41 protein-coding genes and 1 rRNA gene (1 of these 42 cut by a window edge) are annotated in these 44272 nt (G+C 56.8%); 14 read left to right on the top strand and 28 right to left on the bottom strand.

Annotation, left to right across the window (positions count from 1 at the left end):
* Together QLG03_RS14250 and gmhB are read right to left on the bottom strand one after the other, a co-directional pair.
* Window positions 1-473: ribosomal RNA gene (locus QLG03_RS14250) — 16S ribosomal RNA — on the bottom strand; the annotation flags it as partial.
* 368 nt (window positions 474-841) lie between these two features.
* The gene (gmhB, locus tag QLG03_RS14245; RefSeq protein ID WP_004204479.1) at window positions 842-1408 is read right to left on the bottom strand and encodes a D-glycero-beta-D-manno-heptose 1,7-bisphosphate 7-phosphatase; all 567 of its coding nucleotides are present in this window, start codon (window positions 1406-1408) and stop codon (window positions 842-844) included.
* A 188-nt stretch (window positions 1409-1596) separates the two neighbouring features.
* On the opposite strand from gmhB, the gene metN reads away from it, so the two are divergent.
* The 7 genes from metN to QLG03_RS14210 all read left to right on the top strand — a co-directional run bounded on the left by metN (window position 1597) and on the right by QLG03_RS14210 (window position 8084).
* Window positions 1597-2628: a methionine ABC transporter ATP-binding protein MetN gene (gene metN, locus QLG03_RS14240; RefSeq protein ID WP_002889450.1), complete on the top strand. Its 1032-nt coding sequence runs from the start codon at window positions 1597-1599 to the stop codon at window positions 2626-2628.
* A complete protein-coding gene (locus QLG03_RS14235; protein ID WP_004204478.1) occupies window positions 2621-3274 on the top strand; it encodes a methionine ABC transporter permease MetI in 654 nt (217 codons plus the stop codon). The genes metN and QLG03_RS14235 overlap by 8 nt, the downstream gene beginning before the upstream one ends.
* A gap of 43 nt (window positions 3275-3317) precedes the next feature.
* Entirely contained in the window at window positions 3318-4133 is an 816-nt protein-coding gene (metQ, locus tag QLG03_RS14230; protein WP_002889445.1) for a methionine ABC transporter substrate-binding lipoprotein MetQ, read from the top strand.
* Between the two features lie 107 nt (window positions 4134-4240).
* Entirely contained in the window at window positions 4241-4648 is a 408-nt protein-coding gene (rcsF, locus tag QLG03_RS14225) for an Rcs stress response system protein RcsF (protein WP_023292059.1), read from the top strand.
* Entirely contained in the window at window positions 4645-5352 is a 708-nt protein-coding gene (gene tsaA / locus QLG03_RS14220; RefSeq protein WP_255989449.1) for a tRNA (N6-threonylcarbamoyladenosine(37)-N6)-methyltransferase TrmO, read from the top strand. Before rcsF ends, tsaA begins: the two co-directional genes overlap by 4 nt.
* A 111-nt stretch (window positions 5353-5463) precedes the next feature.
* Window positions 5464-7182: a proline--tRNA ligase gene (proS, locus tag QLG03_RS14215; protein ID WP_232712169.1), complete on the top strand. Its 1719-nt coding sequence runs from the start codon at window positions 5464-5466 to the stop codon at window positions 7180-7182.
* 59 nt (window positions 7183-7241) lie between these two features.
* On the top strand, window positions 7242-8084 hold the full coding sequence (locus QLG03_RS14210) for a YaeF family permuted papain-like enzyme (protein ID WP_255989448.1): 843 nt from the start codon (window positions 7242-7244) through the stop codon (window positions 8082-8084).
* 158 nt (window positions 8085-8242) lie between these two features.
* Here the strand turns inward: QLG03_RS14210 and nlpE are convergent, their stop codons facing one another.
* From nlpE to QLG03_RS14195, 3 genes are read right to left on the bottom strand one after another with little or no spacing between them, the layout of a single operon-like run.
* On the bottom strand, window positions 8243-8941 hold the full coding sequence (gene nlpE, locus QLG03_RS14205; protein WP_255989447.1) for an envelope stress response activation lipoprotein NlpE: 699 nt from the start codon (window positions 8939-8941) through the stop codon (window positions 8243-8245).
* A gap of 42 nt (window positions 8942-8983) precedes the next feature.
* Window positions 8984-9397 (bottom strand): alternative ribosome rescue aminoacyl-tRNA hydrolase ArfB, encoded by a 414-nt coding sequence (gene arfB, locus QLG03_RS14200; protein ID WP_004204468.1) that lies wholly within the window; start codon window positions 9395-9397, stop codon window positions 8984-8986.
* Window positions 9394-9939: a YaeQ family protein gene (locus tag QLG03_RS14195; protein ID WP_023292054.1), complete on the bottom strand. Its 546-nt coding sequence runs from the start codon at window positions 9937-9939 to the stop codon at window positions 9394-9396. Before QLG03_RS14195 ends, arfB begins: the two co-directional genes overlap by 4 nt.
* A gap of 196 nt (window positions 9940-10135) precedes the next feature.
* Here QLG03_RS14195 and QLG03_RS14190 point away from each other — a divergent pair, with 196 nt between their 5' ends.
* Together QLG03_RS14190 and rof are read left to right on the top strand one after the other, a co-directional pair.
* Entirely contained in the window at window positions 10136-10336 is a 201-nt protein-coding gene (locus QLG03_RS14190; RefSeq protein WP_002889429.1) for a YaeP family protein, read from the top strand.
* Window positions 10323-10583: a Rho-binding antiterminator gene (gene rof / locus QLG03_RS14185; protein WP_002889424.1), complete on the top strand. Its 261-nt coding sequence runs from the start codon at window positions 10323-10325 to the stop codon at window positions 10581-10583. The genes QLG03_RS14190 and rof overlap by 14 nt, the downstream gene beginning before the upstream one ends.
* 12 nt (window positions 10584-10595) lie before the next feature.
* On the opposite strand, the gene tilS is transcribed toward rof, so the two are convergent.
* From tilS to rpsB, 20 genes are all read right to left on the bottom strand, one after another.
* Window positions 10596-11909 (bottom strand): tRNA lysidine(34) synthetase TilS, encoded by a 1314-nt coding sequence (gene tilS / locus QLG03_RS14180; RefSeq protein ID WP_282473651.1) that lies wholly within the window; start codon window positions 11907-11909, stop codon window positions 10596-10598.
* Between the two features lie 53 nt (window positions 11910-11962).
* On the bottom strand, window positions 11963-12352 hold the full coding sequence (locus QLG03_RS14175) for a VOC family protein (RefSeq protein WP_002889387.1): 390 nt from the start codon (window positions 12350-12352) through the stop codon (window positions 11963-11965).
* A 46-nt stretch (window positions 12353-12398) separates the two neighbouring features.
* Window positions 12399-14552, bottom strand: coding sequence for a lysine decarboxylase LdcC (locus QLG03_RS14170; protein ID WP_255989452.1), 2154 nt, complete (start codon window positions 14550-14552; stop codon window positions 12399-12401).
* Window positions 14553-14665: 113 nt separating this feature from the next.
* On the bottom strand, window positions 14666-15625 hold the full coding sequence (gene accA, locus QLG03_RS14165) for an acetyl-CoA carboxylase carboxyl transferase subunit alpha (RefSeq protein ID WP_004145855.1): 960 nt from the start codon (window positions 15623-15625) through the stop codon (window positions 14666-14668).
* Window positions 15626-15637: 12 nt separating this feature from the next.
* On the bottom strand, window positions 15638-19120 hold the full coding sequence (gene dnaE, locus QLG03_RS14160) for a DNA polymerase III subunit alpha (RefSeq protein ID WP_023292051.1): 3483 nt from the start codon (window positions 19118-19120) through the stop codon (window positions 15638-15640).
* Between the two features lie 17 nt (window positions 19121-19137).
* Window positions 19138-19737, bottom strand: a complete 600-nt coding sequence (gene rnhB, locus QLG03_RS14155; RefSeq protein WP_004204458.1) for a ribonuclease HII — start codon at window positions 19735-19737, stop codon at window positions 19138-19140.
* On the bottom strand, window positions 19734-20885 hold the full coding sequence (gene lpxB, locus QLG03_RS14150; protein WP_177335753.1) for a lipid-A-disaccharide synthase: 1152 nt from the start codon (window positions 20883-20885) through the stop codon (window positions 19734-19736). Before lpxB ends, rnhB begins: the two co-directional genes overlap by 4 nt.
* Window positions 20885-21673, bottom strand: a complete 789-nt coding sequence (gene lpxA, locus QLG03_RS14145; protein ID WP_004204455.1) for an acyl-ACP--UDP-N-acetylglucosamine O-acyltransferase — start codon at window positions 21671-21673, stop codon at window positions 20885-20887. Before lpxA ends, lpxB begins: the two co-directional genes overlap by 1 nt.
* 3 nt (window positions 21674-21676) lie before the next feature.
* Window positions 21677-22132 carry a 3-hydroxyacyl-ACP dehydratase FabZ gene (gene fabZ / locus QLG03_RS14140; protein ID WP_004145858.1) on the bottom strand — a complete coding sequence of 152 codons (456 nt, stop codon included), beginning with the start codon at window positions 22130-22132 and terminating at the stop codon, window positions 21677-21679.
* A gap of 105 nt (window positions 22133-22237) precedes the next feature.
* On the bottom strand, window positions 22238-23263 hold the full coding sequence (gene lpxD, locus QLG03_RS14135) for a UDP-3-O-(3-hydroxymyristoyl)glucosamine N-acyltransferase (RefSeq protein ID WP_255989443.1): 1026 nt from the start codon (window positions 23261-23263) through the stop codon (window positions 22238-22240).
* Between the two features lie 3 nt (window positions 23264-23266).
* Complete coding sequence (skp, locus tag QLG03_RS14130) at window positions 23267-23752, bottom strand: molecular chaperone Skp (RefSeq protein ID WP_002889325.1); 486 nt, start codon at window positions 23750-23752, stop codon at window positions 23267-23269.
* A 121-nt stretch (window positions 23753-23873) separates the two neighbouring features.
* Complete coding sequence (gene bamA, locus QLG03_RS14125) at window positions 23874-26303, bottom strand: outer membrane protein assembly factor BamA (protein WP_023292048.1); 2430 nt, start codon at window positions 26301-26303, stop codon at window positions 23874-23876.
* A 31-nt stretch (window positions 26304-26334) separates the two neighbouring features.
* On the bottom strand, window positions 26335-27687 hold the full coding sequence (gene rseP, locus QLG03_RS14120) for a sigma E protease regulator RseP (protein ID WP_086075007.1): 1353 nt from the start codon (window positions 27685-27687) through the stop codon (window positions 26335-26337).
* Window positions 27688-27698: 11 nt separating this feature from the next.
* Window positions 27699-28556: a phosphatidate cytidylyltransferase gene (cdsA, locus tag QLG03_RS14115; protein WP_023292047.1), complete on the bottom strand. Its 858-nt coding sequence runs from the start codon at window positions 28554-28556 to the stop codon at window positions 27699-27701.
* 12 nt (window positions 28557-28568) lie between these two features.
* Window positions 28569-29327: a (2E,6E)-farnesyl-diphosphate-specific ditrans,polycis-undecaprenyl-diphosphate synthase gene (gene ispU / locus QLG03_RS14110; RefSeq protein WP_032429282.1), complete on the bottom strand. Its 759-nt coding sequence runs from the start codon at window positions 29325-29327 to the stop codon at window positions 28569-28571.
* Window positions 29328-29564: 237 nt separating this feature from the next.
* Window positions 29565-30767, bottom strand: coding sequence for a 1-deoxy-D-xylulose-5-phosphate reductoisomerase (gene ispC, locus QLG03_RS14105; RefSeq protein WP_044521082.1), 1203 nt, complete (start codon window positions 30765-30767; stop codon window positions 29565-29567).
* A 228-nt stretch (window positions 30768-30995) separates the two neighbouring features.
* Window positions 30996-31553, bottom strand: a complete 558-nt coding sequence (gene frr / locus QLG03_RS14100; protein ID WP_002889308.1) for a ribosome recycling factor — start codon at window positions 31551-31553, stop codon at window positions 30996-30998.
* 150 nt (window positions 31554-31703) lie between these two features.
* The gene (gene pyrH / locus QLG03_RS14095; protein WP_002889306.1) at window positions 31704-32429 is read right to left on the bottom strand and encodes a UMP kinase; all 726 of its coding nucleotides are present in this window, start codon (window positions 32427-32429) and stop codon (window positions 31704-31706) included.
* Between the two features lie 147 nt (window positions 32430-32576).
* The gene (gene tsf, locus QLG03_RS14090) at window positions 32577-33428 is read right to left on the bottom strand and encodes a translation elongation factor Ts (RefSeq protein ID WP_004151930.1); all 852 of its coding nucleotides are present in this window, start codon (window positions 33426-33428) and stop codon (window positions 32577-32579) included.
* Between the two features lie 119 nt (window positions 33429-33547).
* Window positions 33548-34273, bottom strand: a complete 726-nt coding sequence (rpsB, locus tag QLG03_RS14085; protein WP_004204447.1) for a 30S ribosomal protein S2 — start codon at window positions 34271-34273, stop codon at window positions 33548-33550.
* A 323-nt stretch (window positions 34274-34596) separates the two neighbouring features.
* Here rpsB and map point away from each other — a divergent pair, with 323 nt between their 5' ends.
* From map to QLG03_RS14065, 4 genes are all read left to right on the top strand, one after another.
* Entirely contained in the window at window positions 34597-35391 is a 795-nt protein-coding gene (gene map / locus QLG03_RS14080; RefSeq protein WP_004204446.1) for a type I methionyl aminopeptidase, read from the top strand.
* Window positions 35392-35448: 57 nt separating this feature from the next.
* Window positions 35449-38112, top strand: a complete 2664-nt coding sequence (gene glnD, locus QLG03_RS14075) for a bifunctional uridylyltransferase/uridylyl-removing protein GlnD (RefSeq protein WP_023292044.1) — start codon at window positions 35449-35451, stop codon at window positions 38110-38112.
* Window positions 38113-38142: 30 nt separating this feature from the next.
* Window positions 38143-38967 carry a 2,3,4,5-tetrahydropyridine-2,6-dicarboxylate N-succinyltransferase gene (gene dapD, locus QLG03_RS14070; protein WP_002889295.1) on the top strand — a complete coding sequence of 275 codons (825 nt, stop codon included), beginning with the start codon at window positions 38143-38145 and terminating at the stop codon, window positions 38965-38967.
* Between the two features lie 107 nt (window positions 38968-39074).
* Window positions 39075-39461 (top strand): DUF3461 family protein, encoded by a 387-nt coding sequence (locus QLG03_RS14065; RefSeq protein ID WP_002889292.1) that lies wholly within the window; start codon window positions 39075-39077, stop codon window positions 39459-39461.
* Between the two features lie 119 nt (window positions 39462-39580).
* Here QLG03_RS14065 and cdaR read toward each other — a convergent pair whose 3' ends face one another.
* The 3 genes from cdaR to dgt form a co-directional block, all read right to left on the bottom strand.
* Window positions 39581-40738 (bottom strand): DNA-binding transcriptional regulator CdaR, encoded by a 1158-nt coding sequence (gene cdaR, locus QLG03_RS14060; protein WP_044521097.1) that lies wholly within the window; start codon window positions 40736-40738, stop codon window positions 39581-39583.
* Between the two features lie 166 nt (window positions 40739-40904).
* A complete protein-coding gene (degP, locus tag QLG03_RS14055; RefSeq protein ID WP_023292042.1) occupies window positions 40905-42338 on the bottom strand; it encodes a serine endoprotease DegP in 1434 nt (477 codons plus the stop codon).
* A 134-nt stretch (window positions 42339-42472) separates the two neighbouring features.
* Window positions 42473-43987, bottom strand: coding sequence for a dGTPase (dgt, locus tag QLG03_RS14050; RefSeq protein ID WP_023292041.1), 1515 nt, complete (start codon window positions 43985-43987; stop codon window positions 42473-42475).
* A gap of 83 nt (window positions 43988-44070) precedes the next feature.
* Between dgt and mtnN the strand changes: the two genes are divergently transcribed.
* Window positions 44071-44272, top strand: the 5' portion of a protein-coding gene (gene mtnN, locus QLG03_RS14045) for a 5'-methylthioadenosine/S-adenosylhomocysteine nucleosidase (RefSeq protein WP_023292040.1). The gene runs 497 nt beyond the window's last position; the window shows 202 of its 699 coding nt (coding positions 1-202); it begins with the start codon at window positions 44071-44073; its stop codon lies off the right edge, out of view.

Raw genomic sequence — 44272 nt, 5'->3', positions numbered from 1 at the left:
ACAAGGTTATTAACCTTATCGCCTTCCTCCCCGCTGAAAGTGCTTTACAACCCGAAGGCCTTCTTCACACACGCGGCATGGCTGCATCAGGCTTGCGCCCATTGTGCAATATTCCCCACTGCTGCCTCCCGTAGGAGTCTGGACCGTGTCTCAGTTCCAGTGTGGCTGGTCATCCTCTCAGACCAGCTAGGGATCGTCGCCTAGGTGAGCCGTTACCCCACCTACTAGCTAATCCCATCTGGGCACATCTGATGGCATGAGGCCCGAAGGTCCCCCACTTTGGTCTTGCGACGTTATGCGGTATTAGCTACCGTTTCCAGTAGTTATCCCCCTCCATCAGGCAGTTTCCCAGACATTACTCACCCGTCCGCCGCTCGTCACCCGAGAGCAAGCTCTCTGTGCTACCGCTCGACTTGCATGTGTTAGGCCTGCCGCCAGCGTTCAATCTGAGCCATGATCAAACTCTTCAATTTAAGTTTGATGCTCAAAGAATTAAACTTCGTAATGAATTACGTGTTCACTCTTGAGACTTGGTATTCATTTTTCGTCCGAGGACGTTAAGAATCCATGTCACTTTGAGTGCCCACACAGATTGTCTGATAAATTGTTAAAGAGCAGTTGCGACGCGCTTTAGCGCTCTGTCGCGAGGTGGCGTATATTACGCTTTCCTCTTTCAGAGTCAACCCGTTTTTCAGGATTTTTCTCTTCAACCGAACCGGCTGTTTGTGTGAAGTGATTCACATCCGCCGTGTCGATGGAGGCGCATTATAGGGAGACCGCCGGGAATGACAAGCGGAAAAATACAATTTTATTTCAACCGCTCATCTTTTATACGCAACGCTTATTTTTGCTGCTTTTTAATCGCCGCCGGCAGCTCGGTCAGGCTATTTAGCACCCAATCCGCGGCTTTTTCCGCTTCTTCAGTAACAGGCTTACCGGTACGCACCAGCACTTTAGTACCGACATCAGCGGCCGCTGCAGCCTGCATATCTTCCAGTTTGTCCCCTACCATATAGGAAGCGGCCATATCGATATGCAGATAATCGCGGGCGGAGATCAGCATCCCCGGATGCGGTTTACGGCAATCACAGGTCTGACGGTACTCCTCAACCGCACCCTGCGGGTGATGCGGGCAATAATAGATACCGTCCAGATCGACGCCACGGTCTGCCAGAGACCAGTCCATCCATTCGGTCAGCGTTTCAAACTGGGCTTCGGTAAATTTACCGCGAGCAATACCGGACTGGTTAGTGACCAGCACCAGCGCGTAGCCCATCTCTTTGAGCTCGCGCATTGCGTCAATGACGCCATCGATAAATTCAAAATTGTCGATTTCGTGGACGTAGCCATGATCGACATTAATGGTGCCGTCACGGTCGAGAAAAATTGCGGGTACTGACTTTGCCACCGGTTTGCTCCTGAAAAAGGCTAGTGCCGTTAGTATCGCATGTTTCCGCATGCAAGAAAGTGCTCATTATAAAGAGTCAGATTGATTTAGACGTCTGGATGCCTTAACATCCATTTCATTGCCAGGCATCGCCTGGATACGGCAGAAGAAAATGCCACGGCAAACGGCTAAACGATAATAAATAACTGATGATTAAACTTTCCAATATCACCAAAGTGTTCCAGCAGGGGAATCGCAGCATTCAGGCGCTGAACAATGTCAGCCTGCATGTCCCTGCCGGACAAATTTACGGCGTCATCGGTGCCTCAGGCGCCGGTAAAAGTACGCTGATTCGCTGCGTTAACCTGCTGGAGCGCCCGACCGAGGGCAGCGTACAGGTTGACGGTCAGGAACTGACTGCGCTGTCGGAAAAAGAGCTAACCCGCGCTCGCCGTCAGATTGGCATGATTTTCCAGCATTTTAACCTGCTGGCATCCCGCACCGTTTTCGGCAACGTGGCGTTACCCCTGGAGCTGGATAACACGCCACAGGCAGAAATCAAACGCCGTGTGACGGAGCTGCTGGATCTTGTCGGCCTGGGCGATAAGCACGACAGCTATCCGGCTAATCTCTCCGGCGGCCAGAAACAGCGTGTCGCCATTGCCCGCGCGCTGGCCAGTAACCCCAAGGTGCTGCTGTGCGATGAAGCCACCAGCGCCCTGGATCCGGCCACCACCCGTTCCATTCTCGAACTGCTGAAAGACATTAACCGTCGTCTGGGGCTGACCATCCTGCTGATCACCCACGAAATGGATGTAGTGAAACGCATCTGCGACTGCGTGGCGGTGATTAGCAACGGCCAGTTGATTGAACAGGACACGGTGAGCGAAGTCTTCTCCCATCCGAAGACGCCGCTGGCCCAGCAGTTTATTCAGTCGACGCTGCACCTGGATATTCCTGATGACTACCAGGCGCGCCTGAAACCTACCGCCACAGCGGATAGCGTACCGATGCTGCGCATGGAATTTACCGGCCACTCCGTCGATGCGCCGCTGCTTTCTGAAACCGCGCGTCGCTTCAACGTGAATAACAACATTATTAGCGCGCAGATGGATTATGCCGGCGGGGTGAAGTTCGGCATCATGCTGACCGAAATGCACGGTACACAGGAAGACACTCAGGCGGCTATCGCCTGGCTGCAGGAACATCATGTAAAAGTAGAGGTACTGGGTTATGTCTGAGGCAATGATGTGGCTGCTGTTGCGCGGCGTATGGGAAACGCTGGCAATGACCTTTGTCTCCGGCTTCTTCGGTTTTGTCCTTGGTCTGCCGGTGGGCGTGCTGCTGTACGTGACCCGTCCGGGGCAAATCGTCGCCAATGCTAAACTGTACCGGACGCTGTCGGCGCTGGTGAACATTTTCCGCTCCATCCCGTTCATTATCCTGCTGGTCTGGATGATCCCGTTTACCCGCGTGATCGTCGGCACCTCAATCGGCCTGCAGGCGGCGATCGTGCCGTTGACGGTGGGCGCCGCGCCGTTTATCGCTCGCATGGTGGAGAACGCCCTGCTGGAGATCCCGACCGGCCTTATCGAAGCCTCCCGGGCGATGGGCGCCACGCCGCTGCAGATCGTGCGTAAGGTTCTGCTGCCTGAAGCGCTGCCGGGTCTGGTCAACGCCGCCACCATCACCCTGATCACCCTGGTGGGCTATTCCGCCATGGGCGGCGCGGTGGGCGCCGGCGGTCTGGGGCAGATTGGTTATCAGTATGGCTATATCGGTTACAACGCCACCGTGATGAATACCGTACTGGTATTGCTGGTTATTCTGGTTTATTTAATTCAATTCTCTGGCGATCGCATCGTCCGGGCTGTGACTCATAAATAACGTTATTGGCAGACAACACTCATTCTTACAGGAAGGAAATAACATGGCCTTTAATTTCAAAACCTTTGCGGCAGTTGGTGCGTTAATCGGTTCTCTGGCGCTGGTGGGTTGCGGTCAGGATGAAAAAGATCCGAATCATATTAAAGTCGGCGTTATCGTCGGGGCGGAGCAGCAGGTCGCTGAAGTCGCGCAGAAAGTGGCAAAAGAGAAGTATGGCCTTGACGTTGAGCTGGTGACCTTCAACGATTACGTTCTGCCGAACGAAGCGCTGAGCAAAGGCGATATCGACGTCAACGCCTTCCAGCATAAACCGTATCTCGACCAGCAGATTAAAGACCGCGGCTACAAGCTGGTGGCTGTCGGCAACACCTTCGTCTACCCGATCGCGGGTTACTCGAAGAAAATCAAATCGCTGGACGAACTGCAGCCGGGCTCGCAGATCGCCGTCCCTAACGATCCGACCAACCTCGGTCGTTCTCTGCTGCTGCTGCAGCAGGTGGGCCTGATCAAACTGAAGGACGGCGTAGGCCTGCTGCCGACCTCGCTGGATATCGTCGAGAACCCGAAAAACCTGAAGATTGTTGAACTGGAAGCGCCGCAGCTGCCGCGTTCTCTTGACGACGCGCAGATCGCGCTGGCCGTTATCAACACCACTTACGCCAGCCAGATTGGCCTGACCCCGGCGAAAGACGGCATCTTTGTTGAAGGGAAAGAGTCGCCGTACGTGAACCTGATCGTGGCGCGTGAAGACAATAAAGATGCTGAGAATGTGAAAAAATTCGTTCAGGCTTACCAGAGCGATGAAGTTTACGAAGCAGCAAACAAGATCTTTAACGGCGGTGCAGTGAAAGGCTGGTAATCTTTTCTCACCGTAATATCATTCAGGACGGGCTTCACGCCCGTCTTGTCATTTATGCAAGCACCTGATTCAATAACGCCCTGTTTTTTATTCATTGAGGAAATACTATGCGTGCTTTACCGGTCTGTTTGTTAGCACTCATGTTAAGCGGTTGTTCCATGCTAAGCAGATCTCCCGTTGAACCTGTTCAAAGCACTGCAACTCCCCCGGTTAAATCGGAGCCGAGCAAACCACGCGCAACCCGTCCGGCGCCGGTACGTATTTATACCGATGCGTCAGAGCTGGTAGGTAAACCATTCCGCGATCTGGGGGAAGTGTCTGGCGAGTCCTGCCAGGCCTCGAATCAGGATTCTCCGCCGAATATCCCTACCGCCCGCAAGCGCCTGCAGATTAATGCCGCACGTATGAAAGCCAATGCTGTCCTGCTGCACCGCTGCGAAGTGACCAGCGGCACCCCAGGCTGCTACCGTCAGGCGGTTTGTCTGGGCTCGGCGCTTAACGTCTCGGCGCAATGAGTGCATTTCAGTTCGCGCAGATAGGCGTGATCCGCTCGCCGTATAAAGAGAAGTTTGCCGTACCTCGCCAGCCGGGTCTGGTCAAGCACGGCGGCGGAGAACTCCATCTGATCGCGCCCTACAACCAGGCCGACGCCGTGCGTGGTCTGGAAAGCTTCAGCCATCTGTGGATCCTGTTTGTGTTTCATCAGACCATGGAAGGCGGCTGGCGTCCGACGGTGCGCCCTCCCCGTCTCGGGGGCAACGCGCGTATGGGCGTCTTCGCCACCCGCTCCACCTTTCGCCCCAATCCCATTGGCATGTCTCTGGTTGAGCTGAAGGGCGTCCGCTGTCAGAAAGAGCAGGTGATACTGGAACTCGGCAGCCTCGATCTCGTCGACAGTACGCCGGTGGTCGACATCAAACCCTATCTGCCGTTTGCCGAAGCGCTACCCAACGCGCACGCCAGCTACGCGCAACAGGCGCCGCAGGCGGATCAGGTCGTCAGTTTTACCGCCGACGTCGAAACGCAGCTTTTGCATCTGGAGAAGCGTTATCCGCACCTGAAGGCGTTTATCCGAGAGGTGCTGGCGCAGGATCCGCGTCCGGCCTACCGTAAGGAGGAAGAGGCAGGCAAAAATTACGCCGTCTGGCTGCTGGATTTCAACGTCCGCTGGCGGGTGACTGCCTCCGGTTTTGAAGTCTTTGCCCTCGAAGCGCGCTAATTTTATTTTCCTCTCTTTTGGCATCTTTGCCACACTGGTAAACTAAACCACTTTTTTGTTTCAGGCTGGGCAACCAGCCTGTTCCGCTCGTTTAACTGGAACCGTTATAACATGCGTACTAGCCAATATCTGCTCTCCACTCTGAAGGAGACACCTGCCGACGCCGAGGTAATCAGCCACCAGCTGATGCTGCGCGCCGGGATGATCCGCAAGCTGGCCTCCGGGTTATACACCTGGCTGCCGACCGGCGTGCGCGTCCTGAAAAAAGTCGAAAACATCGTGCGTGAAGAGATGAACAACGCCGGTGCGATCGAGGTGTTAATGCCGGTCGTTCAGCCATCTGAACTGTGGCAGGAGAGCGGTCGCTGGGAGCAATACGGCCCGGAACTGCTGCGCATTGCCGATCGTGGCGATCGTCCGTTCGTCCTCGGTCCAACCCACGAAGAGGTCATCACCGATCTGATCCGCAACGAGCTGAACTCCTATAAGCAGCTGCCGCTGAACTTCTATCAGATCCAGACCAAATTCCGCGACGAAGTGCGCCCGCGTTTCGGCGTGATGCGCTCCCGCGAATTCCTGATGAAAGATGCGTACTCTTTCCATACTTCGCAGGAATCGCTGCAGGAAACCTACGATGCGATGTACGCCGCTTACAGCAAAATCTTCAGCCGTATGGGGCTGGATTTCCGCGCGGTACAGGCTGATACCGGCTCCATCGGCGGCAGCGCCTCTCATGAATTCCAGGTGCTGGCGCAGAGCGGCGAAGACGATGTGATCTTCTCCGACAGCTCCGACTACGCGGCAAACATCGAGTTTGCGGAAGCCGTTGCGCCGAAAACGCCGCGCGCGGACGCCACCCAGGAGTTGACCCTGGTCGACACGCCGAACGCCAAAACCATCGCCGAGCTGGTTGAGCAGTTCAACCTGCCGATCGAAAAAACCGTGAAAACCCTGCTGGTGAAAGCGGTTGAAGATAGCGCTTCCCCGCTGGTTGCCCTGCTGGTGCGCGGCGATCACGAGCTGAACGAAGTGAAAGCGGAAAAACTGCCGCAGGTCGCCAGCCCGCTGACCTTCGCCACCGAAGAAGAGATCCGCGCCCTGGTGAAAGCCGGTCCGGGCTCCCTGGGTCCGGTGAACCTGCCGGTGCCGGTGATTATCGACCGTACTGTGGCGGTGATGAGCGATTTCGCCGCCGGCGCCAACATCGACGGCAAACACTATTTCGGCATCAACTGGGACCGCGATGTCGCCACGCCGGAGGTCGCTGACATCCGTAACGTCGTTGCCGGCGATCCGAGCCCGGACGGCAAAGGTACCCTGCTTATCAAGCGCGGTATCGAAGTGGGTCATATCTTCCAGCTGGGGACGAAGTACTCCGAGGCGATGAAAGCCGCGGTTCAGGGCGAAGATGGCCGCAACCAGATCCTGACCATGGGTTGCTATGGTATCGGGGTCACTCGCGTGGTGGCGGCGGCGATTGAGCAGAACTTTGACGATCGCGGTATTGTCTGGCCAGATGCGATTGCGCCGTTCCAGGTGGCGATCCTGCCGATGAACATGCATAAATCTTACCGTGTGCAGGAGCTGGCGGAGAAACTGTACGCCGAGCTGAGCACCCAGGGTATTGAAGTGCTGATGGACGATCGTAAAGAGCGTCCGGGCGTGATGTTCGCCGATATGGAGCTGATCGGTATCCCGCACACCATCGTGCTGGGCGATCGTAACCTCGACAACGACGATATCGAATACAAGTATCGTCGCAACGGTGAGAAGCAGCTGATCAAGACCGGGGATATTGTGGAATATCTGGTTAAAGCGATAAAAGGTTAATCACCCGACTCAGGGCCCTGAACGGATGTCAGGGCCTTTTTTTTACAAGGACTGTACCCATGACTGCACCTCTCCTCAGCAGCGGGCTGCTTACCTCCGCCCTGCTCCTGCTTACCGCCTGCACTGTAGACGTCGGCCGCAGCGCCCCTTCCGCATCCGCTATCGATGGCCGCTCACCGCCATGGGCTGTCATCCTCCAGCGTCAAAGCTCGATTGCCGGCAGCGGACTGCGCGAAATCGCCGAAAGCGACCTTCGTTCCGGCGACCTGCTCTTCTCCTCCAGCCTTGGCGTCACTTCGCTTGGGATCCGCGCCTTCAGCGCCTCTTCCGTGAGCCACGTCGCGCTGTATCTCGGCGAGGGTCAAATTGCGGAAGCTACCGGCGCCGGCGTGCAGGTGATATCGCTACAGCAAGCGATGGCGCACAGCGATAAACTCTTTGCCCTCAGGGTGCCCGATCTGACGCCGGACCAGGCGATGGCGATGAGAAGCTTTGCCTGGCAGGTCAAAGACAGCGGGTATAACTATCGCGGCATTATTCAGTTTATCCCTTATATGGTCACCAAACCGCTCTGCTCGCTCAACCCTTTCTCGCGTCATTTTCGCCAGCAGTGCGTAAGCGGCCTGGCCAAAGCGCAACTGGGCGATGGGGCCAGCCCCGACAAGAAAGCGTGGTTTTGCTCGGAGTTTGTCAGCGAGGCCTTTGTCAGAGCCGGGCATCCGCTGACCCTGGCGCAGGCGGCGTGGATCAGCCCTTCCGATCTGCTGCACATGCGGGAAGGAGATGTCGCCACCTTTAAACCCGAGACGCAGCTGCAGTATGTCGGGCATCTGAAACCAGGGATTTATCTTCAGGCCGGTAAACTGGTGGGGTTGAGCAAACCGAAGGCCGGTGCGGAGTAAAAGAACGATTTGCCCTTTACCCCCCGTCATGAGGCTCATGCTTCGTGCGCTATGGTTAGTGGAAAAGGGGGGACGGTAAAACCGCAATGACCCAGTTCCGCTGGCCGGCTACCGCTGAGGCGTATCCCCTGCCCGTTTCCCGGGCAGGAGCCGGACAATCAGTGTCCGCAGTCCTTCCCAGGAATAAATTTGCCAGCCTGATCCGTCATCAGCGTTTTCATCATTTCGCCGGTATCCGGGTTCGCCTCGAGGGTAAAGTGCCCCTCCACCACCAGCAGCACCGGACGTGAATCATTGCCGCGGGCAGCGGCATAATCCCGCTCAAGCTGGGCATTATTCGCCACCGCGATGCGTTTACCGGTCGCGCAATCAGTAAAGGTTGCCGCATCGGCCATATAGAAGTACATACCACGCATCGCCATCGGGGTGGTCGGCAGGCTGGCCTTCACCGGCTCCAGGGTATAGTTGAGGGGAGACTGAATGGTACTCCCGTTGCGGTCGAGCATCTCCAGCTTGTCGCCCTTCGCGCGAAAGTACGATTTTTCGCCCTTGCTGTTGGTCAGTACCAGCTTATCCGCCGTACGCGCCCAGGTGCCGTAAGAGGCAAAGGAGGATGGTTCACGACGCGCGCCCTGGTAGTGCTCATTCATCACCCAGGTGCCGTCTTTTTCCAGGAACAGCGAGGTGTCGATGCCTTCGCAATCCGCGCAAGGCAGCACCCCGCGCCAGCTTTGCTGCATCGGCTTGAGCTCTTCCATCGCCGCCGGCTGGACCGTGTCAGTTTCGGCGCGATGGTTACAACCAAACAGCGCGAACAGCGAACAGGCCGCTATCACGGAGAATATGATTTTCTTCACTCTACTTTCCTTATGATCCATTCCACCCGTTCGCCGACGCCTTCACTGGCGAACTTTCCCACGCAGCGCCTTGACTGAGGACTTTTGCGCCTTGGAAGCAAGGCGTCGCTCTTTGGATGCCCGAGTCGGTCGCGTCTCCCGGCGACTTTTTTGCACTGCGGTCAATTCTTTGATAAGGGCCACCAGCCGGGCGATCGCCGCTTCGCGGTTCATCTCCTGACTGCGATATTCCTGAGCCTTAATGATAACCACACCGTCAGCAGAAATTAAGTGGTGGCTGGCGGCGAGCAGGCGCTCTTTGTAAAACGCCGGCAGGCTCGAGGCTTTAATATCGAAGCGCAGATGGATCGCGGTCGACGCTTTGTTCACGTGCTGGCCCCCGGCCCCCTGGGCGCGAATACCTTCCAGCGTGATCTCGTTATCGGCAATGGCCACGCTGCGGCTGATAGTAATCATGCCGGCCCTTGCCAGGCGGTAAGCTGAATTTCCAGATTATTCTGAGCGTCGGACAACCAGATGCTCCCCTCCTGCAAAGTGGCCTGCAGCGTCATCGTGCGGTCGGCAAAAGCGCTAAGCTGCGCCAGCTGGGCATCATCAAGATACCAGATGGTCAGCTTCGGGTACGCCGCAAGCTTGTTCTGATTCTGCTGCCACCAGATTTCAGCCGCCCGGCTGTTATAGGCAAACAACGCCACCGCCTGCGCCCGCGAGCAGGCTTTCTTGAGACGTTTCTCGTCCGGCAGCCCCAGCTCGATCCACAGATCAACCCCGAGATGATCGTTAAGCAGCCACAGCTCCGGCTCGTCGTCTGACGAGAGGCCACGCGTAAACTGCAGCCGCTCATCGGCATATTTGATCCACGCCAGCAGGCGCAGCATCATGCGCTCCTGGGTTTCCGACGGGTGCTGCGCCAGCGTCAGGTTAGCATCCAGAAACTGGTTGCGATCCAGATCGGCTACATTCACCGCGGCTTTATATATCGTCGCTTTCAGCGCCATGAACAAACTCCTGAAAAAAATGGCGTACATTGTAGCGAAACTGGCGACAAAAGGCTGTCAGCAATCGCAGCAACCTGTTTCATCCTGCTGAAATTGCTTAAATGACTATGATATAGTTCCCTTGCTAAACAGAGTTTATCTTCGTAGGCTTAAACTTGCATCCCACGGTTGAGTCAGAACGCTGACAGGAGGGCATGTGGACCACTATTGTGAGTTAATACGCAAGCGGTATGCGGAAATAGCCAGCGGAGACTTAGGGTATATCCCGGATGCGCTGGGTTGCGTGTTGAAAGTATTGAATGAGATTGCGGCGGATGAGGCCCTTTCGGAGTCAGTCAGGGAAAAGGCCGCTTATGCGGCAGCAAACTTACTGGTGAGCGATTATGTCAATGAATGATACTTATCAACCCATTAACTGCGATGATTACGACAACCTGGAGCTGGCCTGCCAGCATCACCTGGTGCTGACGCTGGCGCTGAAGGATGGCGAACAGCTGCAGGCGAAGGCCAGCGATCTAATCTCGCGTAAAAATATCGAGTATCTTGTGGTCGAACTCGCCGGCAACGTCCGCGAGCTGCGCCTGGATAAAATCGCCAGCTTCAGTCACCCGGAAATCGGCACCGTGGTGGTGAGCGAATCCTGAATCAAAACGGGCTTAACCGCCCGTTTTCCTCCACGCCAGACTGACCCCTTCCCCGTCTTTGACTTCACCTTCGTTGGTCACAAACAGATCGTCCGCTGCGGCAATCGGCGTTTCGCCGTAAAACAGCAGCGGCGTGGTGTCTCGTCGCCACGGAGCAACGCCCAGCTCCTGCCAGATCTTCTTCAGCTTACGGCCGCCATGACGCCCGACGATATGCAGATGGCCGTTGGCGCGAAAGCGGACGGTGACTGGCTCATCCGCCGGGGGCGGGCGCAGCCTGCCGCCCGGCTGCAGCACCAGCTCACCAAGACCGTCCGCCAGCCGCAGCGGTTGGCGCCAGTCTGACCAGCGCTGGACGCTGTCCGTCTGCCCGGGTACATATCTCACCCAGTACAAGCGCTGCTGAAAACGGCGGACGGTAAATTCCCCCAACCGCAGACAGGGGCTGGCATCTTCCCGCGCCAGCGCCACCTCGTGCCAGAGGCGCTCAGGCACCTCGCGGGCCGGCATCGGCGCCTGCTGCCCGGCGAGCCAGCGACGCAGCAACGCCGCGCGGCGGGGAGAACTCATCGACGTCAGCGGCGCGATAGCCAGCGACCCGTCTTCGGCCACCAGCGACGCCAGCTCCGCCGCCAGCATCTCGTCCAGCAGCTGCTCCTGCTCGGCGCACAGGCTGGCGCTGCGGGCGACGGCCTCGCTAAAGTGCGGCCAGCGCTCACGCAGCACCGGGATCACCCGCAGGCGCAGGAAGTTGCGGTCATAGGTATCGTCCTGATTACTCTCATCTTCAATCCACGACAGCTGGTGGGCGAGCGCCCACTGGCGCAGCGATTCCCGGGTTTCATTGAGGAGAGGACGCAGCAGTCGACTGCCGGCAAAGGGAGACGATGGCGCCATCGCCGACAGGCCGGTCGGACCGCTGCCGCGTTTTAACGCCAGCAGCAGCGTTTCACACTGATCGTCCTGGTGCTGAGCGGTCACTAACACTTCGCCGGCGCGGAGCGTCTCCTGAAAGGCCTGATAGCGCGCCGCGCGGGCATGGGCCTCGATGCCCAGGCCGCCCCGGGCTAACGTCACGCGATGCACCGCCAACGGCACCTGCCACTGCTGGCAAATTTGCCGACAATGCGCCACCCAGTCGTCTGCGTGGGCGCTAAGGCCGTGATGAACATGCACCGCCCGCAGCGTCAGAGAGGGATCCTGTTCCCGCAGCCGCACCAGCTGATGCAGGAGAACCGTCGAGTCCAGACCGCCGCTGAAGGCCACCAGCAGCTGGCGATGGGGATGAAGCGTATGCGCAATGTTAGCCGTCATAACCACAAACATACCGAGAAGTGATGGCCCGGCACGTTACCGGGCCAGGGTCGCGCTGGCAAGGTTTACTGCTGATATATTTCCAGCGGCAGGTCGTCCGGATCGCTAAAGAAGGTAAAGCGTTTACCGGTAAAGGGATCGACGCGAATCGCTTCGCACTCCACGCCATGCGCCGTCAGGTGCGCCACCGCAGCGTCGATATCATCCACGCTAAAGGCCAGATGACGCAGCCCGCACGCTTCCGGACGACTGGGTCGGGCCGGCGGAAACGGGAACGAGAACAGCTCAATCACATACTCGCCGTTGAGCGCCAGATCGCCCTTCCAGGAGTCACGTTCGGCGCGATAAAACTCGCTTTGCAGCGTAAACCCCAGAATATCGCAATAGAACGCTTTACTGCGGGCGTAGTCAGTCGCAATGATGGCAATATGGTGAACCCGTTTCAAACCCAGCATGGTCAAACTCCTTCTGTTAAGCCAGCCACGTTACTCGTGCGCGCCGTTAACGCGCAAGCCTTTCGTCATTTTTTAAGACTCGTACCCGATACACGCCGTCCTCATCGCGCTTCGCGCCGTGAATATCGGTCTCAAACCCCGGGTAATGACGTCCTATTGAGCAGAGCATCAGCAGGAAGTCGAGCACCGCCCGGCTCTCCTCCGTGATCATCTCTCCCGGCATCAGCAGCGGTACGCCCGGCGGATAAGGGAGGATCATGTTGGCCGAAATCCGGCCCACCAGGTTCTCCAGTTCAATGGTTTCCACCTCACCCTTGATCTGGCGCTGCCAGGCATGATGCGGCGTCATTTTCATTTCCGGCAGGACGGCAAAGGCGCTGAGCATCAGCTGCGGCAGCTGGTGCTGGCGGATCAAGCGGTGGATCCCCTGTGCCAGATCCTGGATCCGCATGTTGCGGTAGAAGTCGGGATCTTCCGCGTACAGATCCGGCAACATATTTTTCACCCGCAGATTGAGATCGTAGGCGCGCTTAAATTCGGTCAGGCCGCGCAGCAGACCCATCGCCCGGGTTTTATCGATACCGATGCTAAAGAGGAACAGCAGGTTGTAGGGGCCCGTTTTCTCCACCACCACGCCCCGCTCGTCGAGGAACTTCGCCACCAGCGCCGCCGGGATCCCCTCTTCATCCATATTCCCCTGCTCGTCCATACCCGGCGTCAGAATGGTGACTTTCACCGGATCGAGGTACATATGATCCGCATCGGCATCTTTGAAACCGTGCCAGTCATCGCCCGGCGCCACCGGCCAGCACTCGGCTTTATCCACCGCTTCCGGCTGCCAGATATCAAAGAACCAGCCGTCCGACTCCTCGCGCAGTCGCTGCACCTCTTTGCGGAAATCCAGCGCCCGCTCAATGGAGCGCTGGATCAGGCGCTTACCGGAGTTACCGCGCAGCATCGCCGCCGCGGTCTCAATCGACGCGACGATGGGATAGCTCGGCGACGTAGAGGTATGCATCATAAAGGCTTCATTAAAGGTCTCTTCATCATAGTTGCCCTTAATGTGGATCAGCGAGGCCTGCGACAGCGCGGCCAGCATCTTATGCGTCGACTGCGTCTCGAAGATGACTTTTCCGGGGATCCGCTCACCGCTCATGCCGCTTTTCCCCTGATATATCGGATGGAAATGGGTATACGGCACCCAGGCGGAATCGAAATGGATCGACGGGACGTCGAGCGTCTCTTTAAGCCAGGTGGTGTTGTAGAGCAGCCCATCGTAGGTGGAGTTGGTGATCACCGCATGCACGGGCCACTGCGCCCCGCCCGTGTCGCGCACTTTCTGCTGAATACTGTCGCGGGTAAACTCGCGCCGGGGGATACCGCCGAGGATCCCTAACGCATTGCGGGTCGGCTTCAGCCACAGGGGAACCACATCGCTCATCATCAGCAGGTGGGCCAGCGATTTGTGACAGTTACGGTCAATCAGCAGGGTACTGCCGGCGGGCGCCGAGTACATACCGACAATTTTATTGGACGTCGAGGTACCGTTGGTCACCATATAGCTTTGCTCGGCGCCAAAGGCGCGAGCGATATACTCCTCCGCCTCCAGATGCGGGCCGGTATGATCCAGCAGGGAGCCCAGCTCGGTGACCGAAATCGAGACATCCGCCTTCAGCGTATTCCCGCCAAAGAAATCATAGAACAGGCAGCCCACCGGGCTTTTCTGATAGGCGCTACCGCCCATATGACCCGGCGTACAGAAGGTATATTTCCCCTCCTGCACATAGTTAAACAGCGCGCGGGTAAATGGCGGGGTGATATTGTCCAGGTACTCGCGGGTATACTGCCCGATACGGGTGGCGATCTCTTCGGAGAGTCCCAGCGCATATTCGAAGAACCACAGCGTCATGCGCAGATCCTGACTGCTGACGTCCATCGTCGAGTGGGCGTTGATAAAGGCGTACAGAGGCAGATATTCATTGAGCTGGTTAATATCGCTGCACAGATCAACGCTGTACTCATCCCAGTCGAAGATCACGCCGCAGATGCGCGGGTTGTGCTCGATAAACTGCAGCAGGTCGGCGCTATTTTGCGGCCAGATGGTCTGAAAGCCCTGGCGCTGCAGCGCCGCTTCCAGTTCTTTGATCGGCTCGTCTTTGTGGTAGACGCCGTGAGGCCCCATGATGGCGATGATATTCACGCTTTCCTCCTGGTATTCACCTAAGTCCAGCATCATAGCAATCCCCTGGGCGCATCGCACATAAAAAAAGGGCCGGAAAATCCGGCCCTTAGTGTTTTGCGCTAGCGGAAAACTTAGGCGTAACCGTAGCTCATCAGACGTTGATAGCGGCGGTTCAGCAGCTCTTCTTCGCTGAGAAGATCGAGATCGGCCAGGTCCGCCAGCAGCTGCGCTTTCAGGCTTGCCGCCATCGCTTCCGGGTTGCGGTGGGCGCCGCCCAGCGGTTCCGGAACGATAGAATCGATCAGCTTCAGCTCTTTCAGACGCGGGGCGATAATGCCCATCGCTTCCGCAGCCAGCGGCGCTTTATCCGCGCTCTTCCACAGAATGGAGGCGCAGCCTTCCGGCGAAATCACCGAATAGGTGCTGTACTGCAGCATATTGACCTTGTCGCCCACGCCAATCGCCAGCGCGCCGCCGGAGCCGCCTTCGCCGATCACGGTGCAGATAACCGGCACGCTCAGACGCGACATCTCACGCAGGTTGCGGGCAATCGCTTCCGACTGGCCGCGCTCTTCCGCGCCGACGCCCGGGTAGGCGCCCGGGGTGTCGATAAAGGTGATGATCGGCATTTTAAACCGCTCAGCCATCTCCATCAGGCGCAGCGCTTTGCGGTAGCCTTCCGGGGCCGGCATACCAAAGTTGCGACGAATTTTTTCTTTGGTTTCGCGACCTTTCTGGTGGCCGATGATCATCACCGGACGACCGTCAAGACGCGCGATACCGCCGACAATCGCTTTATCGTCAGCGAAGGCGCGGTCACCGGCCAGTTCGTCAAATTCGTCGAACGCCAGGCGGACATAATCCAGGGTGTAAGGACGGCGCGGGTGGCGCGCCAGTTGCGCAACCTGCCATGCACCGAGATCGGCGAAGATTTTGCGCGTCAGCTCTACGCTTTTCTCGCGCAGACGATGCACCTCTTCGTCGATGTTAATATCCAGTTTCTCATCCTGACGGCTTACCGCAGTCAGGGAATCGATTTTCGCTTCCAGCTCTGCAATCGGCTGTTCAAAATCTAGGAAATTCAGACTCATAGTATTCCTGTATTAGTCAAACTCCAGTTCCACCTGCTCCGAGCCGATAAGGCCACGCAGATCGTTGAGTAAACGATCGCTCGGAGAGACGCGCCATGTTGCGCCGAAACGCAACCGCGCGCGTGCATCCGCCCTCTGATAGTAGAGGTGCACTGGAATGGTTCCCGAACGGTGGGGTTCCAGAGACTGACGGAGTCGGTTTAAAAGCTGGTCATCAATTTGCCTGTCCGTCAGCGAGATAGCAAGCCCGCGAGCATATTTTTCCCGGGCTTCGTCAATGTCCATGACTTCACGGGCGGTCATTTTAAGCCCCCCGCTAAAGTCATCAAAGCTGACCTGTCCGCTGACGATAAGTATGCGGTCTTTTTCCAGCAACTGCTGATATTTATCCAGCGCGTCGGTGAATAACATCACCTCCAGCCGCCCGGAACGGTCATCCAGGGTACAGATGCCGATACGATTGCCGCGCTTGGTGACCATTACCCGCGCCGCAATCACCAGCCCCGCCGCCGTGGTCACTTTTCCACGATCGGTCGGATGCATGTCTTTGAGCCTCACGCCGCCGACGTAGCGCTCAATCTCTTTCAAATACTGGTTAATCGGGTGCCCGGTCAGGTACAGCCCCAGGGTCTCCCTTTCACCATCCAGCACCACCTGCTCAGGCCACGGCTGGCAGCTGGCGTAGGACTGTTCAATCTGCTCAGGCTCTTCCGCCAGCACGCCGAACATATCGGCCTGGCCGATGGCCTCGGCTTTGGCGTGCTGATCGGCGGCTTTCAGCGCATCGCCCAGTGAATTCATCAGCGCCGCGCGATGCGGACCGAGACGATCGAACGCCCCGGACATAATCAGTTTTTCCAGCACCCGACGGTTGAGCTTTTTAATATCGGTCCGCGCGCAGAGGTCGAACAGCTCGCGGAAATAACCGCCGTTGTTGCGCGCCTCAATGATCGCTTCGATCGGCCCTTCGCCGACGCCCTTGATGGCGCCGATACCGTAGACGATCTCGCCGTCGTCGTTGACGTGGAAATGGTACAGGCCGGAGTTAATATCCGGGGGCAAAATTTTCAGCCCCATACGCCAGCACTCGTCCACCAGGCCAACGACCTTCTCGGTGTTGTCCATATCGGCGGTCATTACCGCCGCCATAAACTCAGCCGGATAGTGCGCCTTAAGCCACAGCGTCTGGTAAGAAACCAGCGCGTATGCGGCGGAGTGCGATTTGTTAAACCCGTAACCGGCGAATTTCTCCACCAGGTCGAAGATTTTCATCGCCAGCTCGCCATCAACGCCGTTTTTCTTCGCCCCATCCTCAAAGATAGAACGCTGCTTGGCCATCTCCTCCGGCTTTTTCTTACCCATCGCACGACGCAGCATATCCGCGCCGCCGAGGGTATATCCGGACAGCACCTGGGCAATCTGCATGACCTGTTCCTGGTACAGGATGATGCCGTAGGTCGGCTCCAGCACCGGTTTCAGGCTTTCATGCTGCCACTGTACGTCCGGATACGAGATCTCTTCGCGGCCGTGCTTACGGTCGATAAAGTTATCTACCATCCCCGACTGCAGCGGGCCCGGGCGGAACAGGGCCACCAGCGCGATCATATCTTCGAAGCAGTCCGGCTGCAGGCGTTTAATCAGATCTTTCATGCCGCGCGATTCAAGCTGGAAGACCGCGGTGGTTTCCGAGCGCTGCAGCATGTCGAAGCTTTTCTTGTCATCCAGCGGGATGGCGGCGATATCCAGCGGCCCTTCGCCGTTCTTCTCACGGCGCTTGTTAATCATCTCCAGCGCCCAGTTAATGATAGTGAGCGTACGCAGACCGAGGAAGTCGAATTTCACCAGCCCGGCGTATTCCACGTCATTCTTGTCAAACTGGGTAACCGGATGCAGCCCCTGCTCATCGCAATACAGCGGGGCGAAGTCGGTGATTTTGGTCGGCGCGATAACCACGCCGCCCGCATGCTTACCGGCGTTTCGCGTCACCCCTTCCAGCTTACGCGCCATGTCGATCAGCGCTTTCACTTCTTCGTCCGCCTCGTAGATCTCCGGCAGCTGCGGCTCGGCCTCAAAGGCTTTCGCCAGCGTCATGCCCGGATCGGGCGGCACCAGCTTGGAGATGCGGTCGACAAAGCCGTACGGGTGACCCAGCACGCGGCCCACGTCGCGGATGACCGCCTTCGCCGCCATGGTACCGAAGGTGATGATCTGCGATACCGCGTCGCGGCCATACATATCCGCCACGTGCTCGATAACCTGGTCGCGTTTCTCCATGCAGAAGTCGACGTCGAAGTCGGGCATCGAAACACGTTCCGGGTTGAGGAAACGTTCGAACAGCAGGTCGAATTCCAGCGGGTCAAGATCGGTGATCTTCAGCGCGTAGGCCACCAGCGAGCCGGCGCCGGAACCGCGGCCCGGGCCGACCGGCACGCCGTTATCTTTCGACCACTGGATAAACTCCATCACGATCAGGAAGTAGCCGGGGAAGCCCATCTGGTTGATCACCTGCAACTCGATATCCAGACGCTCGTCGTATTCCGGTCGGCGCTTCGCGCGCACTTCCGGATCCGGGAAGAGGAATTCCAGCCGCTCTTCCAGACCCTCTTTCGATTTCATCACCAGGAAATCTTCCGTGGTCATATCGCCGGTCGGGAACTGCGGCAGGAAATATTCGCCAAGCCGCACGGTGACGTTGCAGCGTTTGGCGATCTCGACGCTGTTTGCCAGCGCTTCCGGAATATCGGCGAACAGCTCGCACATCTCCTCCTCGCTGCGCATATATTGCTGTGGCGAGTAGTTGCGCGGCCGTTTCGGGTCGTCGAGGGTGAAGCCGTCGTGAATAGCGACGCGGATTTCATGGGCGTCAAAGTCGCCAGTGTCGAGGAAGCGGACATCGTTGGTCGCCACCACCGGCAGACCACGCGCTTCCGCCAGCGCTACGGCGGCATGGAGATAACTCTCTTCATCCTGACGACCGGTGCGGATCAGCTCCAGAAAATAGCGATCCGGGAAATGCTCTTCATAGAAGGAGACGCACTGCTCAACCAGCGGCATGTTGCCGCGGATCAGGCTGACGCCGACGTCGCCTTTACGGCCGCCGGAGAGCAGAATCAGCCCTTCCTGATGTTCCACCAGCCAGTCGCGATCGATCCACGGCCCCAGGGCGCCGTAGCCGCGCTGATAGGCGCGGGAAATCAGCAGAGTCAGGTTCTGGTAGCCGGTGTTGTTCGCCGCCAGCACGGTCAGCTCGGTAAATTCGTCGCCGAGCAGGTCGCACTGCACGTGGAAATCGGCGCCGACGATCGGCTTAATCCCCGCGCCGTGTCCCGTCCCGTAGAACTTCACCAGCCCGCAGAGGTTGGTGAAATCGGTGATTGCCAGCGCTGGCATGCCAAGCGAGGCCGCCTTCTTGACCAGCGGCCCGGTCTTTGCCAGCCCATCGATCATGGAATAGTCGCTGTGCACCCGCAGGTGTACGAAACGTGGTTCAGCCATCTTTAGATCCCGGTGACTTAGTTGGACGCCAGGCCCAGGGCACGCTTCACCGGGCCGAAACTGCGCCGGTGATGCTCTGTTGCGCCGTGTTCCTGCAGCTTCTGCAGGTGAACAGCGGTGGGATAGCCTTTATGCTGGGCAAATCCGTAGTGGGGAAATGCGAGGTCCAGCGTGGCCATTTCGGCGTCACGAGTGACTTTTGCCAGAATAGACGCTGCGCTGATTTCTGCCACCCGGCTGTCGCCTTTCACCACCGCCAGGGAGGGCATCGGTAGCGACGGACAGCGGTTGCCATCGATCAGGACAAACTCGGGCACAATGCTCAGGCCGGCGACGGCGCGCTGCATCGCCAGCATAGTGGCATGCAGGATATTCAGCTCATCGATCTCATGCGGCTCGGCGCGCCCAAGGCTCCAGCACAGCGCTTTCTCTTTAATCTCATCGAAGAGCGCCAGTCGACGCTTCTCGCTGAGTTTTTTGGAATCATTCAGACCCACAATCGGCTTCGCCGGATCGAGGATCACCGCCGCGGTCACCACCGCGCCAACCAGGGGGCCACGCCCGACCTCATCGACGCCGGCAACCAGATGGGTATGCGGATAGACGAACTCCATCATTGTTTTGCTAACTCCAGTACGGCATCCGCCGCCTGCTCATCGGCGTTGCAGCGGATCTGCTGATGCAGCGCGCGGAATGTCTCATGCATCTCATGGCTGGTTTTGCCATCGGCCAGCAGCGGCTGCAGGGCGGCAGCCAGCGCCTGCGGCTCGCACTCATCCTGCAGCAGCTCTTTAACCAGCTCGCGCCCGGCCAGCAGGTTCGGCAACGAGACGTAGTCGGTTTTAACCAACCGCTTCGCCAGCCAGAAGGTGAACGGCTTCATGCGATAGCCAACCACCATCGGGCATTTCGCCAGCATACACTCCAGCGCCGCCGTCCCGGAGGCCAGCAGCGCGGCGTCGCTGGCGATCATCGCCTCGCGCGCCTGGCCGTCCAGCATATGCACGATCATATCCGGCGCCGTCTCAGCTTTAATTCGCTCAAACTGCTCCCGCCGTTTAGCATTAACCAGCGGCACCACCACCTGCAGATCGGGATAGGTAGCCCGCAGAAGCTGCGCGGTTTTCAGAAAGTCCGCGCTGAGCATTTCGACTTCCGCGCCGCGGCTACCGGGCAACAGCGCCAGGCAACGCACGTCGTGCGGGATCCCTAACCGGTCGCGCGCGGCGCCTTTGTCAGGATCCAGCGGCATCGCATCCGCCATGGTATGGCCGATAAAGCGGCAGGGAACGTTAAATTTGTCATAAAACGCTTTTTCGAAAGGCAGAAAGGCCAGCACCAGATCGGTGGATCTGCCGATTTTGAAAACGCGTTTTTGTCGCCAGGCCCAGACCGATGGGCTGACGTAGTGGATGGTTTTGATGCCCTGCTTTTTCAGATTCCCTTCGAGGGTAATATTGAAGTCAGGGGCGTCGATACCAACGAAAACATCGGGACGCAGCTCGCCGAAGCGGCGGGTCAAATCGGCGCGAATATGGAGTAAGCGACGCAGGCGACCGAGCACTTCAACAATACCCATCACCGCCAGCTCTTCCATTTCGTACCAGGCTTCACACCCTTCCGCCTGCATCAGCGGTCCCGCCACGCCGACAAAGCGCGCATTCGGGATGCGTGCTTTGAGGGCGCGGATGAGGCCAGCGCCAAGAATATCGCCGGAGGTTTCTCCGGCGACCAGGGCAATCGTCAGGGGACGCTGTTCAGCCATTAACGAATCAAGCCGCGGGTAGAGCGGGCGAAGAAATCGACAAACGGCTGAACTTCAGGATGCTGAGTCGCCAGTTCGGCGATCTCCGGCTTGGCTTCTTCCAGCGTCTTGCCGCTGCGGTACAGCAGTTTATACGCGTTGCGGATCGCGGTAATCGCTTCCCGGCTGAAGCCGCGGCGTTTCAGGCCTTCGATGTTGACGCCGAACGGCGTCGCATGGTTGCCCTGGGCAATCACGAACGGCGGAACGTCCTGCGCTACGCCGGAGCAGCCGCCAACCATAACGTGTGAGCCAATGACGCAGAACTGGTGCACCGCAGTCATGCCGCCGATAATGACATAATCATCCAGCGAAACATGGCCCGCGAGCGTCGCGTTATTGGCCAGGATGCAGCGATCGCCAAGCGTACAATCGTGCGCCACGTGGGCGTTGATCATCAGCAGGTTATCGTTGCCCACCTTTGTTAATCCACCGCCCTGTACTGTGCCGCGATGAATGGTGACGCTTTCGCGAATGCGGTTGCGATCGCCAATTTCCACCCGGGTTGGTTCGCCAGCATATTTCAGATCCTGGTTAACTTCGCCGATGGAAGCGAACTGATAGATCTCGTTGTCACGGCCGATTTTGGTGTGGCCGTTAACGACAACGTGAGACTTCAGTACGGTGCCTTCGCCGATTTCGACGTTGGCGCCAACAATACAAAACGGACCAATGTGGACGTTAGCGCCAATCACGGCGCCTTCTTCAACAATGGCGGTAGGATGAACAAAAGCGGTTTTATCAATCACGTATCAGGCCTCCCGGCTACGCGCACACATCATCGTCGCTTCGCAAACCACTTTACCGTCAACCAGCGCAACGCCTTTAAAACGGGTCAGGCCGCGGCGGGTTTTCTCGAAAGTGACTTCCATAATCATCTGATCGCCTGGTACTACCGGGCGTTTGAAACGTGCTTCATCGATACCCGCGAAGTAATACAGCTCGCCTGGTTCCAGTTTTCCAACGCTTTTGAATGCCAGAATCCCGGTGGCCTGCGCCATTGCTTCCAGAATCAGGACGCCCGGCAAAATCGGCTTACCAGGGAAATGCCCCTGGAAAAACGGCTCGTTTACAGAAACATTTTTTACTGCGCGCAGAAAACGACCTTCTTCAAAATCCAGCACGCGGTCTACCAGCAGGAACGGGTAACGGTGAGGCAGAAGTTCCAGAATCTCTTCAATGTGCAGAGTATGAGTGTCAGTAGTCAAAATACTCTTCCTGTCTAAATGTACTAAAAGGCAATAATAACACGGCCTGCGGCAATCTTTTAGCGAATGCAACAGGCCGGAAATGTCATGTGACCAAATGATGAATTAGTCTTGTTGATTAACCTTGCGCTCAATCGCTTTCAGGCGCTTGCTCATCTCGTCAATATTCATCACCAACGCAGCGGTTTTACGCCACGCCTTGTTCGGCTGCAGCGGAATACCGGAGGAGTATACGCCAGGTTCGCTGATAGGACGCATCACCATCCCCATCCCCGTGACGGTGACCTTATCGCAGATTTCCATATGGCCGTTAATCACGCTGGCGCCGCCAATCATGCAGTAGCGGCCGATTTTCAGGCTGCCTGCCATGATGACACCGCCAGCAACCGCGGTATTGTCGCCAATCACCACGTTATGCGCAATCTGGCACTGGTTATCAATGATAACCCCGTTGCCAATCACGGTATCGTCCAGCGCGCCGCGGTCAATTGTGGTGCAGGCGCCGATCTCCACGCGATCGCCAATAATGACGCGACCCAGCTGCGGGATCTTCACCCAGTTGCCGCGATCGTTGGCGTAGCCGAAGCCATCCGCGCCGATCACCGTGCTCGACTGGATCAGGCAATTCTCGCCGATCTCAATCTCATGGTAAACGGTCACATTGGCCCACAAACGCGAGCCGGCGCCTATTTTCGTATTTTTCCCAACGAAGCAGCCTGCGCCGATGACCACGTTATCGCCCAGCTCTACCCCGGATTCGATAACGGCGTTGGCTCCGATGGCAACGTTGATACCCAGCTTCGCCGTCGGATCGATAACCGCGCTCGGCGCGATATCCTGTGCCGGCTGCGGCGTGGTATCCAGAATTTGAGCCATGCGCGCGTAGGTCAGGTAGGGATTACGCACTACCAGCGCGGCGCTATGGGTAAAAGGCAAATCATCCTGCGTCATCACAACGGCAGAAGCCTGGCAAGCGGCCAGGTGTTCACGGTACTTAGGGTTGACCATGAAAGTGATTTGGCCCGTTTTCGCGCTCTGCATGGACGCAACGCCGGTGATGACGATATCGCCATCACCGTGTAATTCTGCATCCAACTGCTGCGCAAGATCAGCCAGTCGAATTGAAGGCATTACTTATTTAACCTGTTTCAGCACATCAGCGGTGATGTCTTTTACATCGCTGCTGTTGTATGCAACGGCATTCGCGTCAACCACCAGATCGATGCTCTGATCTTTCGCTACGCTCTGTACGGCAGTCTGGATACGGGTCACCAGTTTGCCACGCTCTTCGTTGGAACGACGAGCGCGATCCTGTTCAAACGCCTGCGCTTTCTGGGAGAAGGTCTGGCGCTGAGCCATCACGTCTTTTTCCAGTTTGGTACGATCGGCGCCCGGCTTCATGGACTGCAGACGCTGCATTTTAGACTGCAGGTCGCCTTCCATACGCTGCAGTTCGCTAGCGCGGCCTTTGAACTCGTTTTCCAGCGTGTTGGAAACGCCAGTTTTCTGGGCAACCTGTTGGAACAGGCTGTTCATGTTCACCAGGGCAATTTTATCTGCCGCCTGAGCGGAAGTTACCATTGCCAAACCCAGACCTGCAGCTAATAACCACTTTTTCACAATAAACTCCTTACCATCCCATGAGTACCCAGGGGTACCGTTATTTGCGTGGCGAGGCGATAAACGCGTTATCGCCTACGGTCAGCGCTATACTGCACTTGCATTCCATTGCCGCCAACAATTACCAGGTTTTACCAATGTTAAACTGGAACTGTTCGGCTTTGTCTCCATCGTACTTTTTGAACGGTTGGGCGTAGGAGAAGACCAACGGCCCCAACGGCGACATCCACTGCACGGCAATACCCGCAGACATACGGATGTTGCTCGGATCGCTGTAATCCGGATAACCGCCATACGCGCTCGAATCCCAGTGAGTATCCCATACGGTACCCATATCCCAGAAGAAGGAAGTCCGGACAGAGTTCGCATATTTGTCACTAATGAACGGCGTCGGGGTAATCAGCTCCAGGCTGGCCACCGCCATCGCGTTACCGCCCACCGCATCATCGGATTTACACGGTGCGGATTCGGTGCTCTTACATTCATTATCATAGCTGTCATCATCGTCATGACGGCTGCTTGCCGGGAAATACACTGCCTTCGGACCAATGGTGTTCGACTGGAAGCCACGCACGGTGCTGGAGCCACCGGCATAGAAGTTCTCATAGAACGGCATCTCTTTGCCGCCGATACCATCGCCATAGCCAAAGCGGGTACGACCCAGCACCACCCATTCATGATCGTTGTCGATCGGCACATAGGTGGCGGTATCCAACGTCGCTTTGTAGTATTCGTTGTCCGAACCCGGAATGGTCACTTTACCGTTCAGGTTGACGCGCGAACCTTCCGTTGGGAAGAAGCCGCGGTCAAGCTTGTTATAGGTCCAACCGTAGTTGAAGGTGAAGTCATTCGCACTGAACGAGTTCCGGTCGTTGGTGTTGTCCGGATACTGGCCCATCGAGTTCAGGTAACGCCACATCGCCACCTGCGGCTGCATATTGGACAGGGAGTTATGCACATACCCGACGCCGGCGCGCAGCGTGTTGTATTCGTTGACCGGGAAGCCCAGCGTGATGTCTGTACCATAGCTTTTGTTGGTATAGTCAGACAGATCCGCATCGTTCGCATCAAAGTCATTATAGAAGACACGGCCGCCGAGGCTCACACCGTCTACGGTGAAGTACGGGTTGGTCACCGACAGCTCGGTATAGGTTTGGTAGTCGTTTTTGGTGCCGTTGATCCCGACAGCATAGCCAGTACCTAACCAGTTATCCTGCTGAACGCCCGCCTGGAAGCTGACGCCGCTCTCGGTACCGTAACCGATACCGAAGTTGAAGCTACCGGTGTTACGCTCTTTCACCTTGTAGACTACATCGACCTGGTCCGGGCTGCCCGGGACGCGCTGGGTATCGGTATCGACCGTTTCGAAGAAGCCTAAACGGTTGAGACGGTCTTTACCCTGATCGACGAGGTCGCTGCCCAGCCACGCGCCTTCCATCTGGCGCATTTCGCGGCGCAGAACGGCATCTTTGGAGGTGTCGTTGCCTTCGAAGCGAATTTTACGCACGTAATAGCGGTTGCCCGCATCGACGTTGACGTGCAGCTTAACGGTTTTATCGCTGTCGTTGATCTCCGGCTGCGACTGCACGCGCGGGTAGGCGTAACCATAACGACCCAACAGTTTCTTGATGTCGTTTTCCATCTTGGTCACTTTCGCGCCGTTATACAGTTCACCCGGCTCGACTTTGGTCAGCGCTTCGATTTCCGCGGAATGGCCGGCGAGGTTGCCCGTCACCTGCACCCCGGAAAACTTGTACTGATCGCCTTCAGTGATGTTGACGGTGATGTAGATCCCTTTCTTATCCGGCGTCAGGCTGACCTGGGTAGAATCGATGTTGAAACGGGCATAGCCGCGATCCAGGTAGTAGCTGCGCAGGGTTTCAAGGTCGCCCGCCAGCTTCTGCTTCTGGTACTTACGGTCGCCGACCACGTTCCACCACGGCACTTCATCGCGCAGCTGGAAGTGGGAGATCAGCTCATCAGTCGAAAACGCATGGTTGCCGACGATGTTGATCTGCTGAATTTTAGCGGAGACGCCTTCCTGGAAGACCAGTTTCAGGTCGACACGGTTTCGCGGCAGCGGAGTAACCACCGCTTTGACGCTGGCGCTGTATTTACCGACGCTGTAGTAGAAATCCTCGAGACCCTTCTCGATGTCCGCGATGGTCGTGCGGTCAAGCGACTCGCCCACCCGAACGCCAGAGGCCTCAAGGTTCTGCTTGAGCATGTCATCTTTCACCGACTTGTTGCCGGAGAAAGTGATGCTGGCGATCGTCGGACGCTCTTTCACCTGCACCAGCAGGGTATCACCATCGCGCAGGACGCGGACGTCCTCGAAGTTGCCAGTGGCAAACAGCGCGCGAATAGTGTTACTGATATCATCGTCGGTCACCGTATCGCCAGGACGCACTGGCATACTGAGGAGGGCCGCACCAACAGCGACACGCTGCAAGCCTTCGAAATGAATGTCCTTCACCACGAACCCTTCAGCACCGTATACAGTCGCGCTGCTAAACAGCAGCGACGCTATGAGCAACTTTTTCATCGCCATCGTTATTATGCGTTCTTCCTAACAAACTCTCTTATAACCGAGAGAAATCATTGAAAAGTGCAAGCCCCATTAACAGCACCAGCAGTATTGAGCCAATGCGATAACTAAAGTCTTGAACTCGCTCGGATACCGGCCCGCCCTTCAGCTTTTCAATCGCCAAAAACAGCAGATGTCCCCCATCCAGTACGGGTAGTGGGAACAGGTTGATGATTCCGAGGTTCACGCTAATCAGCGCAAGGAACATCAGATAATAAATCAACCCAAACTCCGCTGACATTCCAGCCCCCTGAGCGATAGAGATCGGCCCACTGAGGTTGTTCAGTTTGACATCACCGGTTATCAATTTACCCAGCATCCTGACCGTCAGCGACATCAGCTGCCAGGTTTTATCCGTGGCTTCAGCGATGGCGGCAAACGGTCCGTACTGACGTACTGTCTTGTATTCTTCAGGCAGCGGGATGACCTTTGGCACCACCCCTGCGAACCCTTCTGCCTTACCTTTCACCGTTTTTGCATCCGGCGTCAGGGTTAACGGCAGCGCACTCCCCTGCCGTTCAATCTCCAGCGCCAGCGCTTTGCCCGGATTATCGCGCACCAGATTAACAAACGTCATCCACTGTGTTAACGGTTGTCCATCGACTTTAACGATCCGGTCGCCCGCTTGCAAACCTGCTTTCTGAGCTGCCGAGCCCGCCTGGACCTCCGCCAGCACCGTATCAATCTGCGCGCTGCGCGGCTGGATCCCTAGCGACGTCACGGGATCTTGCTTGTCTGGCTCAAACGCCCAGTGCCGCAGATCGACAATTTTATCCTGGCGCTGATTGGTCCCGAAAGGGGCGACGGTAAGTATTGTTTGCGGGTTGCCGATTTTGGCCACCAGCTGCATACGCACCGCATCCCAATCAGGCGTTTCGATACCATCTATCGCTTTAAGTTCCGTGCCTTTTGCAATTTGTGCTTGCGCGGCAACCGAATTGGGGGTTATTTCACCCACTACCGGGCGAACTCCAGGAACGCCGATGATGAAGACCAGCCAGTAGGCAAAGATAGCGAAAAGGAAGTTAGCGATGGGACCGGCGGCAATCACCGCCGCACGCTGGCCGACGGTTTTATTATTGAAAGCGTAGTGGCGCATCTCCGGCGCCACCGCTTCAACACGCTCATCCAGCATCTTGACATAGCCGCCCAGCGGGATCAGGGCAATGACGAACTCCGTACCCTGCTTATCCATCCGCCGCCACAGCGCTTTGCCGAAGCCGATAGAAAAACGCTCAACCCGGATACCGCAGCGGCGCGCTACCCAAAAATGGCCAAACTCATGCACCGTAATCAGTACGCCAAGCGCAATGATAAAAGCTGCCAGATTCCAGAGCACGCTCAGCATATAACCTTCCGTCAAATCGTCCTGAAGACCAACAGTAGCAGACAGGCGAAGACCGGCACCGCCGCCGTCAGGCTGTCGATACGATCGAGAATACCGCCATGTCCGGGAATCAAGTGCCCGCTATCCTTAATGCCGGCCTCGCGCTTAAACATACTTTCCGTCAGATCGCCCAGCACCGAAGCCAGGGCTGCCACCACCGAACAGACCAGCAGCACCGTTGGCGTAACGTCAAGATGGGCCCACACCCCGTAGGCCCAGGAGATCACCGCCGCGGTCAGCAAACCGCCAAAAAAGCCCTGCCAGGTTTTCCCCGGCGAGACCTTCGGCGCCAGCTTGTGCTTGCCAAACATTTTGCCAAACATATAGGCGCCGGAGTCCGCGCCCCAGACCAAAATCATCACATACAGTAGCCACAGCGCGCCGCTGTAATGGTTATCGGTATAGTGCCAGGCGCGCAGCGCCAGCATGCCCCAGAAAAACGGGACGATGGTCAGGATACCGAAGATAAGGCGCAGCACTTTCGAGTGCCGCCAGAATGCCGCCGACGCCGGATAAGAGAGCACCAGCAGCAGCGCGACGATCCACCAGGCGAAAGAGGCCCACAGCGAGCCTTCAACCATCGGTTGATGAACGTCATAATGGTATTCCGGCAGCAAAAACAGCATCGCCGCCAGCAGAAGGCCGCACAACACCGCCAGCCAGACCCGCTGCGACGTCGAGGTGAAACCGCTCAGTTGCCCCCACTCCCACGCGGCGAGCATACAGACCACCAGGGTCACGATAGCAAACCCCATCGGCGGCAATAAAAACAGCGCCGCAATGACGACGGGGATTAAGACGAAAGCAGATATCAGGCGATACTTCAGCAAAAGTGACCCCCATCAGGCATGACTGCCACCCGGCTCAGTGCCGCCGAAACGACGCTCTCGATTAACAAAGGCATGGAGTGCACCTTCAAAGTCCTGTTCAGCAAAATCGGGCCAAAGAACATCCGTAAAGTAAAGTTCGGCATAGGCAATTTGCCAAATCAGAAAATTACTTATTCGGTGCTCTCCCCCGGTCCTAATAACTAAATCTACGGGAGCCAGTTCATGCATGCAGACCTGCTGACTCAGCATGTCTTCCGTGATCTGCTCAGGCAGCAGCGTCCCGTCCTGTACCTGTTTCGCCAGAAAACGAACGCCCTGGGTAATATCCCAGCGACCGCCGTAATTGGCCGCAATATTCAGCGTTAAGCCGGTATTGTTCGCGGTCAGCGCTTCCGCTTTGCGGATACGCTCCTGCAGGCGCGCATTGAAGCGCGTGGTGTCGCCAATAATCCGCAAACGCACATTGTGTCGGTGCAGGCTTTTGACTTCGCTATCCAGCGCCCAGACGAACAGCTCCATCAGCGCACTGACTTCCTGAGCCGGACGGTTCCAGTTTTCGCTGCTGAACGCGTATAACGTTAACGCCTCAATTCCATTATTCGCCGCGAAAGAGACCGCGCGACGCACGGATTTCGCACCGGCCTTGTGCCCGAAAGCGCGAATTTTACCTTGCCGTTTCGCCCAACGGCCGTTGCCATCCATAATAATGGCGACATGACGGCAGCCATGTGTAGGCGATATTTCGCTGACAGTTTGATTAGCAGACAACATCACGCGTTTTAAGTCCATAATAAGGATTAACTAGCCACCAAACAGAGGCCACCGGGCCGCGCTGGATACGCATTTTTATCCGGTGCCGGGGCTGCAGCCAATCGCAGAGAACAACCAAAAGCTTTACGCAAAAAAGCCGTGTTTTGCCACGGCCACCGTAATCTTCAACAACAAAATGCAACGATCGGGTGGCGCAGACTATATCACTGAAGCTTTGCGCCCACAAATATCACCGCGTTACGCCTGGGTGACCAACCGCTTCAGCTGTTGATGAGCAACCGCGCGGGCCTCAGCGTCGATAACCAGAACGTCATCAATGCTTTGCGGCTCCAGCAGGTTCATCTTATCCAGCACCGCCAGGTTAACCGCCGCAATATCGGTAAAGCGGATATCGCCCTGCAGAAACGCGGCGACCGACTCTTCATTGGCCGCATTCAGCGTGGTGGTCGCCGCCTGGCCGACGTCAAACGCCTCCATCGCCAGCTTCAGGCACGGATACCGCGTATAGTCTGGCGCGGAGAAGCTCAGATTGCTCAGCTGACAGAAGTCCAGCGGCTTAGCCCCGGAGTTCAGCCGCTGCGGCCAGCCCATGGTATGAGCGATCGGCGTGCGCATATCCGGTTCCCCAAGCTGCGCCAGCACGCTGCCGTCCTGATAGCGAACCATCGAGTGGATCACCGACTGCGGATGGATAAGGACCTCCATCTGCCGGGCCGAGGCGTTAAACAGCCAGCGCGCTTCAATATATTCCAGACCTTTGTTCATCATCGTGGCGGAGTCGACGGAGATCTTGCGTCCCATCGACCAGTTGGGATGACGGCAGGCCTGATCCGGCGTCATCGCCGCAAGTTCAGCTACCGCTGTCTCGCGGAAAGGCCCGCCCGAGCCGGTCAGCAGAATGGACGAAACGCCGTTCTGCGCCAGGTCAGCGTATCCCAGATGCTGCTGAATTGTCTCCGGCATACTCTGAAAAATCGCGTTATGTTCGCTGTCGACCGGCAGCAATCGCGCCCCCGACCGTTGAACCGCCTCCATGAACAAGCGACCGCAGGTCACCAGCGACTCTTTATTCGCTAACAACACCGTTTTTCCGGCGCGGATCGCCGCCAGCGTCGGCACCAGACCCGCCGCGCCGACGATAGCCGCCATCACCTGATCGACCTCCTCCAGCGCAGCGACCTCTGCCGCCGCCTGCTGGCCGCTCAGCACCTCGGTACGGCAGCCATGTTCCTGCAGACGGGTGCGCAACCGCTCAGCGCTTTGCGCATCGTCCATCACGGCGTAACGGGGGGTAAATTCAAGGCATTGTTCAACCATACGGTCAACGTTTTTCCCCGCGACCAGCGCGGCGACGGAAAAGCGACCGGGATTATGGCGTACCACGTCCAGCGTGCTACAGCCAATGGAGCCGGTCGAACCGAGAACGGTTAATTGCTTCATGAGACGTCCAGAAGAGTGGAAACAGAATAAAAAGCAAAACGCCGCCAGCAAGCCCCTACGCAGCAATTATCAGGGATAAGACGGCGGCATCAGGCCTTCAACTTAGCGCTAAAGGCTACAAGGCCAGCGGTCGCAACGCAATCCCGAGAATTGAGCGTACAGTCTTCTGTACGGCGTTTCGGATTTTACTCAGGCCAGACGCTGTCAGGCCCGAGTAAGGGCAGAGCATCAGAACTGCATCAGTTCCGCTTCTTTGTCTGCCAGCGCCGCGTCAACTTTCTTGATGGCGGCGTCAGTCATTTTCTGCACGTCGTCCTGAGAACGGCGATCGTCATCCTCGCTGATCTCTTTCTCTTTCAGCAGCGCTTTGACTTTGTCGTTGGCGTCGCGGCGAACGTTACGTACGGCAACGCGCGCCTGCTCAGCTTCACCACGCACGATCTTGGTCAGATCTTTACGACGCTCTTCGGTCAGCGGCGGCAGCGGAACACGAATATCGCTACCGGCAGAGCTTGGGTTCAGACCGAGGTCGGACGCCATGATCGCTTTTTCAACAGCCGCGGACATAGAACGGTCAAAGACGTTGATTTTCAGGGTACGGGAGTCTTCGACGGTGACGCTGGCCAGCTGGCGCAGCGGGGTCGGCGTACCGTAGTATTCAACAACAATCCCGTCCAGCAGGCTCGGAGAAGCACGACCCGTGCGAATTTTGCTGATTTGGTTTTTGAATGCTTCGACGCATTTTTCCATGCGGATTTCAGCATCTTTTCTGATATCGCTAATCACGTTACGAATCCTTGAAAGCTTGTCTCAGTCAGACCAGACGGGGCACCCGTCGGAAAATGAGCTAAGTATAGTCAGATTTAATGAAAATCACCGGGTAATATCCCCGCGAAAGTAAAGCGGAATCTTACCCGGATTTGGCGCTGACGGGAATTATTCCGTGATCAATGTGCCTTCTTTTTCGCCCATCACCACGCGACGCAGCGCGCCAGGTTTGTTCATGTTGAAGACGCGAATCGGCAATTTATGGTCACGCGCCAGGGTGAAGGCCGCCAGATCCATCACTTTCAGCTCTTTTTCCAGCACTTCGCTGTAGGTCAGCTGATCGTACATCGTGGCGGAAGGATCTTTGGCCGGATCGGCGGTGAATACGCCGTCAACCTTGGTGGCTTTCAGCACCACATCGGCTTCAATTTCAATCCCGCGCAGGCAGGCTGCGGAATCGGTGGTAAAGAACGGGTTGCCGGTACCCGCGGAAAGGATCACCACGCGGTTGTTGCGCAGCAGGCTGATCGCCTCTGCCCAGCTGTAGTTGTCGCACACGCCGTTCAGCGGAATGGCGGACATCAAACGAGCGTTCACATAGGCGCGGTGGAGCGCATCGCGCATCGCGAGGCCATTCATAACCGTAGCCAGCATGCCCATGTGGTCGCCCACAACGCGGTTCATACCCGCTTTCGCCAGACCAGCACCACGGAACAGGTTACCGCCACCAATTACTACGCCAACCTGAATACCCAGCTCAACCAGCTCTTTGATCTCTTGAGCCATGCGGTCAAGTATGCTTGCATCAATACCGAAGCCTTCTGAGCCCTGCAGCGCTTCGCCACTTAATTTCAGCAGAATACGTTTGTAGACGGGTTTTGCATTGGTAGCCATGTTTCTTTCCTGAGACTGTCAACGAATGAGATGTGAGAATTCCGGCGACATTGTATGTCGCATTTCAGCGCGGTCACTATAAGCAGTTGGCTGAATTTACAAAATGGGCGCAAAAAGAAGCCGCCCTCAGGCGGCTCCTTGTAAAAATTAAGACTGCTTGGACATCGCAGCAACTTCTGCTGCAAAGTCAGTCTCAACTTTCTCGATGCCTTCGCCCACTTCAAAGCGGATGAAGCCAGTCACGTCAGCGTTGTGCTCTTTCAGCAGCTGACCAACAGATTTGCTCGGCTCCATGACGAAAGGCTGACCAGTCAGAGAAACTTCGCCGGTGAATTTCTTCATGCGGCCTTCAACCATTTTCTCTGCGATTTCTTTCGGCTTACCGGACTGCATCGCGATGTCCAGCTGAACCTGGTACTCTTTCTCTACCACTTCAGCAGACACGTCTTCCGGCTTAACGAATTCCGGCTTGCTTGCGGCAACGTGCATTGCCAGCTGCTTAACCAGCTCTTCGTCAGCGCCTTTAGCGGCAACCAGAACGCCGATGCGCGCACCGTGCTGGTAGCTGCCCAGAACGTCGCCTTCCAGAACAGCGATACGACGGATGTTGATGTTCTCACCGATTTTAGCAACCAGGGCAACACGTTCTTCTTCGAACTGCGCTTTCAGAACTTCAACGTCGGAGATTTTACCCGCAACAGCGGCGTCCAGTACTTTGTCAGCAAATGCCTGGAAACCACCATCTTTAGCAACGAAGTCAGTCTGGCAGTTAACTTCCAGAATGTAACCGTAGTTGCCTTCGATTTTGGTTTTGATCACGCCGTCAGCAGCCACGTTGCCTGCTTTCTTCGCCGCTTTGATCGCGCCGGATTTACGCATGTTTTCGATTGCCAGCTCGATGTCGCCATTCGCTTCAGTCAGCGCTTTTTTGCAATCCATCATGCCTGCGCCAGTACGTTCGCGCAGCTCTTTTACCAGGGAAGCGGTAATTTCAGCCATTCTAAAATCCTCGGGAGATGTGGATACTGCCCGGCCAACGGCCAAACAGCGTAAATTGAAAAAAGGGGCCGATAATGGGCCCCTATTCATACACGGTACTAATAAGGGCTTAAACCTTATTATTCAGCTTCTACGAAGCTTTCTTCCGCCTGAGAAGCCAGGTCCTGAGAGCGACCTTCACGAACGGTAGCAGCAACAGCGCCCAGGTACAGGCTTACTGCGCGGATTGCATCGTCGTTACCCGGGATAACGAAGTCTACGCCGTCCGGATCAGAGTTGGTATCAACGATAGCAAATACCGGGATGCCCAGGTTGTTTGCTTCTTTGATAGCGATGTGCTCGTGGTCAGCGTCGATAACGAACAGTGCGTCCGGCAGGCCGCCCATGTCTTTGATACCGCCCAGGCTGTTTTCCAGCTTGTCCAGCTCACGAGTACGCATCAGCGCTTCTTTTTTGGTCAGCTTGTCGAAAGTACCGTCCTGGGACTGAGTTTCCAGGTCTTTCAGACGTTTGATGGACTGACGAACGGTTTTCCAGTTAGTCAGCATACCGCCCAGCCAGCGATGGTTCACGAAGAACTGGTCGCAGCTCAGAGCAGCGTCTTTTACCGCTTCGCTTGCAGCGCGCTTAGTACCAACGAAAAGGATTTTACCTTTACGAGCAGCGATCTTGTTCAGTTCAGCCAGAGCGTCGTTGAACATCGGTACGGTTTTCTCAAGGTTGATGATGTGAACTTTGTTACGCGCACCGAAGATGAACGGCTTCATTTTCGGGTTCCAGTAACGGGTCTGGTGACCGAAGTGAACACCAGCCTTGAGCATGTCGCGCATGGAAACAGTTGCCATGTTTAAAACCTCTATAGATTAAATTGGGGTTATGCCTCCACGTATCCCATATTACCGACCCCGAAGGGCACCCCGGAATATGTGCCGATACGTGTGTGTTATTACACAAAGTGAGCGATGTCGCTTACGTCCCATCCTTGTGTATCTGAGATGGAACGGAAGTCCGGCGCGCTTTATATCACAAAATCCATCCAGACACCAACTCTTGTTGACGTCACGTGCTGTTAATGATTCTCAGTTTGGCACCAGCCTACCCGGACTGTTACCATTGACAGGACTTACTCTATTATTGTCGAAAATATCGACACTGCTGGACATACTCCATGGCTATCTCTATTAAGACATCTGAAGATATTGAAAAAATGCGCGTTGCCGGTCGTCTGGCCGCTGAAGTGCTGGAAATGATCGAACCCTGGGTTAAGCCGGGCGTCAGCACTGGCGAACTGGACCGTATCTGTAACGACTATATCGTTAACGAGCAGAAGGCCATTTCCGCCTGTCTCGGCTATCACGGCTATCCGAAATCCGTCTGCATTTCGGTCAACGAAGTGGTCTGTCACGGTATCCCTGACGACGGCAAGCTGCTGAAAGATGGCGATATCGTGAATATCGACGTGACCGTCATTAAAGATGATTTCCATGGCGATACCTCCAAAATGTTTATCGTCGGCAAACCGACGATTCTTGGCGAGCGCCTGTGCCGTATCACTCAGGAAAGCCTGTACCTGGCGCTGAAGATGGTGAAGCCGGGCATCAACCTGCGCACCATCGGCGCGGCGATTCAGAAATATGTGGAAGCGGAAGGGTTCTCCGTGGTTCGCGAATACTGTGGTCACGGCATCGGCCGCGGCTTCCATGAAGAGCCGCAGGTGCTGCACTACGACTCGCCGGAAACCAACGTCGTGCTCAAACCAGGCATGACCTTCACCATCGAGCCGATGGTCAACGCCGGTAAAAAAGAGATCCGCAGCATGAAAGACGGCTGGACGGTGAAAACCAAAGACCGGAGCTTGTCTGCGCAGTACGAGCATACTATTGTGGTGACAGACAACGGCTGCGAAATTCTGACGCTACGTAAGGATGACACCATCCCGGCGATAATCTCGCACGATGAATGATGAAAAGCCGGCGCCCGCCGGCTTTTTTATTAGATAGTTTTTTCTTATGGTGACGCGATGAGCAACTCATTACCTGACACAGCCTCCCCCCTTCTGCCCATCCCGCCGGAACATCCGGTGAGCTGGCCGCAGGGCGATCTGAACTGTGCTGCAATTAAGGCGCACATCGATACCTTTCAGCACTGGCTGGGCGAGGCGTTTGACGCCGGTATCGCCGCGGAGCAGCTCATTGCGGCGCGCACCGAATTTATCGACCAGCTGCTGCAGCGGTTGTGGATCGCCTGCGGCTTTGAATCCGTCTGCGACCTGGCGCTGGTGGCCGTCGGCGGCTATGGCCGCGGCGAGCTGCATCCGCTCTCTGACGTCGATCTGCTGATCCTCAGCCGCAAAAAGCTGCCGGACGACCAGGCGCAAAAGGTCGGCGAACTGCTGACGCTGCTGTGGGACGTCAAACTGGAGGTAGGCCACAGCGTGCGCACTCTCGAAGAGTGTCTGCTGGAAGGGCTTTCGGACCTCACCGTCGCCACCAACTTAATCGAATCGCGCCTGCTGATCGGCGACGTCGCGCTGTTCCTTGAACTGCAAAAACATATTTTTAGCGACGGCTTCTGGCCATCAGAAAAGTTCTTCGCCGCGAAAGTCGAAGAGCAGAACGTCCGTCATCAGCGCTATCACGGCACCAGCTATAACCTCGAGCCGGACGTGAAAAGCAGCCCCGGCGGCCTGCGCGATATCCATACGCTACAGTGGGTGGCTCGCCGCCATTTCGGCGCCACCTCGATGGATGAGATGGTCGGCTTCGGCTTTCTGACCGAAGCCGAGCGCAATGAGCTCAACGAGTGTCTGCACCAGCTGTGGCGTATCCGCTTCGCGCTGCATCTCGAACTCACTCGCTATGACAACCGCCTGCTTTTCGACCGCCAGCTCAGCGTCGCCCGCCGACTCGGCTATGAAGGCGACGGCAACCAGCCGATTGAGCATATGATGAAGGACTTCTTCCGCGTCACCCGCCGGGTGAGCGAGCTGAACCAGATGCTGCTGCAGCTGTTTGAAGAGGCCATCCTCGCCCTGACCGAGGATGAAAAACCGCGCCCGATCGATGATGATTTCCAGCTGCGCGGCACGCTGATCGATCTGCGTGACGATACGCTGTTTATTCGCGAGCCGCAGGCCATTCTGCGCATGTTTTATATCATGGTGCGCAACAGCACCATCACCGGCATCTACTCCACGACGTTGCGCCATCTGCGCCACGCCCGCCGCCATCTGACCCAGCCGCTGTGCTATATCCCGGAGGCGCGCACGCTCTTTCTCAGCATGCTGCGCCATCAGGGGGCAGTGAGTCGCGGACTGCTGCCGATGCATCGTCACAGCGTGCTGTGGGCCTATATGCCGCAGTGGTCCCATATCGTCGGCCAGATGCAGTTCGACCTGTTTCACGCCTACACCGTCGATGAACACACCATCCGCGTGATGCTCAAGCTGGAGAGCTTTGCTAAAGAAGAGACCCGTAGCCGCCACCCGCTGTGCGTGGAACTGTGGCCGCGCTTAACGCACCCGGAGCTGATTTTAATCGCCGCCCTGTTCCACGACATCGCCAAAGGGCGCGGCGGCGACCACTCGATCCTCGGCGCGCAGGATGTGCTGAAATTTGCCGAACTGCACGGGCTGAACTCCCGTGAAACGCAGCTGGTCGCCTGGCTGGTGCGTCACCACCTGCTGATGTCGGTCACCGCCCAGCGGCGCGATATTCAGGATCCGGAGGTGATTAAGCAGTTCGCCGAGGAGGTGCAAACGGAAAATCGCCTGCGCTATCTGGTGTGCCTGACCGTCGCCGATATCTGCGCCACCAACGAAACCCTGTGGAACAGCTGGAAGCAGAGCCTGCTGCGCGAACTCTATTTCGCCACTGAAAAACAGCTGCGTCGCGGCATGCAAAGCACCCCGGACATGCGCGAACGGGTGCGTCACCATCAGCTGCAGGCGCTGGCCCTGCTGCGGATGGACAATATTAATGAAGAGGCGCTGCATCAAATCTGGAACCGCTGCCGCGCCAACTATTTCGTGCGACATACGCCGACGCAGCTCGCCTGGCACGCCCGCAACCTGCTGCGCCACGATCTGAATAAGCCGATGATCCTCCTGAGCTCGCAGGCCACTCGCGGCGGAACGGAGATTTTTATCTGGAGCCCGGATCGCCCTTACCTGTTCGCCGCGGTGTGTGGCGAACTGGACCGTCGCAACCTCAGCGTCCACGACGCGCAGATCTTTACCACCCGCGACGGCATGGCGATGGATACCTTTATCGTCCTTGAGCCTGACGGCAGTCCGCTGTCCGCCGACCGCCACGAGGCGATCCGCCAGGGTCTGGAACAGACCATCACCCAGCGCAGTTGGGAGCCCCCGGCGCCCCGTCGTCAGGCGGCAAAGCTGCGTCATTTTTCGGTGGACACCGAGGTGAATTTCCTGCCGACCCATACCGATCGCAAATCGTTTCTCGAGCTGATTGCCCTTGACCAGCCCGGGCTGCTCGCCCGCGTCGGTCAGGTGTTCGCCGACCTCGGAATTTCGCTTCACGGGGCGCGAATTACGACAATTGGTGAGCGAGTAGAAGATTTATTTATAATCGCTACCGCCGACCGGCGTGCCCTTAATAATGAGCTGCAACAAGAAGTGCAACAACGGTTGACAGCGGCCCTCAATCCAAACGATAAAGGGTGACGTATTTTTTTTAGTGAATGGAAAGAAACAATGCAGCAGTTACAGAACGTTATTGAGTCCGCCTTCGAGCGTCGCGCCGACATCACGCCGGCCAATGTGGATACCGTGACCCGCGAAGCGGTTAACCAGGTTATTGCCCTTCTGGATTCCGGCGCGCTGCGCGTCGCTGAGAAGATCGACGGTCAGTGGGTGACGCATCAGTGGCTGAAGAAGGCGGTACTGCTCTCTTTCCGTATTAACGATAACCAGGTTATCGATGGTGCGGAAAGCCGCTACTTCGATAAAGTACCGATGAAATTCGCTGACTATGACGAAGCGCGTTTCCAGAAAGAAGGTTTCCGCGTGGTGCCGCCGGCAGCGGTGCGCCAGGGCGCGTTCATCGCCCGTAACACCGTGCTGATGCCGTCCTACGTTAACATCGGCGCCTACGTTGACGAAGGCACCATGGTTGACACCTGGGCCACCGTCGGCTCCTGCGCGCAGATCGGTAAAAACGTTCACCTGTCCGGCGGCGTCGGCATCGGTGGCGTACTGGAGCCGCTGCAGGCGAACCCGACCATCATCGAAGATAACTGCTTCATCGGCGCGCGCTCTGAAGTGGTTGAAGGGGTGATTGTCGAAGAAGGCTCCGTGATCTCCATGGGCGTTTACCTGGGTCAGAGCACCAAAATCTACGATCGCGAAACCGGCGAAGTCTTCTACGGCCGCGTGCCGGCTGGCTCGGTAGTGGTGTCAGGCAACCTGCCGTCGAAAGATGGTAAATACAGTCTGTACTGCGCAGTGATCGTGAAGAAAGTCGATGCTAAAACTCGCGGCAAGGTCGGCATTAACGAACTGCTGCGCACCATCGACTAAAGCAAATAAAAAGCGGGAGATATCCCGCTTTTTTTATATTTGATGCTGGCGAGAATGGATTTTTTCGTTAATTATTCAATGGTTATGATGCTATCAAAGGTACCGTTATGTACGATAATCTGAAAAGTCTTGGCATTACCAACCCTGATGAGATCGATCGCTATAGCCTGCGGCAGGAAGCTAACAACGACATTCTGAAAATCTATTTTCAGAAAGACAAAGGCGAATTCTTCGCCAAGAGCGTGAAGTTCAAATATCCGCGTCAGCGCAAAACCGTCGTCGCCGACGGCGTCGGCCAGGGCTACAAAGAGGTCCAGGAGATCAGCCCCAATCTGCGCTACGTCATCGATGAGCTGGATCAGATTTGCCAGCGCGACCGCACTGAAATCGATCTCAAGCGTAAAATCCTCGACGATTTACGCCATCTGGAAAGCGTGGTCACCAATAAGATCAGCGAAATCGAAGCCGATCTGGAAAAGCTCACCCGTAAGTAAGCGCATCCCCGGCGGCGCGTCGCCTGACCGGGCTGGCGGTATCAAACCGCTACCGACAGCATGCATCGTCCAGGCCGGGTATGGCGAGTCGCTACCCGGCATTTTTTTACCTCCACACCTTAGCGTTGTTCATCCAGCTGCAGCGCGATATACAGCAGCAGCCGGTCGTCAAAGCTGCCAAGATCCAGCCCCGTCAGCTCCGAGATACGATTCAACCGGTACTCCAGCGTATTGCGATGAATAAACAGCGCCTTCGACGTCGCCAGCGGCTGCACGTTATGGCGAAACCACGCCTGCAGCGTTCGCCGCAGCAGCCCGTTGTTATCCATTGTCTTGAGACGCGCCAGCGGACGGGCCAGCTCATTGGCCTGCCAGCCGCCGCGCAGGCTGTCAAGCAGCACCGGCAGCATCAGATCCTGATAGAAATAGCAGCGGCTCTCCGGCATCCGCTGCTTGCCCACCATCATCGTCGTGCGAGCGGTACGATAAGAGCGGGCGATACTCCCGGGGCCGGTGAAGAAGTTGCCCAACGCCACGCGGAAACGGAGCTGGCCATTCTCTTTCATCCTGGCGATAAGCTGCTCGACGCGCCGGACATGATCGTCGGCGTCCCAGCGGCCAAAGCTGTTCAGCGCCGGTTTCAGCACCACCATTTCCGTGAGCGAGACAATGGCCACGAGATTATTGCGATCGGGCGTGGTCAGCGCGTTCTGCAGCTGCTGTAGTTCCGCCATCGCGCTGTCTACGCCAAGCTGGCCGCTGTCCACCTCAATCATCGCCACCACGCGCGGCTGATTCAGATCGATGCCTAATCGCTGAGCCCATTCGTTCAGCGCCGGGGTATGCTCTTCCGCCTGAATCAGGTTCATCACCAGCTCTTCGCGCAGACGGCTGTCCTGCGCCAGGAGATGCATCAGTCGCGACTGCTCCAGCATCATCTCTGCCGTCATGCACACCAGCTCGCCATATTTTCGCAGCGACTCTGGCTCGCCGGTCAGGCCGATCACCCCGACGATCTCCCCCTCCAGGCGCAGCGGCAGGTTAATGCCCTGGCGTACCCCGTGCAGATGGCGAGCCACCGCATCGTCGATATCCACCACCCGCCCCTGAGAAAGCACCAGCAGCGCGCCTTCGTGCAATTCACCAATCCTTTCCCGATCGCCGCTGCCGATAATCCGCCCGCGGGCATCCATCACGTTGATGTTGGTATCGATGATGCGCATCGTCCGCGCCACAATATCCTGCGCCATTTTGGTATCGAGATGCCAGCCAGCCATGTAATCCTCCCCTTTGCAGGGCACCAGCATAAAAGAGTCGTCGCCCTGCCGCATTGTGCATATGCCCGAAGCCCGGATGAGATATGTGGAGTTGTGGAAGCGGTCACAGAACGAAAAAAAGCCCCTGCCCTCGGCGAGGGAAGGGGCTGGGATCAAGCACTGACGATTACTGCAGCAGCAGGTAGATAGAGGCGTCGCCGCGCTGAATGTTCAGCGCCAGCACGGACGGTTTGGCGTCGAAGATTTTCCGCAGATCGGCGATATTTTTCACCGGCTGCTGGTTGGCCCCGACAATGATGTCGCCTTTCTTGAGGCCAATCTGCGCCGCCGGGGTGCCGGCTTTCACATTATTGACCACCACGCCTTTGTCCTGACCCTTGTTGCTCATTTCCGCCCCTTCAATCCCGTTGAAGATGGTGCTGGAGTCAACCTGGGTCTGGTTGCTCTGCTGCAGTTCGACGGTGACGGTCACCGGTTTGCCATCGCGCAGCAGGCCAAGCTCAACCTTGCTGCCGATAGGCATGGTGCCGACCTGAGCACGCAGCGCGGCGAAGCTGCTGATCGCCTTCCCGTTGAGGGAGGTGATCACGTCGCCGGCTTTAATGCCCGCTTTCGCGGCCGCCGACCCCGGCATCACCTGGCTGACGAAGGCGCCGCGCTGGGCGTCGACTTTCATCGCTTTCGCCAGCTCAGAGTTCAGTTCGGTGCCCATGATGCCGAGCTCGCCGCGTTTCACCTGGCCATATTTCACCATCTGCTCGGTCAGGTTTTTCACCATGTTGCTCGGGATAGCGAAACCGATACCGATGTTGCCGCCGTCCGGCGCCAGAATGGCGGTGTTGATGCCGATCAGCTCGCCGTTGAGATTCACCAGCGCGCCGCCGGAGTTCCCGCGGTTAATCGCCGCATCGGTCTGGATAAAGTTTTCGTAGTTTTCCACGTTCAGGCCGCTACGACCCAGCGCGGAAACAATCCCGGAGGTCACGGTTTCGCCCAGACCGAACGGGTTACCGATAGCCACGGTGTAGTCGCCGACGCGCAGCGCGTCAGAGTCGGCAAGCTTAATTGCCGTCAGGTTTTTCGGATCCTGAATCTGAATCAGCGCGATATCAGAGCGCGGGTCTTTACCCACGACTTTGGCATCAAACTTACGACCATCGCTCAGCTGGACCTTAATCGTGGTGGCGTTGTCCACGACGTGGTTGTTGGTCACCACATACCCTTTGGCCGCATCAATAATCACGCCGGAACCCAGCGCCATGAATTTCTGCTGCTGGCCGCCGTCAGGCTGACCGCCCTGTCCGCCGCCCTGGCAAAACGGCGAACTCTGGAATGGAGAACCATCCTGGCAGAACGGCGAGTTATCGCCAAAGAACTGCTGGAAGTTACGCGGCATCCGTGGGGTATTAACGGTGGTGCTACCTTCAACGTTAATGCTCACCACTGACGGCATCACTTTCTCCAGCATCGGGGCCAGGCTTGGCATCTGCTGCGCGTTAGTGGCCGAAGATGCCGTTTCCGCCGCGCTCGCAGAGAGCGGGGACAATGCCAGACCTAAACTCAGAGCCAGTGCACTCATTGCTAACGTGGTTTTTTTCATCAGTTTCAATCTCAATATCAGAAAACGAAAGTTGCTGTGTACGTGACTATCAGAGTCATTTTATAGCGCTAAGTTCCGGAATTAAGTTTCTGGAAAAAGTAAAAATTTATTGTCCATCTTTACAAAACTCCAGCCTATTCCACCGCCATCAGTCGTCGATATTCATCCCACGCATATAAATCCGTCATCCCGCTGATATAATCCTGAATCAGACGGCAGCGATAATAGTATTCCATCAGCGCAAATTCAGGCGCTGTGCGCGCGAGCTTATTTACCGCTTCCACATAGGCCAGCCGGTGGCGGGTTGAAAGTTTCTGATACAGTCGGGAGGCAATGGGTAAACGCCGTACCCGCTCCTGCGCTACTAATTCGCTGAAATCCTCCAGTGATAATTTCAGCAGCGGCTGATAGATATCCAGCAGGCCGCTGATCACCCGGTAGCCCTGCAATTCCAGCTGCTCGACATCCGGATGGCTAAACACCTGTTTAATCGCTACATTTTTATAAAGCTCCAGCAGCTGACTGCAATCGCTGTCGTCCTCGAGCAGCGCATGATTAAAGTCGCCCGTAAAGATGGCCGGCAGGTTGTCAATAAATCGTCGCGCCGCGTAGGGCACCAGCTTATTCAGCGTGTTCACCCGCAAATACATAAAAAACTGATCTTCCGCGCTCTGCTTCAGGGAATTGGCTCGTGATTTCTCCCAGGCATTTTCCACCACCTGCGAGAATAACGATCCTTTTTCATGGCTGCCCCAGGCGTCGTAAAGATGCTGATAAAGCTGCTCAGCGCTGAAAATACGTTTTTCCACCGCGTCCTCGAGATCCGCGACGCAATATGAGATGTCATCCGCGGCTTCCATAATCCAGGTTAATGGGAACCGATTGTAAGGCGCCAGATCCAGTTCTTTACGCAGGCGCGCCACATACTCCTCTTCGGCTAAATAGTAGCCAGGCTTCTTCATTAAATAACTGTGGCTGGCTGGCGTCGCCTCGGACCACCACGCCGGACGAGTATATTTCAGAATACAGCCGACCTGCGCCCAGGTCAGATTCATGCGCATCAGCGTATGGACCAGACGAATGCCCTGGGCGTTGCCCTCAAAGCAGCAGAGATCCTGGCGCACTTTGCGGCGCAGCGCGTTAAGCGACGTTTCCCCCTCCTGCAGGCGTAATGCCTGCACTTCACAGCGATCGTCGGTCAGCGGCTGCCCGAGCGCATCGCCGGGCGCCAGACGCTGGCGGAACCAGTCGTTAATCGCCGCCTCGCCAAAATGGCCAAACGGCGGGTTGCCGATATCGTGCATCAGGCAGGCCATCTCCACGACGCTCTCGAATGGCCCGGTCAGCTCTTCCAGGCCATACTCTTCCAGCAGCCTCTGCTCTTTCAGCCGGCTCAGTACCTCTTTGGCGATATAACGCCCCACCTGCTGCACCTCCAGCGAGTGGGTCAGACGGGTACGCACCGCTGCGTTGCGCTCCAGCGGGAAGACCTGAGTTTTTTGCTGTAAGCGACGGATGGCCGGCGAGTTGACGATCCGTCCCCGATCGCTTTCGAAGATCCGCAGGATGTCGCGCTCCGTCTCGACACGCGGCGGCGAACGGAAGCGTCGACGCCAGTTTATCTTGTTGCGAAAATCAATCTTTGCCATAGCCTCTCCCGCGCGAGCAATACGCTTCCCCTTAAGCGCATGATAGACTATGCAACTAAACCTGACACATCGCGAGTAAATCTATGAAAATTGGCATTATTGGCGCTATGGAAGAGGAAGTTACCCTTCTGCGCGACAAAATCGAAAACCGCCAGACTATCACTATTGGCGGGAGCGAAATCTATACCGGCCAACTTCACGGCGTTGACGTCGCGCTGCTGAAGTCTGGTATCGGGAAAGTGGCGGCGGCGATGGGCGCGACCCTGCTGCTGGAGCGTTGCCAGC

Origin of the sequence: Klebsiella sp. V115_8 (genome assembly GCF_029967715.1) — a bacterium.
Classification (GTDB): Bacteria; Pseudomonadota; Gammaproteobacteria; order Enterobacterales; family Enterobacteriaceae; genus Klebsiella; species Klebsiella quasipneumoniae.
This window is presented reverse-complemented; position numbering and strand designations above follow the sequence as displayed.

What these genes read in the sequence shown, in the direction of transcription:
- QLG03_RS14175 (WP_002889387.1), bottom strand. Translation starts at nt 12,352, where the DNA reads ATGCTGGGTTTGAAACGGGTTCACCATATTGCCATCATTGCGACTGAC.
- pyrH (WP_002889306.1), bottom strand. Translation starts at nt 32,429, where the DNA reads ATGGCTACCAATGCAAAACCCGTCTACAAACGTATTCTGCTGAAATTA.
- accA (WP_004145855.1), bottom strand. Translation starts at nt 15,625, where the DNA reads ATGAGTCTGAATTTCCTAGATTTTGAACAGCCGATTGCAGAGCTGGAA.
- proS (WP_232712169.1), top strand. Translation starts at nt 5,464, where the DNA reads ATGCGTACTAGCCAATATCTGCTCTCCACTCTGAAGGAGACACCTGCC.
- dapD (WP_002889295.1), top strand. Translation starts at nt 38,143, where the DNA reads ATGCAGCAGTTACAGAACGTTATTGAGTCCGCCTTCGAGCGTCGCGCC.
- QLG03_RS14065 (WP_002889292.1), top strand. Translation starts at nt 39,075, where the DNA reads ATGTACGATAATCTGAAAAGTCTTGGCATTACCAACCCTGATGAGATC.
- rpsB (WP_004204447.1), bottom strand. Translation starts at nt 34,273, where the DNA reads ATGGCAACTGTTTCCATGCGCGACATGCTCAAGGCTGGTGTTCACTTC.
- degP (WP_023292042.1), bottom strand. Translation starts at nt 42,338, where the DNA reads ATGAAAAAAACCACGTTAGCAATGAGTGCACTGGCTCTGAGTTTAGGT.
- QLG03_RS14210 (WP_255989448.1), top strand. Translation starts at nt 7,242, where the DNA reads ATGACTGCACCTCTCCTCAGCAGCGGGCTGCTTACCTCCGCCCTGCTC.
- rof (WP_002889424.1), top strand. Translation starts at nt 10,323, where the DNA reads ATGTCAATGAATGATACTTATCAACCCATTAACTGCGATGATTACGAC.
- ispC (WP_044521082.1), bottom strand. Translation starts at nt 30,767, where the DNA reads ATGAAGCAATTAACCGTTCTCGGTTCGACCGGCTCCATTGGCTGTAGC.
- bamA (WP_023292048.1), bottom strand. Translation starts at nt 26,303, where the DNA reads ATGGCGATGAAAAAGTTGCTCATAGCGTCGCTGCTGTTTAGCAGCGCG.
- tilS (WP_282473651.1), bottom strand. Translation starts at nt 11,909, where the DNA reads ATGTTTGTGGTTATGACGGCTAACATTGCGCATACGCTTCATCCCCAT.
- arfB (WP_004204468.1), bottom strand. Translation starts at nt 9,397, where the DNA reads ATGATTACTATCAGCCGCAGCGTGGCCATTGCCGATAACGAGATCACG.
- metN (WP_002889450.1), top strand. Translation starts at nt 1,597, where the DNA reads ATGATTAAACTTTCCAATATCACCAAAGTGTTCCAGCAGGGGAATCGC.
- dgt (WP_023292041.1), bottom strand. Translation starts at nt 43,987, where the DNA reads ATGGCAAAGATTGATTTTCGCAACAAGATAAACTGGCGTCGACGCTTC.
- ispU (WP_032429282.1), bottom strand. Translation starts at nt 29,327, where the DNA reads ATGTTGTCTGCTAATCAAACTGTCAGCGAAATATCGCCTACACATGGC.
- rseP (WP_086075007.1), bottom strand. Translation starts at nt 27,687, where the DNA reads ATGCTGAGCGTGCTCTGGAATCTGGCAGCTTTTATCATTGCGCTTGGC.
- rnhB (WP_004204458.1), bottom strand. Translation starts at nt 19,737, where the DNA reads ATGATGGAGTTCGTCTATCCGCATACCCATCTGGTTGCCGGCGTCGAT.
- cdaR (WP_044521097.1), bottom strand. Translation starts at nt 40,738, where the DNA reads ATGGCTGGCTGGCATCTCGATACCAAAATGGCGCAGGATATTGTGGCG.
- QLG03_RS14235 (WP_004204478.1), top strand. Translation starts at nt 2,621, where the DNA reads ATGTCTGAGGCAATGATGTGGCTGCTGTTGCGCGGCGTATGGGAAACG.
- QLG03_RS14195 (WP_023292054.1), bottom strand. Translation starts at nt 9,939, where the DNA reads ATGGCGCTGAAAGCGACGATATATAAAGCCGCGGTGAATGTAGCCGAT.
- metQ (WP_002889445.1), top strand. Translation starts at nt 3,318, where the DNA reads ATGGCCTTTAATTTCAAAACCTTTGCGGCAGTTGGTGCGTTAATCGGT.
- rcsF (WP_023292059.1), top strand. Translation starts at nt 4,241, where the DNA reads ATGCGTGCTTTACCGGTCTGTTTGTTAGCACTCATGTTAAGCGGTTGT.
- tsaA (WP_255989449.1), top strand. Translation starts at nt 4,645, where the DNA reads ATGAGTGCATTTCAGTTCGCGCAGATAGGCGTGATCCGCTCGCCGTAT.
- tsf (WP_004151930.1), bottom strand. Translation starts at nt 33,428, where the DNA reads ATGGCTGAAATTACCGCTTCCCTGGTAAAAGAGCTGCGCGAACGTACT.
- map (WP_004204446.1), top strand. Translation starts at nt 34,597, where the DNA reads ATGGCTATCTCTATTAAGACATCTGAAGATATTGAAAAAATGCGCGTT.
- lpxD (WP_255989443.1), bottom strand. Translation starts at nt 23,263, where the DNA reads ATGCCTTCAATTCGACTGGCTGATCTTGCGCAGCAGTTGGATGCAGAA.
- lpxB (WP_177335753.1), bottom strand. Translation starts at nt 20,885, where the DNA reads ATGGCTGAACAGCGTCCCCTGACGATTGCCCTGGTCGCCGGAGAAACC.
- glnD (WP_023292044.1), top strand. Translation starts at nt 35,449, where the DNA reads ATGAGCAACTCATTACCTGACACAGCCTCCCCCCTTCTGCCCATCCCG.
- dnaE (WP_023292051.1), bottom strand. Translation starts at nt 19,120, where the DNA reads ATGGCTGAACCACGTTTCGTACACCTGCGGGTGCACAGCGACTATTCC.